At 63.9% G+C, this 57,300-nt stretch carries 48 protein-coding genes (1 of these 48 only partly in view); 31 read left to right on the plus strand and 17 right to left on the minus strand.

Going from position 1 to position 57,300, the window contains the following annotated elements:
- Positions 1–277: 277 nt before the first annotated feature.
- On the plus strand, positions 278–907 hold the full coding sequence (locus tag K0F86_RS11775) for a LysE family translocator (protein ID WP_219134710.1): 630 nt from the start codon (positions 278–280) through the stop codon (positions 905–907).
- On the opposite strand, the gene K0F86_RS11780 is transcribed toward K0F86_RS11775, so the two are convergent.
- Positions 870–1,625 (minus strand): YceI family protein, encoded by a 756-nt coding sequence (locus tag K0F86_RS11780; protein ID WP_257572113.1) that lies wholly within the window; start codon positions 1,623–1,625, stop codon positions 870–872. The genes K0F86_RS11775 and K0F86_RS11780 overlap by 38 nt on opposite strands.
- A 538-nt stretch (positions 1,626–2,163) precedes the next feature.
- Positions 2,164–4,857: a M1 family metallopeptidase gene (locus K0F86_RS11785; protein WP_219134568.1), complete on the minus strand. Its 2,694-nt coding sequence runs from the start codon at positions 4,855–4,857 to the stop codon at positions 2,164–2,166.
- Between the two features lie 254 nt (positions 4,858–5,111).
- Between K0F86_RS11785 and K0F86_RS11790 the strand changes: the two genes are divergently transcribed.
- On the plus strand, positions 5,112–5,735 hold the full coding sequence (locus K0F86_RS11790; protein ID WP_219134569.1) for a glutathione S-transferase family protein: 624 nt from the start codon (positions 5,112–5,114) through the stop codon (positions 5,733–5,735).
- Between the two features lie 131 nt (positions 5,736–5,866).
- Here K0F86_RS11790 and K0F86_RS11795 read toward each other — a convergent pair whose 3' ends face one another.
- Together K0F86_RS11795 and K0F86_RS11800 are read right to left on the minus strand one after the other, a co-directional pair.
- Complete coding sequence (locus K0F86_RS11795) at positions 5,867–7,972, minus strand: prolyl oligopeptidase family protein (RefSeq protein ID WP_257572114.1); 2,106 nt, start codon at positions 7,970–7,972, stop codon at positions 5,867–5,869.
- Between the two features lie 214 nt (positions 7,973–8,186).
- Entirely contained in the window at positions 8,187–9,899 is a 1,713-nt protein-coding gene (locus K0F86_RS11800; RefSeq protein ID WP_219134570.1) for a CehA/McbA family metallohydrolase, read from the minus strand.
- Positions 9,900–10,234: 335 nt separating this feature from the next.
- Between K0F86_RS11800 and K0F86_RS11805 the strand changes: the two genes are divergently transcribed.
- The 7 genes from K0F86_RS11805 (at position 10,235) to K0F86_RS11835 (ending at position 20,953) form a co-directional block, all read left to right on the plus strand.
- Positions 10,235–11,527, plus strand: a complete 1,293-nt coding sequence (locus tag K0F86_RS11805) for an MFS transporter (protein ID WP_219134571.1) — start codon at positions 10,235–10,237, stop codon at positions 11,525–11,527.
- A gap of 10 nt (positions 11,528–11,537) precedes the next feature.
- Entirely contained in the window at positions 11,538–14,090 is a 2,553-nt protein-coding gene (gene nirB / locus K0F86_RS11810; RefSeq protein ID WP_219134572.1) for a nitrite reductase large subunit NirB, read from the plus strand.
- A gap of 12 nt (positions 14,091–14,102) precedes the next feature.
- Complete coding sequence (nirD, locus tag K0F86_RS11815; RefSeq protein ID WP_219134713.1) at positions 14,103–14,456, plus strand: nitrite reductase small subunit NirD; 354 nt, start codon at positions 14,103–14,105, stop codon at positions 14,454–14,456.
- Positions 14,453–15,679: an NAD(P)/FAD-dependent oxidoreductase gene (locus tag K0F86_RS11820; protein ID WP_219134573.1), complete on the plus strand. Its 1,227-nt coding sequence runs from the start codon at positions 14,453–14,455 to the stop codon at positions 15,677–15,679. The genes nirD and K0F86_RS11820 overlap by 4 nt, the downstream gene beginning before the upstream one ends.
- An 11-nt stretch (positions 15,680–15,690) precedes the next feature.
- Positions 15,691–18,360, plus strand: coding sequence for a nitrate reductase (locus K0F86_RS11825; RefSeq protein WP_219134574.1), 2,670 nt, complete (start codon positions 15,691–15,693; stop codon positions 18,358–18,360).
- Between the two features lie 62 nt (positions 18,361–18,422).
- A complete protein-coding gene (gene cysC, locus K0F86_RS11830) occupies positions 18,423–18,953 on the plus strand; it encodes an adenylyl-sulfate kinase (protein WP_219134575.1) in 531 nt (176 codons plus the stop codon).
- Positions 18,950–20,953, plus strand: a complete 2,004-nt coding sequence (locus tag K0F86_RS11835; protein WP_219134576.1) for a diguanylate cyclase domain-containing protein — start codon at positions 18,950–18,952, stop codon at positions 20,951–20,953. Before cysC ends, K0F86_RS11835 begins: the two co-directional genes overlap by 4 nt.
- A gap of 3 nt (positions 20,954–20,956) precedes the next feature.
- On the opposite strand, the gene K0F86_RS11840 is transcribed toward K0F86_RS11835, so the two are convergent.
- The 3 genes from K0F86_RS11840 to K0F86_RS11850 all read right to left on the minus strand — a co-directional run bounded on the left by K0F86_RS11840 (position 20,957) and on the right by K0F86_RS11850 (position 23,660).
- Positions 20,957–21,874 (minus strand): pyridoxal-phosphate dependent enzyme, encoded by a 918-nt coding sequence (locus K0F86_RS11840; RefSeq protein ID WP_219134577.1) that lies wholly within the window; start codon positions 21,872–21,874, stop codon positions 20,957–20,959.
- 79 nt (positions 21,875–21,953) lie between these two features.
- Positions 21,954–22,457: a MarR family winged helix-turn-helix transcriptional regulator gene (locus K0F86_RS11845; RefSeq protein WP_219134578.1), complete on the minus strand. Its 504-nt coding sequence runs from the start codon at positions 22,455–22,457 to the stop codon at positions 21,954–21,956.
- 321 nt (positions 22,458–22,778) lie between these two features.
- Entirely contained in the window at positions 22,779–23,660 is an 882-nt protein-coding gene (locus tag K0F86_RS11850; RefSeq protein WP_219134579.1) for a LysR family transcriptional regulator, read from the minus strand.
- A 122-nt stretch (positions 23,661–23,782) separates the two neighbouring features.
- Here K0F86_RS11850 and K0F86_RS11855 point away from each other — a divergent pair, with 122 nt between their 5' ends.
- Positions 23,783–24,787, plus strand: coding sequence for an NAD(P)-dependent alcohol dehydrogenase (locus K0F86_RS11855; RefSeq protein ID WP_219134580.1), 1,005 nt, complete (start codon positions 23,783–23,785; stop codon positions 24,785–24,787).
- Positions 24,788–24,848: 61 nt separating this feature from the next.
- Here K0F86_RS11855 and K0F86_RS11860 read toward each other — a convergent pair whose 3' ends face one another.
- A complete protein-coding gene (locus K0F86_RS11860; RefSeq protein ID WP_219134581.1) occupies positions 24,849–25,610 on the minus strand; it encodes a DeoR/GlpR family DNA-binding transcription regulator in 762 nt (253 codons plus the stop codon).
- A gap of 194 nt (positions 25,611–25,804) precedes the next feature.
- Between K0F86_RS11860 and glpD the strand changes: the two genes are divergently transcribed.
- From glpD to glpK, 8 genes are all read left to right on the plus strand, one after another.
- Entirely contained in the window at positions 25,805–27,376 is a 1,572-nt protein-coding gene (gene glpD, locus K0F86_RS11865; RefSeq protein WP_374197280.1) for a glycerol-3-phosphate dehydrogenase, read from the plus strand.
- Positions 27,377–27,449: 73 nt separating this feature from the next.
- On the plus strand, positions 27,450–28,544 hold the full coding sequence (locus tag K0F86_RS11870; protein ID WP_219134582.1) for an ABC transporter ATP-binding protein: 1,095 nt from the start codon (positions 27,450–27,452) through the stop codon (positions 28,542–28,544).
- A 1-nt stretch (position 28,545) separates the two neighbouring features.
- Positions 28,546–29,637 (plus strand): ABC transporter ATP-binding protein, encoded by a 1,092-nt coding sequence (locus K0F86_RS11875; protein ID WP_219134583.1) that lies wholly within the window; start codon positions 28,546–28,548, stop codon positions 29,635–29,637.
- Positions 29,637–30,521: a carbohydrate ABC transporter permease gene (locus K0F86_RS11880; RefSeq protein WP_034754965.1), complete on the plus strand. Its 885-nt coding sequence runs from the start codon at positions 29,637–29,639 to the stop codon at positions 30,519–30,521. The genes K0F86_RS11875 and K0F86_RS11880 overlap by 1 nt, the downstream gene beginning before the upstream one ends.
- Entirely contained in the window at positions 30,518–31,324 is an 807-nt protein-coding gene (locus tag K0F86_RS11885) for a carbohydrate ABC transporter permease (protein WP_374197281.1), read from the plus strand. The genes K0F86_RS11880 and K0F86_RS11885 overlap by 4 nt, the downstream gene beginning before the upstream one ends.
- A gap of 31 nt (positions 31,325–31,355) precedes the next feature.
- Entirely contained in the window at positions 31,356–31,631 is a 276-nt protein-coding gene (locus tag K0F86_RS11890) for a DUF2160 domain-containing protein (RefSeq protein WP_219134716.1), read from the plus strand.
- Positions 31,632–31,701: 70 nt separating this feature from the next.
- Positions 31,702–33,429: an ABC transporter substrate-binding protein gene (locus tag K0F86_RS11895; RefSeq protein ID WP_071076569.1), complete on the plus strand. Its 1,728-nt coding sequence runs from the start codon at positions 31,702–31,704 to the stop codon at positions 33,427–33,429.
- Positions 33,430–33,505: 76 nt separating this feature from the next.
- Complete coding sequence (gene glpK, locus K0F86_RS11900) at positions 33,506–34,999, plus strand: glycerol kinase GlpK (RefSeq protein ID WP_219134584.1); 1,494 nt, start codon at positions 33,506–33,508, stop codon at positions 34,997–34,999.
- Between the two features lie 27 nt (positions 35,000–35,026).
- Here the strand turns inward: glpK and K0F86_RS11905 are convergent, their stop codons facing one another.
- Positions 35,027–37,801 (minus strand): ankyrin repeat domain-containing protein, encoded by a 2,775-nt coding sequence (locus tag K0F86_RS11905; protein ID WP_219134585.1) that lies wholly within the window; start codon positions 37,799–37,801, stop codon positions 35,027–35,029.
- A 140-nt stretch (positions 37,802–37,941) separates the two neighbouring features.
- On the opposite strand from K0F86_RS11905, the gene K0F86_RS11910 reads away from it, so the two are divergent.
- Positions 37,942–38,868 (plus strand): viperin family antiviral radical SAM protein, encoded by a 927-nt coding sequence (locus tag K0F86_RS11910; RefSeq protein ID WP_219134586.1) that lies wholly within the window; start codon positions 37,942–37,944, stop codon positions 38,866–38,868.
- A gap of 135 nt (positions 38,869–39,003) precedes the next feature.
- On the opposite strand, the gene K0F86_RS11915 is transcribed toward K0F86_RS11910, so the two are convergent.
- Both K0F86_RS11915 and K0F86_RS11920 read right to left on the minus strand, forming a co-directional pair.
- Entirely contained in the window at positions 39,004–39,564 is a 561-nt protein-coding gene (locus K0F86_RS11915) for a YdcF family protein (RefSeq protein ID WP_257572117.1), read from the minus strand.
- Positions 39,565–39,618: 54 nt separating this feature from the next.
- Positions 39,619–40,257, minus strand: a complete 639-nt coding sequence (locus K0F86_RS11920; RefSeq protein WP_219134587.1) for a cysteine hydrolase family protein — start codon at positions 40,255–40,257, stop codon at positions 39,619–39,621.
- 112 nt (positions 40,258–40,369) lie between these two features.
- Here K0F86_RS11920 and K0F86_RS11925 point away from each other — a divergent pair, with 112 nt between their 5' ends.
- The gene (locus tag K0F86_RS11925; protein WP_219134588.1) at positions 40,370–41,362 is read left to right on the plus strand and encodes a GlxA family transcriptional regulator; all 993 of its coding nucleotides are present in this window, start codon (positions 40,370–40,372) and stop codon (positions 41,360–41,362) included.
- Positions 41,363–41,364: 2 nt separating this feature from the next.
- Here K0F86_RS11925 and K0F86_RS11930 read toward each other — a convergent pair whose 3' ends face one another.
- From K0F86_RS11930 to K0F86_RS11955, 6 genes are all read right to left on the minus strand, one after another.
- Positions 41,365–42,756 carry a chemotaxis protein CheW gene (locus tag K0F86_RS11930; protein WP_219134589.1) on the minus strand — a complete coding sequence of 464 codons (1,392 nt, stop codon included), beginning with the start codon at positions 42,754–42,756 and terminating at the stop codon, positions 41,365–41,367.
- A gap of 2 nt (positions 42,757–42,758) precedes the next feature.
- Entirely contained in the window at positions 42,759–44,480 is a 1,722-nt protein-coding gene (locus K0F86_RS11935) for a PAS domain-containing methyl-accepting chemotaxis protein (RefSeq protein WP_219134590.1), read from the minus strand.
- Positions 44,481–44,814: 334 nt separating this feature from the next.
- On the minus strand, positions 44,815–45,675 hold the full coding sequence (locus K0F86_RS11940) for a tetratricopeptide repeat protein (RefSeq protein ID WP_219134591.1): 861 nt from the start codon (positions 45,673–45,675) through the stop codon (positions 44,815–44,817).
- 89 nt (positions 45,676–45,764) lie between these two features.
- On the minus strand, positions 45,765–46,331 hold the full coding sequence (locus tag K0F86_RS11945) for a carboxymuconolactone decarboxylase family protein (RefSeq protein WP_219134592.1): 567 nt from the start codon (positions 46,329–46,331) through the stop codon (positions 45,765–45,767).
- A gap of 95 nt (positions 46,332–46,426) precedes the next feature.
- A complete protein-coding gene (locus K0F86_RS11950) occupies positions 46,427–46,774 on the minus strand; it encodes a hypothetical protein (RefSeq protein ID WP_219134593.1) in 348 nt (115 codons plus the stop codon).
- 148 nt (positions 46,775–46,922) lie between these two features.
- Positions 46,923–47,423 (minus strand): Lrp/AsnC ligand binding domain-containing protein, encoded by a 501-nt coding sequence (locus K0F86_RS11955; protein ID WP_034754979.1) that lies wholly within the window; start codon positions 47,421–47,423, stop codon positions 46,923–46,925.
- A gap of 105 nt (positions 47,424–47,528) precedes the next feature.
- Here K0F86_RS11955 and K0F86_RS11960 point away from each other — a divergent pair, with 105 nt between their 5' ends.
- The 11 genes from K0F86_RS11960 to K0F86_RS12010 form a co-directional block, all read left to right on the plus strand.
- Positions 47,529–48,818 (plus strand): D-amino acid dehydrogenase, encoded by a 1,290-nt coding sequence (locus K0F86_RS11960; RefSeq protein ID WP_219134594.1) that lies wholly within the window; start codon positions 47,529–47,531, stop codon positions 48,816–48,818.
- Between the two features lies 1 nt (position 48,819).
- The gene (alr, locus tag K0F86_RS11965; RefSeq protein WP_219134595.1) at positions 48,820–49,941 is read left to right on the plus strand and encodes an alanine racemase; all 1,122 of its coding nucleotides are present in this window, start codon (positions 48,820–48,822) and stop codon (positions 49,939–49,941) included.
- Positions 49,942–50,145: 204 nt separating this feature from the next.
- Positions 50,146–50,703, plus strand: coding sequence for an NADPH-dependent FMN reductase (locus K0F86_RS11970; protein WP_219134596.1), 558 nt, complete (start codon positions 50,146–50,148; stop codon positions 50,701–50,703).
- 127 nt (positions 50,704–50,830) lie between these two features.
- Complete coding sequence (locus K0F86_RS11975; RefSeq protein WP_219134597.1) at positions 50,831–52,423, plus strand: sensor domain-containing diguanylate cyclase; 1,593 nt, start codon at positions 50,831–50,833, stop codon at positions 52,421–52,423.
- 154 nt (positions 52,424–52,577) lie between these two features.
- A complete protein-coding gene (locus K0F86_RS11980; RefSeq protein WP_219134598.1) occupies positions 52,578–53,993 on the plus strand; it encodes a cytochrome ubiquinol oxidase subunit I in 1,416 nt (471 codons plus the stop codon).
- Positions 53,983–54,990 (plus strand): cytochrome d ubiquinol oxidase subunit II, encoded by a 1,008-nt coding sequence (cydB, locus tag K0F86_RS11985; protein WP_219134599.1) that lies wholly within the window; start codon positions 53,983–53,985, stop codon positions 54,988–54,990. The genes K0F86_RS11980 and cydB overlap by 11 nt, the downstream gene beginning before the upstream one ends.
- A complete protein-coding gene (locus K0F86_RS11990) occupies positions 54,990–55,133 on the plus strand; it encodes a DUF2474 domain-containing protein (RefSeq protein ID WP_219134600.1) in 144 nt (47 codons plus the stop codon). The genes cydB and K0F86_RS11990 overlap by 1 nt, the downstream gene beginning before the upstream one ends.
- Positions 55,133–55,663, plus strand: coding sequence for a hypothetical protein (locus tag K0F86_RS11995; protein WP_219134601.1), 531 nt, complete (start codon positions 55,133–55,135; stop codon positions 55,661–55,663). The genes K0F86_RS11990 and K0F86_RS11995 overlap by 1 nt, the downstream gene beginning before the upstream one ends.
- Positions 55,664–55,704: 41 nt before the next feature.
- Complete coding sequence (locus K0F86_RS12000) at positions 55,705–56,106, plus strand: hypothetical protein (protein WP_219134602.1); 402 nt, start codon at positions 55,705–55,707, stop codon at positions 56,104–56,106.
- Positions 56,107–56,219: 113 nt separating this feature from the next.
- Entirely contained in the window at positions 56,220–56,558 is a 339-nt protein-coding gene (locus K0F86_RS12005) for a hypothetical protein (RefSeq protein WP_219134603.1), read from the plus strand.
- 1 nt (position 56,559) lies between these two features.
- Positions 56,560–57,300: the 5' portion of a TolC family protein gene (locus K0F86_RS12010; RefSeq protein ID WP_257572118.1), read on the plus strand. 627 nt of this gene lie beyond the right edge of the window; 741 of the gene's 1,368 nt are visible here — the first part of the coding sequence; the start codon lies at positions 56,560–56,562; the stop codon falls past the right edge of the window.

Below are 57,300 nucleotides of genomic sequence, written 5' to 3' on the forward strand. Positions count from 1 at the left end.
AGGCCCAGCAGGCCGAACAGCAGGCCGAACAGCAGGCCGAACACAAGCGGCCAGCCGCATAGCCCGGCGCTGACGCGGGAGCTGGAAGCGTGGTGGCGGGATGGTGGCGGGTGGGCTGGCATCGATGGATTGGGTGATGGTCGCGCGGGAATTGGCGGCAACGCCGTTTGCTGTAGAGTACCCATTTTAATCGACTCTCGGTGGCACACGGGTATTCATGTCCTGCCGGCATGGCGCCCGCTCCGGTATCATGACGCCTTTTGCCCGCGAGATATTCATGCTCAGTCCCGACCAGTTCCTGGCCTTCCTGGCCGCCGCCGTCTTGATCACCGCCAGTCCCGGCCCCGACAACCTGATGGTGCTGGGCGTGGGCATGTCGCGCGGGCGCCGCCAGGGCATGGTGTTCGGCCTGGGCTGCGCCCTTGGCTGCCTCACGCACACGGTGCTGGCGACCATCGGCGTGTCGGCCCTGCTGGCCGCCTCGCCCACGGCATTTACGGCGCTGAAAGTGGCTGGCGGCCTGTACCTGGTGTGGCTGGGCATCGGTGCCTTGCGCAGCCGTGGCGGCGCCAGAGTCGATGGCGCGGCCGCCTTGCCCGACGAGTCCTTGCTGCGCCTGTTCGGCAAAGGACTGTTTGCCAACAGTATCAATCCGAAAGTCGTGCTGTTTTTTCTGTCGTTCTTGCCGCAGTTTATCGTCGCGGGCCAGGGCAATGCCAGCTGGCAGACGGCGCAGCTGGGCCTGGTCTTTACGGCGCAGGCTTGCGTGCTGTTCGGCCTGCTCGGCTATTTTTCCGGCGCCGTCGGCCTGTGGCTCAACCGCCGCCCGCGCGCCGGGCTGTGGCTGGACCGCGTGGCCGGCACCATCTTCATCGGCCTGGGCTTGCGCCTGATCCTGGCGCGCTGAGTTCTTGCCGGGCGGTAATGCGAAACGCCAGTTCCATCTGGTCCTGCACGGCCATGGCGCCGCCCAGGATGGCGAACGGCACGATGCCGAAGTCGCTCTGTTTTAATAGCAGGCTGCCGCTGGCCTGCAGGCGTCGTCCATCGGCCGCTTGCTCGATGCGCACGGGCAGCCGCACTGTGCGCGTCACGCCATGCACGGTGATGTCGGCCTCAAACACCTGCTGGTCGCCGGTGCGGCGCGCCTCGATGCTGACCCACGGATAACGCTCGGCGTCCAGCACGCGCACCAGCATGTTGTGGCGCGTGCCAGCGATGGCGTCGGCCGACGGCGCCGTCGTCAGCCCGGCCGCCTGGCGCAAGCCCTCTTCATCCACACTCATCTCGTCGAGCCGGAACTGGAATTGCGCGCGTCCCGGCGCGGGCGCCACCACGCCCTGCACGGTGCGGCTGGCGATCACGTGGTCATGTCCCAGGCGGGCCAGCGCGCCGCCGCGCCGCACGGTGATGGTCAGCAGCGATTCCTGCGGGACGATATGCAGCACGCGCATGCCCGTCTGTTGCCACGCGGGCGCGGATGTGGCGGATATGGCGGCAGGGACAGTCGGCGCAGGTGCCTGGGCGGGAGCGGGCGGCAAGGGCGTGCAGGCCGCCAGCACGGCGCAGGCGAGCAGAAACGTGGTGCGGATGGCGGACGACAGGCGGCGGTTCTGGCTGGGCATGGGCAGAGAAGAGGGCAGGGGCGATGGGGCAATAGTACGCGATCGGCGCGGCGGCGCGCGTGCAATGTTAGAGCTACGTCATAAGGCGGTCATATGGCGCTGCTATGATGCTTTTGTTGGCACACAGCATGCGTTGCGCACATCACTACGTTCCGGGAGCGATAGGATGCAGGCATGACTCAACAGCTTAGCCGGTGAGCTCAACCATCGGCACCAGACATGTAAGGTTTGTTTTACAGCAATGATCGCAGGGTGGGGCAGGGGAAATGCAGGGATCGGGCGGGGATTTAATGAAGTCCTAAGCCTGTCTCGACGAAGGACTGGCATAGTGGATACATGGCGCACGGAAACCCCGAGCGCAAGGTTGCCGGACACCTCAATGACCGGCACGATTTCCGCTTTCCTGTTTTTCCCAGTTTATCCCTGCGCTCTGAAACAGCGTTTCAACCGGCTACCGCACTGTGCGAAGCCGGTTTTTTTTGCCTGCGTTTTTATCGGTGTTCATCACCTCCCGGCGCCGCGGCGCCGGGAAATCCAATCAGCCCGCCTGTTTCGCCAGCCACGCATCGACCGCCGGCAGGCGCTCGGCGCGCACCTTGATGCGGTACCTGATGCCGGCCACGGAACTGTCGGCATCGCCGCGCGCGCCGGCCGGCAGGTTGGCTTGCGCATACGCTTCCAGCTTGGCGATCATCTGCGGTTGCGCCGAGCCGGCGGCCAGGCGCGGGAAGTAGCGGCTGCGCGAACTGGCGTCGATGCGCGCATTGACTTGCTCCAGGTGCGCCAGCGCGAAGTCGAAGGCCAGTTCGGGATGCGTGCGCGACACGCGCGAGATCATGGCCGGGCTGTTGGTCACGCCCGGTTCCTCCGTCAGCGCCAGCGCCAATGCGCGCCGCGCCAGGGCGGGATCGTCGCTCGATGCCAGCAGGTCGTACAGCTGGTTCTTCACCAGCGGCGTCTTTTCCTGCTGCGCCCTGGCGTGCAGCTGCTCCCAGGTGGCGGCGTCCGCATGCTGCGCCACCACGCCCAGGATGGTGCGGCGCAGCGGCGCTGGCATGGCGGCAGGGTCTTGCTCGCTGGCCGCATGGCGGCGGCGCGCCTCCGCGATCACGCCCGGTTCACCCATGTCGCCGAGGATGGCGATCAGCTGGCCGCGCAGGGTCGCCACGCTCGATGCTTCGCCCGCGCGCGCTTCCCAGCCCGTCTGCGCCATCATCGGCGTCAGGCGCGCCATGGCGTAGCGGCCGAAGGCCTGCTGGCGCGCGGGGTCGCCGGCGTATTGTTCGTACAGGCTATTGAGCGAGGCGGCTACCTTGCCCAGCACCTGCGGGTCGGCCGACAGCGGCGTGGCTTTGATCAGTTCCAGGAAGCCGGCCGGGTCTTGCAAGCCCGCCATGCCCAGCGACTGGCTGTCCGCCAGCAAGCCCAGCTGATCGATCGGCGCCAGACGCGCGAAACTGCGCGCCAGCGCGCGCGTGCCGGTGGGCGCGTACAGGGTGCGGTAGTAGCCGCTCTGGCCCGCGTTCACCAGCAGGGCGCCGCAGCCGGGCACGTTCAATGTCGCCTTGCCGTTCCTGACCAGCACGCGGGCCAGCTTGCCGTTGCCGACGGTCGAAGCGATCACCGGCACTTTCCACGACAGCGGCTTTTTGTCCGGCTGGTCCTTGGAAAATTCCGTCTGCGTCAGGGTCACGCGCGTATTGCCCTTTCTGCACACGGCCTCGCCCACCGTGATCATCGGCACGCCCGGCTGCAGGGTGAAATCATGGGCGATGGCGCTGACGGGCTTGCCGGCGGCCGCATCGACTTCGCGCCACAGGTCGTCCGACACCGTATTGCCATACGCATGCTTGCGCATGTAGCTGCGCACGGCCGTGCGCCAGGTGTCGGCGCCGACATACGCTTCGAGCATGCGGATCACCGCTTCGCCCTTCTGGTAGGTGATGCCGTCGAAGGCCTGGCTGGCTTGCTCCACGGTGGCGATGCGCTGCACCACCGGATGCGTGGTGCGCAGCGCGTCCTGGCTCATGGCCGATTCGCGCCCGCCCACGTTGGACAGGGCCGTGTTCCATTCCGGGTGCAGACGCTCCGTGGTGCGGCTTTCCATCCACGACGCAAACCCCTCGTTGAGCCACAGGTCGTCCCACCAGCGCATGGTGACCAGGTCGCCGAACCACTGGTGCGCCATTTCATGCGACAGCGTGGTGTAGATGTTTTCCTTGTCCGACTGGGTCGAGATGGCCGGGTCGAGCAGCAGGCCGTATTCGAAGGTGAAGACGGCGCCCCAGTTTTCCATGGCGCCGAAGAACTGGCTGCGGCCCGGCGCGGCGATGTTGTCGAGCTTGGGCAGCGGGTAGCGCACACCGAAGTAATCGTTGTACTCGCGCAGCAGGGCGCTTGACTCGTCGAGCGCGAAGCGGCTTTGCGCCAGCGCGCCCTTTTTCGTGATGACGCCCACTTCCGTGCCGTCGGCCATCTTTGTCGCCCGTTCGAAGTCGCCCAGGCCGAAGAACAGCAGATACGTCGACATGCGCGGCGTGGTGGCGAAGTACACGTGCTTCTTGCCATAGCCCATCTCCTCGCTGCGGGCAATCGGCATGTTGCTGACGGCCATCTGGCTGCTCGGCACGACCACACTGAGATCGAAGGTGGCCTTGTAGTCCGGTTCATCCCACGATGGCAGCATGCTGCGCGCATCGGAATTTTCGAACTGCGTGTACAGCGCGCGCTGGCGGCCTTGCGGCGTGTCGTAGTCGAGCGAGAACAGGCCCGTGGCCTGCGTGCCGATCTTGCCGGTGTAATCGATGCGCAACAGGTACTCGCCCTTGGCCACGGGTTCGGCGAAATGCACGGTGGCCGTCTGCTTGTCCGCATCGAACTCGATCTTGCGCGTCACCTGCTTGCTGCCGCCCTTGCCTTCGATGGCGGCGGCGGCAAATGCCAGGTTCAAGGCATTGAAGGTGATGCTGGCCGTCGGCGTGTCGACGGCCACCTTGATGGCGGCTTCGCCCTTGAAGGTGGAAGCGGCGGCGTCCGGCGTGATCGACACGATATAGTGCAAGGGCGTGACGCCGCGCGGCAACTGCGTGGTGGTGCCGGGCGCATGGCTGGCCGAGACGTATCGGGCGGCGGGAGCGGCGTTGCCCGCATGGGCTGCGGTGATGGAAGCCAATGCCAGGACGGCGGCGGCCAGTTGGCTGCGCCGGAAGCGCGAAGTCGGTGTGCGATGCATGGTATGCCCTTGGTGCATGGATAAAACGCCCGCCAGCCGGATAGGCTGCGGGCGTTGATGACGGTTGGGGGACATCGCTGGAACTGGTGGCCAGCGTTCCCGTACAGCAATCTAAGGCGAAACGGGGGCAAAGTCAACGCGCCGGGGGCGCCGCACCATGCCGGTGCGCTGGTATGATGGACGCCTGACCGTACTGCCACAGGCCAGTCCCGCAGCGGATTGGCCGCCACCATAACGAGACGAGACCCACGCACATGAAACTGACTATCAGCCCCCGCACGCCCAATCCGCGCCGCGTCACCATGTTCATCGCCGAGAAAGGCATCACCGGCATCGAGGAAGTGGCGCTCGACCTGATGGCGGGCCAGCACCGCGATCCCGCCTTCCTGGCGAAAAACCCGCTGGGCCGCGTGCCCGTGCTGGAACTGGACGACGGGCGCGTGCTGACCGAGACGCGCGCCATTTGCACCTACCTGGAAGGCTTGCAGCCGCAGCCGAACCTGATGGGCGAAGGCTTCGAGGAGCGCGCCTTCATTGAAATGGCCGACCGCCGCGTGGAACTGCACCTGTTCAGCGCCGCCGCCAACTGGGTGCGCCATGGCCATCCGGCCCTGGTGGCGCTGGAAAACCCGCAGTTTCCCGATTTCGCCACGGCGCAGGCGGGCAAGCTGCGCGAGACGGCGCAATGGCTGGACCAGGTGCTGGCCGGCCAGCCCTACATCGCCGGCGAGCGGTTTACGATTGCCGACATCACGGCCTTCTGCGCGCTGGAATTTGCGCGCGGCCTGATGAAATACCGTCCAGGCGCGGAAGGGTTGTCCAACCTGCAGGCTTACCGCGACCGCATCGCCGAGCGGCCCAGCGCGCAGGCGAAGTAGACCATGCGTGCGGGCCGCTTCAATATGTTGTCGGCTTACGCCCGTTGGGCTAAGCCGACCTACGCCGACCGACAGCCCGGTAGCCGGGTAGGTCGGATTAGCGCGTGAGCGCGTAATCCGACACCACCACATTACTTCAGCTGCTCCAGCAGGAAGGTGTAGGTCAGCGCCCACATCAGCGCCTGCTGGTCGTTGTTGGCGGCGCCCGCATGGCCGCCTTCCGTGTTTTCCCAGTACAGCACGTCGTGGCCTTGCTCTTCCATCTTCGCCACCATCTTGCGCGCATGGCCGGGGTGGACCCGGTCGTCGCGCGTCGAGGTGGTAAACAACACGCGCGGATACTTCTTGTCCTTGAAGACGTTCTGGTACGGCGAGTACTTGCTGATGTAAGCCCATTGTTCCGCCACGTCCGGGTCGCCGTACTCTCCCATCCACGAAGCGCCCGCCAGCAGCTTGTTATAGCGGCGCATGTCGAGCAGCGGCACCTGGCTGACGACGGCATTGAACAGGTCGGGCCGCTGCACCAGCACGGCGCCCGTCAGCAGGCCGCCATTGCTGCCGCCCATGATGCCCAGGTGACGCGGACTGGTGACTTTGCGCTTGATCAAATCCTGCGCCACGGAGATGAAATCGTCATACGCGCGCTGGCGGTTTTCCTTCAATGCCGCCTGGTGCCAGCGGGGGCCGAATTCGCCGCCGCCGCGGATATTGGCCAGCACATACACGCCGCCCTTTTCCAGCCACGCCACGCCCGTGGTGCCGCTGTAGCTTGGTTTCAGCGACACTTCGAAGCCGCCGTAGCCATACAGCACCGTGGGGTTGCTGCCATCGAACTTCGTCTTCTTGTTCATGATGGCGAAGTAGGGCACCTTGGTACCGTCCTTCGACGTCGATTCGAACTGCTCCACCTTGTACGGCGTCGCGTCGTAGTAGGCGGGCAGCGACTTGATTTTCGTGCGCTTGTCACTTTGCGCCGTGGCCAGGTACAGGGTGGTCGGGTTGAGGAAGTCCGTCACCGTCAGGAAGTACTGGTCCGAGTCGACCGGATCGAGCGCGCTGACGGCCAGGGTGCCCAGCTTCGGCGCATCGACGCTGCGGCGCTGCCACTTGCCGTTCACGTGGCGCAGTTCGGTCAGGCGGTTCTTGACCTTGTCCAGAGTGGTGACGAGGATGGCTGACCTGGTCGGCGTGACATTGTCCAGCGAAGACGTGGCCGTGGGCGCGTACAGCACTTCCAGCTCCTGCTTGCCCTGCATGAAGCCCTTGAAGTCGGTCGCCAGCAATGAGCCTTGCAGGTAGGTCTTGCCATTCACTTTCCAGTCCGAACGCAGGGTGATGATCAATTGATCGCGCACGGTGAAGGCCGTGGCGTCGTCCGGCTTCGGCACTTTCTTCAAGTCGGCGCCGTCGCGCAGGAACATTTCGCCGCTGTAGAAATCGATTTGCCGCTCGATGAACTGGTGTTCGTGGCCGGGCGTGAAGTCCTTGTAGGCGCCGGCGCTCAGGTCGTCGGCCTTGGCTTCATACAGCGTGTGCGCCTGCGCCAGCGGCGTGCCGCGCTGCCACTCTTTGATGATGCGCGGGTAGCCGGAGCTGGTCATCGTGCCGGGTCCGAAATCGGTGGAGACGAACAGGGTATCGGCGTCGATCCAGCTGGCGCTGCCCTTCGCTTCGGGCAGGGTGAAGCCGCCGTCGACAAAGGCGCGCTTGGCCACGTCGTATTCGCGCACCACCTTGGCATCGCCGCCGCCGCGCGACAGGGAAATGAGGCAGCGTTCGCCCTTCGGATACAGACACGAGGCGCCGCCCCAGACCCAGTTTTCATGCTCGCCGGCGGCCAGCTGGTCGAGGTCGATCACGGTTTCCCACGCGGGTTCGGCCAGCTGGTACTGCGCCAGCGTGGTGCGGCGCCAGATGCCGCGCACATGCTGGGCGTCACGCCAGAAATTGTAGTAAAACTCGCCTTCCTTGCTGACGTAGGGAATGCGTTCCTTCGAGTTGAGGATGGTTTTCAGGCGCGCCTGCAGGGCCGGGAAGCCGGGCCGGGCTTCCAGCTCTTTGGTGGTGACGGCATTGTGCTGCTTGACCCAGGCCAGCGGCTTGTCGCCGAGGACTTCTTCCAGCCACAAATGGGGATCGGTGTTGGCGGCGGCAGGGGCGGGGGCTTGTGCGTGGGCGATGCCCGCTGCGGCCAGACCGAGCAGCATGCTGCCGGCGAGAGTGCGATATGACGACATGTAAGGTTCCTGGTTGGTTCGGTGGAGGCCGCGTTGCAAGCAAAACGGCGCAGCCATGGTGCCATGGATTGCTGTGAGGAACCAGTGTCTATGGACGGCTACCTGAAAAAATAGTTACTTTTCCAATATTGTTTGCTGGAAAAGAGCGGGGCCGTAGAATCTGCGGCACCTGGTGTACTCGTCCGTGCCGTTGCCGTACGCTGATCCGCGGCGTTCACGGCAGCTGATTGACCCATACAGGCGCCGACCAGACGATATTGCCGTCGTCCTGCGTCAGGCGCGCGTAATAGAAGTGGGGGCCGGGCGCGGGCGTGAGGGTGGTCTCGGCCTGGTCCGATATGGGGGTGACGGAGCCGTTGCCGCCCGGCACGCCGTGGAAGATGGCGACGGCCGCTGCCTGCCGTCCCGCGCTGTTGCTGAAACTGGTAGATAGTTGCAAAGGCCCGTGGTTGTCGAAGCGTTCGCCCATCAGCTTGCCATTCGCCGTAAACAGCAGCTGCGCGTGCTTGTCCATGGTGGCAAAGACGCGGCGCGCGCGTAGCGCGTCGAACAGTTGCTCGCGCGATAGCGGCGTATTCGCATCGGCGATCACCAGCACAGCCGTGCGGTTGCCGTAGGCGGCGCCCCAGTTGGCGCAGTGGTTATCCTGGTTGCTGCTGAAGGCCACGTGGTAGCCGGCCGTCAGGGCCCGGTTGCAGGCCGCCTCGTAATTGCTGCGCCGCGTTTCCGTTTCCTCGTCGTTGGTGGAAAAGGCGGACGTGTTCATCACTTCGCACAGCACCATGGCCGCGTCGCCATCTTGTGTGTAGCCCAGCGGCTGGCCGTTGACGAGAAACTGGCCCGCATAAGCAGGATGGTTGAACTGGCCGATCCAGCCCCGTTCGCGCATCAGCGCATACAGGGCGGCGTAGTCGCTTTTCGGCGTTTCCACCTCGGCCAGCAATTCTCCGCCAGCATTCCTTTCCCAGCCCAGCAACTGCTCGCTGTTGACAATGTTCAGGTGGCCGCCCTTGTTGATGACGCCCCACTCCATGCCGTACAGGGCCAGGAAGCCCGGGTGGGCAGCCGTATAGGCGGCCGCTTCGGCCAGTCCCGTGTGGTACAGGGCCTTGGCTTCTGCCGGCACGGCGGCGGTGTTGGTGCCGTCCGAGCCGTCATACATATGGTTGTGCTCGGACGTCAGCAGGGCGTCCAGGCCGTGGTCCTGCGCATACTTATAGGCATCGATGGGGCCGAAGGGCGCCGTTTGCGGCTCCTGCGCGCCATGGCAGGCATCAAGCGCCGCGCCGCCGTCGCTGTGGCGCGTCTGGCTGTGCAGGTTGGCGTAGACGATGCGGTAGTCGGGTGCGCCATCCAGGCGGAGCAAGCCTGCATGGAACGCGGGCACCTGCGGCAGCGCGGCGCCGGCCCGGTTGACGGCGATGGGCCACACTTGTTCCACGGCGGCTTCGCGGGGCGTGCCCTGGTCCGCCACGGCCAGCAGGCGCAGCTGGTACAAGCCGTCCGGCGCCAGCATGCGCCGTTCGCGCGCATCGGCGTCGGCGCGGCCATCCCAGGGCAAGGTGATGTTACGGCCGCCGGCACCCACCTGTTCCGTGCCCGACCAGCGCCGCAGCATGGCCCCTTGCGGGCCGGGACCGGACAAGGTCAGTGTCCAGCGCACGGCATGGGGGCGCCCTGCGTCCGGATAACTGAGGCGCACAATAAATGTACGTGACTGCGAGCTGCGCGCCTGCGTGACCCGCTCGCCGCGCGCCACGTGGAAAGGCGCGACCACGGTCGCGTCCAGTTCGCTGTGCTCGCGAGGCTCTGGCGAACCATCTTGCGCTGCAGCACTATTGCTCCAGCCGATCAACAGCGCCCCCACGCAGGCGCAGGCCAGCGTCCGCGCCACGCGTGGCGGCACTTGCCGCAGTTGCCCGAGCATGCCGGCCTCCGCTTTCCTAATTTGATGGCAGTTAGACAATCCTTGCCATGTTCGAGTTCCGCGACGCACCAAGAAGAGGCGTGCCTGCACCGCCATTGGCCATGATCTGGCGCAAAGTCCGTGCGGATAGGGGCGCTTGCCCTTGCCGGGCTTGGCACGGCGCTTGCTACACAAGAGATACGGATCAACGGCGATCCCCTGAATAAACGCACAACGGTCCAACGACGGACCACCTGGACAACGGCGTCCGCTCTGGCTGATTTTTTTCATCGGCGGGGGCGGGCGCCGTTTTTGTTTGCATTTTTGTTATTTTCGGGATACTTCGGGAAACCATCATGGCCAGCCAAAAAGCAACAAGCATCGCGCTCTTCTCCCTCGCCACGCCGCCCATGCGCGCATTCCACCTGACGTGGATGGCATTTTTCGTATGTTTCTTCGCCTGGTTCGCCTGCGCGCCGCTGATGCCTGTCATCAAGGGCGAGTTTGGCCTTTCCCTGGCGCAAGTGGCGAATATCAATATCGCCGCCGTCGCCATCACCATCCTCGTGCGCCTGATCGTGGGGCCCTTGTGCGACCGCTACGGCCCGCGCAAGACGTACACGGGCTTGCTGCTGCTGGGCGCCATTCCCGTGCTGGGCGTGGCCGCTTCGCAAAGCTATGAAAGCTTTCTGTTCTTCCGCCTGGGCATCGGCGCCGTCGGCGCCAGCTTTGTCATCACGCAATATCACACCTCCGTGATGTTCGCGCCCCGCGTGGTGGGCACGGCGAATGCGGCGGCCGCCGGCTGGGGCAATGCGGGCGGCGGCGCGGCGCAGGCGCTGATGCCGCTGCTGCTCGGTGCCGTGCTGATGCTGGGCGTGTCCGAATCGCTGGGCTGGCGCATCGCCCTGCTGGTGCCGGGCGTGCTGATGCTGGTGATGGCCGTGCTGTACTGGCGCTATACGCAGGATTGCCCGGAAGGAGATTACTCGGACTTGCGCAAGGCCGGCATTGCCATCGAGGGAAAAAAGGGTGGCTGGGACAGCTTCAAGGCCGCCAGCTCCAACTACCGCGTGTGGCTGCTGTTCGTCACCTACGGCGCCTGCTTCGGCATCGAAATCTTCATCCACAACATCGCCGCCGTGTATTACGTCGACCATTTCGGCCTGTCCTTGAAATCGGCTGGCCTGGCCGCCGGCAGCTTCGGCTTGCTGGCCCTGTTTGCCCGCGCCCTCGGTGGCTGGCTGTCCGACAAACTGGCCCTGCGCGGCAACCTGAACAGCCGCGTGACCCTGCTGTTCATGCTGATGATCGGCGAGGGCGTGGGCTTGCTGTGGTTTGCCAAGGTCGACAGCGTCACCTGGGCCGTCATCGCCATGCTGGTCTTCGGCCTGTTCACCCACATGGCGTGCGGCGCCACCTACGCGCTGGTGCCCTTCATCGACAGCCGCGCGCTCGGTGGCGTGGCCGGCATCATCGGCGCGGGCGGCAACGTGGGCGCCGTGGCCGCCGGCTTCCTGATGAAGGGCACGGGCGACATCCGCCAGACCTTGATCATCTTGAGCGCGCTGGTGGTGGTCTCGGCCCTGTGCGCCATCGCCGCCCGTTTTACGGGGCTGGCGGCCGAACCGACCATGGCTGCGGCCTGAGGAGAGCAGAATGAACCACCCCGTGAAGATCGTCGTCCTCGGCCATGGCATGGTCGGGCACAAATTCCTCGAACGCCTGGCCCTGGAAAACGCGCCGCACTTGTCCGTGACGGTCTTGTGCGAAGAGCCGCGCCCCGCCTACGATCGCGTGCACCTGTCCGAATTTTTCAACGGCAAATCGGCCGAGGATCTCTCCCTGGTGGCGCCCGGCTTCTTCGACAAGGGCAACGTCGTCCTGAAACTGAATGCGCGGGCCGTGTCCATCGACCGCGCGGCGAAGACCGTCACGGCCAGCACGGGCGAAGTGCTGGCCTATGACAAACTGGTGTTCGCCACCGGCTCGACGCCGTTCGTGCCGCCGCTGCCGGGCAAAGAGCGCGATGGCTGCTTCGTCTACCGCACCATCGAAGACCTGGAAGCCATGCTGGCCTGGGGCGCCAAGTCCACCACGGGCGTGGTGATCGGCGGCGGGCTGCTGGGACTCGAATGCGCGAAGGCCTTGCGCGATTTGCAGCTCGACACCCACGTGGTGGAATTCGCGCCGCGCCTGATGGCGGTGCAGGTCGATGAGGGCGGCGCGCGCGTCCTGCGCCGCAAGATCGAGGAACTGGGCGTGACCGTGCACACGCAAAAGAACACCTTGGCCATCGTCGACGGTGTAGCAGCCACGCACCGCATGCAGTTCGCCGACGGCAGCCACCTGGAAGCGGACATGATCGTCTTCTCGGCCGGCATCCGCCCGCGCGACGAACTGGCGCGCGCCTGCGGCCTGGACGTGGGACCGCGGGGCGGCATCGCCATCGACGACCGCTGCGTCACCTCCGACCCCGACATTTATGCCATCGGCGAATGCGCGCTGTGGGGCGGCTTGATCTTTGGCCTGGTGGCACCCGGCTACGAGATGGCGCGCATCGCCGCGCGCCACCTGCTGCAGGAGGAGGGCGAAACGTCGTTCAAGGGCGCCGACATGAGCACCAAGCTCAAACTGATGGGCGTGGACGTGGCCAGTCTGGGCGACCCGCACGGCAATGCGCCGGGCAGCCGCTCCTACCAGTTCATGGACGAGCGCAAGCAGATCTACAAGAAGATCGTCGTCTCCGATTGCGGCAAGTATTTGCTGGGCGGCGTGATGGTGGGCGACGCCAGCGAATACGGCACGCTCTTGCAGATGATGCTCAATAAAATCGAGCTGCCCGAGTTCCCCGAGTTCCTGATCCTGCCGCAGGCGGACGGCCAGCAAAAGGTGGGCCTGGGCGTCGATGCCTTGCCCGAGTCGGCGCAAATCTGCTCGTGCAACGACGTCTCGAAAGGCGCGCTGTGCGCCGCCGTGGCCGAGGGCGCGACGACGATAGGCGCGCTCAAAAGCTGCACCAAGGCGGGCACCGCCTGCGGCGGCTGCGTGCCGCTGGTGACGCAGATCATGAAGGCGGAAATGCAGAAGCAGGGCCTGATGGTGAACAACCACGTGTGCGAGCACTTTGCGTACTCGCGCCAGGAGCTGCACCATCTGGTACGTGTCGGTAAAATCCGCAGCTTCGCAGAACTGCTGGCGGCGCATGGCCAGGGCCTGGGTTGCGATGTGTGCAAGCCCGTGGCGGCGAATATCCTCGCCTCGTGCTGGAACGATTTCGTGCTGTCGCCCGTGCACGCCAGCCTGCAGGACAGTAACGATTATTTTCTCGGCAATATCCAGAAGGATGGCACGTACTCGGTGGTGCCGCGCATGCCGGGCGGCGAAGTGACGGCCGACGGTTTGATCGCCGTCGGTACGGTGGCGAAAAAATACGGGCTATATACGAAGATCACGGGCGGCCAGCGGGTCGACCTGTTCGGCGCCCGCGTCGACCAGTTGCCGGCCATCTGGGAAGAGCTGATCGCGGCCGGCTTCGAATCGGGCCACGCCTACGGCAAGTCGCTGCGCACGGTCAAATCGTGCGTCGGCTCCACCTGGTGCCGCTACGGCGTGGCCGACAGCGTGGGCTTTGCGATCGAGCTGGAAAACCGCTACAAGGGCTTGCGCACGCCGCACAAGATCAAGTTCGGCGTCTCCGGCTGCACGCGCGAATGCGCCGAGGCGCAGGGCAAGGACATCGGCCTGATCGCCACGGAAAAGGGCTGGAATTTGTACGTGTGCGGCAATGGCGGCATGAAGCCGCGCCATGCGGAACTGATCGCATCGGACCTTGATGAAGCCACCCTGGTGCGCTACGTCGACCGCTTCCTGATGTTTTATGTGCGCACGGCCGACCGCCTGCAGCGCACCAGCGTGTGGCGCGACAACCTGGAAGGCGGGCTCGATTACCTCAAGCGCGTCATCATCGACGACAGCCTGGGCCTGGGCGCCGAGCTGGAGGCGGACATGCAGCACGTGGTCGACACCTATGCCTGCGAGTGGAAAGCGGCCGTCACCGACCCCGCCGTGCGCCAGCGCTTCCGCCACTTCGTCAACAGCGAGAAAAACGATGAAAACGTGGTGTTCGTGGAAGAGCGGGGCCAGATCCGGCCCGCCACGCCGATTGAACGCCGCAGCAGCGTGATCCCCATCCTTGCCGTGGAGGCTTGAGCCATGAATGCGATGAATGAACTGTCCGGCGCCAGCGCCGACAACTGGGTAGCCATCTGCCCCTTGACCGACATCGTGCCCGACACGGGCGTGTGCGCGTTGCTGCAGGGGCGCCACGTGGCCGTGTTCCGCGTCGGCGATGCCGCGCCGCGCGTGTACGCCATCGACAATGTCGACCCGAACGCGGGTGCTTCCGTGCTCTCGCGGGGGCTGGTGGGCAGCATCGGCGAGCGCGTCGTGGTGGCGTCGCCGATTTACAAGCAGCATTTCGACCTGGCCAGCGGCGAGTGCATCGAGGCGCCCGAGCATTCGGTCGCCGTCTGGCCGACACGCGTGCTTGACGGCCTGGTCTGGGTGGCCATATGAACACCGCCGCACGGCCGTCTTTAGTCGTGGTCGGCAATGGCATGGCCGGCATGCGCACGGTCGAGGAGTTGCTGAAACTGGCACCCGACCTGTACGACATCACCGTCTTCGGCGCCGAACCGCACGGCAATTACAACCGCATTTTGCTGTCGCCCGTGCTGGCCGGCGAAAAGACGGTGGACGACATCATGCTGCACACGCGCCACTGGTATGCGCAAAACGGCATCACCTTGCACGCGGGTGACCCCGTGGTGCGCATCGCCCGCCAGGCGCGAAAGGTGGTGGCGCGGTCCGGCATCGAGGTGCGCTATGACCGCTTGCTGCTGGCAACGGGTTCGACGCCGTTCATCGTGCCCGTGCCGGGCCACGCGCTGCCCGGCGTGATCGGTTTTCGCGATATCGCCGACGTCGACACCATGCTGCAGGCGGCGCGCACGCACCGCCACGCGGTCGTCATCGGCGGCGGCTTGCTCGGGCTGGAAGCGGCCAACGGCCTGCAGCGCCAGGGCATGGATGTGACGGTGGTGCACATGAGCGGCGCCCTGATGAACCAGCAGCTGGACGCACCCGCATCGATGCTGCTGAAAACGGCGCTGGAAGCGCGCGGCCTGCGGTTTTTGATGCAGGCGCAAACGGCGGAAATCCTCGGCACCGACCGGGTGCAGGGCGTGCGCTTTGCCGACGGTACGTCGATCCCCGCCGACCTGGTGGTGATGACGGCCGGCGTGCGCCCGAACATCGCGCTGGCGCAAGCGGCCGGCTTGCACTGTGAACGGGCCATCGTCGTCGACGATTGCCTGCAAAGCTACGATCCGCGCGTGTATGCGGTGGGCGAATGCGTGCAGCACCGGCGCGCCACCTTCGGCCTGGTGGCGCCCATCTGGGAGCAGGCGCGCGTGTGCGGCGCCCACCTGGCCGGCGCCGGCCACCGGCGCTACGTGCAGCAGGCCAGCGCCACCAAACTGAAAGTGACGGGCATCGACCTGTATTCGGCTGGCGACATCCTCGGCGGCGAGGGCAGCGAAGACCTGGTGCTGCGCGATCCGCGCCGCGGTGTCTACAAGCGCCTGGTGGTGCAGGGCAGCCGCCTGGTGGGCGCCGTACTGTATGGCGAGGTGCAGGACGGTCCCTGGTATTTCGACCTGATCCAGCAGCGCCGCGACATCAGCGCGCTGCGCTCCCATTTATTGTTTGGCCAGGCCCTGTGCGGCCAGGCCGCCTGATAGGAAATCCCATGACAAGCCGCACGCCCGTAAAAACCACTTGCCCGTACTGCGGCGTCGGCTGCGGCGTGGAAGCGACACGCCTGCCCGATGGCGCCATCCGCATCGCCGGAGACGCCGCGCACCCGGCCAACCTGGGGCGCCTGTGCGTGAAAGGCTCGGCGCTGGGCGACACGCTGGGCGCCGAGAAGCGCCTGCTGCAGCCGCAAGTGCGCGTCGACGGCGTCTTGCAGCCGGCTTCCTGGGATGCAGCGCTGGACCGGGTGGCCGGCGGCTTGCGCGCCATCATCGATGAACACGGGCCCGACGCCGTCGCCCTGTACGTGTCGGGCCAGCTGCTGACGGAAGATTATTACGTGGCCAACAAGTTCATGAAAGGCTATGTGGGCAGCGCGAATATCGACACCAATTCGCGCCTGTGCATGTCGTCGGCTGTGGCGGGACACAAGCGCGCGTTCGGTGAAGACATCGTGCCGGGCTGCTATGAAGACCTGGAGCTGGCCGACATGGTGGTGCTGGTGGGGTCGAACACGGCCTGGTGCCATCCGATCCTGTTCCAGCGCATCGCCCGCATCAAGGAAAGCCGGCCGGAGATGAAACTGGTGGTGATCGACCCGCGCCGCACGGCCACCTGCGAGCTGGCCGATCTGCATTTGCCCGTGAAGCCGGGCACCGACGTGTGGCTGTTCAACGGCTTGCTGTGCTACCTGGCGCAGGAAGGCGTGATCGACGATGCGTTCGTCACGCGCCACAGCTCGGGACTGGATGCGGCGCTGGCGGCCGCGCATATGGATTGCGGCGACCCCTTGCAGGTGGCGCGCATCTGCAAGGTCGACCCGCACGCCCTGCTGGCGTTTTACCAGGCGTTTGCCGCCACGCGCAAGGTCGTCACGGCCTTTTCGCAGGGCGTGAACCAGTCGTCGAGCGGCACGGACAAGGTCAACAGCATCATCAACTGCCACCTGGCGACGGGGCGCATCGGCCAGCCCGGCATGGGGCCGTTTTCGCTGACGGGCCAGCCGAACGCCATGGGCGGGCGCGAAGTGGGCGGCCTGGCCAACATGCTGGCGGCGCACCTGGAACTGGATAATCCGCTGCACCGCGACACGGTGCAAACCTTCTGGGACTCGCCGCGCATGGCGAACAAGCCGGGCCTGAAAGCGGTGGAACTGTTCCACGCGATCGAAGCTGGCAAGGTCAAGGCCGTGTGGATCATTGCCACCAATCCGCTGGTGAGCATGCCGGACGCCGACCAGGTGCGCCGCGCGCTGGCCAAGTGCGAACTGGTGGTGGTGTCGGACATCAGCGCCGAATCGGACACGAACGCGCATGCCGACGTGCTGCTGCCCGCGCTGGGCTGGGGCGAGAAGGATGGCACGGTGACCAATTCGGAACGGCGCATCTCGCGCCAGCGCGCCTTCCTGCCGGTGCCCGGCGAGGCGCGCGCCGACTGGCAGGTGCTGTGCGAGGTGGCCACGCGCATGGGCTATGCCGGCTTCGATTTCACCTCGCCGCAAACGATTTTTGCCGAACACGCGCGCCTGTCCACCTTCCGCAACGGGGCGGAAACGGCGCGCCTGTTCAACCTGGCGGGCCTGGACAAGCTGGATGCGGCGCAATACGACGCGCTGGCGCCGCTGCAGTGGCCGCAGGGCAGGGCGCGCCTGTTCGGCGACGGCCGCTTCGCCCATGCGGACGGGCGCGCGCGCTTCGTGCCCACGCCGCCGCGCGCGCCGCGCAATGCTCCCGACGCAGAGTATCCGCTGATCCTGAACACGGGCCGGGTGCGCGACCAGTGGCATACGATGACGCGCACGGGCAAGGCGGCGAAATTGTCCGGTCACGTCGCCGAAGCGTTCATCGACCTCCATCCGCAGGATGCGCTGCTGTACAGCGTGCGCGAAGGCGAGCTGGCGCGCATTTCCAGCGCCTGGGGCGCGATGGTGGCGCGCGTCGTGCATGGCGGCGGCATCGCGCGCGGCCAGGTCTTCGTGCCGATTCACTGGAGCGACGCGAATGCCTCCGACGCGCGCGTGGGCGCCGTCGTCAACCCGGTCGTCGATCCCGTCTCGGGAGAACCCGAATTCAAGCACACCCCTGTGCGCATCGAGCAGTTCCGCGTGCACTGGCATGCGTTTGTGCTGAGCCGCACACCCTTGAACCTGGACGGCGTGGCGCACTGGACGCGCATCCAGGGCGAGCAATTCCTGCGCTATGAACTGGCGGGCCGCCAGCGCATCGGGGACCTGGGCGGCTGGGCGCGCGCGCTGCTGGGCGTCACGGACGACAAGGCCGACTGGCTCGATTACGCGGACGCCAGCGCCGGCGTGTACCGCGCCGTGCATCTGGATGAAGGGCGCATCGCGCAATGCGTGTACGTCTCGCCGCGTCCCGACCTGCCGTCGCGCAGCTGGCTGGCGGGCCTGTTTGCGCACGCGCAAATGGATGCGGCGGACCGCGCCGGCGTGCTGCTGGGCCAGCCCATCGGCAAGGGCGTCGACGCCGGTCCCACCGTGTGCTCGTGCTTTGGCGTGGGACGCAACACCATCTGCGCCGCCATCGTGGAGCAGAAGCTGACGACGACGGCGCAGGTGGCGGCCTGCGTCAAGGCGGGTGGCAATTGCGGCTCCTGCGTGCCCGAGATACGACAGTTGCTGCTTGAGGCGCGCAGCGCGGCCTGATAATCTGTCCTTTCCGGCACGGCTTTGTTATATTGCCAGCTCTATAACAGAGAGGCAGTGTGATGACAGCAGCACAACACCCCACGGTCTGGCTGACGGGCTTGAGCGGCGCCGGCAAGACCAGCATCGCGCTGGCGCTGGCGCAAGCGCTGAAGGCGCAGGGCCGCGCCGTGGCGCTGCTCGACGGCGACCAGCTGCGCCATGGCCTGAACCGCGACCTGGGTTTTACGCCGCAAGACCGGCATGAAAACATCCGCCGCACGGCCGAAGTGGCGCGCCTGATGAACGGGGCGGGCTTGACCGTCATCGCCGCCTTCATTTCGCCGTACCGCGCCGACCGCGCCATGGCCGCCGACATCATCGGCGCGGCGTATTTCATCGAAGTCCATGTCAGCACGCCGCTGGCCGTGTGCGAGGCGCGCGATCCGAAAGGCCTGTATGCGCAGGCGCGCGCGGGGCAGATCGGGCAATTCACGGGCGTTTCCGCGCCTTACGAGGCGCCGCTGGCGGCCGCGCTGACCCTGGACGCGGGCACTCTGGCGCTGGACGAGTCGGTCGAGCGCATCTGCCGGCACCTGCGGCAGCGGCCATGACGACCTGGCGCAAACGCTTGCGCCGCCGCTTGCCCGCCAGCCTGAAGGCGCGCATGAGCGTGGTCGTCTTCCTGCTCGTGCTGGCGGCCGTCGCCTCGCTGGCGCTGGCCACCCTGAGCGTGGCCGAGCGCGGCATGCGCGACGTGACGGGACGCCAGCAGTATGTATCGCTGGCCAGCGCCGCCGTTTTCATCGATGAAGAACTCGATGCCAGGCGCAATGTGCTGCGCGCCATCGCCGACAGCCTGGCGGCCGGCGGCGCGCACGATGGCGCCGGCCTGCAGCGCTTCCTGGCCGCGCAAACGGTGCTGGGCAAGGAGTTTTATACGGCCGGCGTGGTGGCCGCCGATGGCTCCCTGCTGGCCAGCGTGGGCCCCTTCAAGCCGCAGGCGGGGATGAACCTGACAGGCCGCCCGTATTTCGACCAGACGCTGGCGACCCGGCGTTCGGTGATTTCCGCGCCGCTTAACGGCAGCATTTCCGGCATGCCCATCGTGGTGGTGACGCAGCCCGTGTTCGACGCGCAGGGCGCCGTGCGTTATGTGCTGGCGGCCAGCGTGAACCTGCGCCAGCCCGATTTCCTGGGGCGCCTGGGCGCGCTCAAGCCGGGCACGGGTGGCTATCTGTACATCATGACCAGCGAAGGCGTCATCGTCGAGCATCCCGACAAGTCGCGCATCATGCAGCATATCGACGCGCATGGTCCCGTCAGCGAACCGACGCGGCGCGCCATGCAGGGCTTCGAGGGCTGGCTGACGGGCACCACCACGCAAGGCGTCGATGCCTTGTTCGCCTACCACCGCATCGCCTCGACGGGCTGGATACTGGCGTCCGTGTATCCCATGAGCGACGCGTTCGCGCCGCTGCACGCCATTCGCAGCAAGATCCTGCTGGCCGCCGTGCTGCTGGCGGCGCTGGCGGGGCTGGCCGGCTGGCGCGTGGTGCTGCGCCTGCTGCAGCCTTTGGAGCGCTTGCGCCGCCAGGTGCACCAGATCCGCCGCCAGCGCCTGGGCATCGAGGCGCTGCAGATCGAGCGGCGCGACGAAATCGGCGACTTGAGCCGCGATTTTTACTCGCTGGTGGCCGAGCGCGAAATCGCCGAGGCGCAGACGCGCGACAGCGAACGGCGCCTGAAACTGCTGACGGACCATGTCCCCGTGGTGATCGTCTACATCGACCGCGAGCACCGCTACCAGTTCATCAACGCGACGTTTGAAAAATGGTTCGGCCGGTCGCGCAAGGAAAGCATGATGCAGTCGATACGCGAGGTGCTGGGCGAAGAAGCGTATCAATTGCGCGAAGCCTACTTGCAGCGCGCCTTTTCGGGCGAGGAGGTCGAATATGAATTCACCATCGACGGCGAGGGGGAGGCGGGCCGGCGTGCCTTTCAGACCAGCTATGTGCCCGATGTGGGCGAGAGCGGCGCGGTAGAAGGCGTGTATGGCCTGATCCACGAAATCACCAAGACCAAGGCGGTGCATACGGCGCTGCAGTTTGCCGCCGCCACCGACACCCTGACGGGCATCGCCAACCGCCGCCGCTTCGACGAACAGCTGGCGCAAAGCATGCAGCGCACCCGCGTGGCGCGCGCGCCGATGGCGCTGGCCTATCTCGATATCGACCGTTTCAAGGCCATCAACGACAGCCTGGGGCACAAGGCGGGCGACGAGGTGCTGAAGGAATTCGCCGCGCGGCTGGTGCGCAGCGTGCGCGCCAGCGACCTGGTGGCGCGCCTGGCCGGCGATGAATTCGTGATCATTCTCGAAGGCGTGAACAGCGCGGCAGAAGTGCGCCAGATCGGCGCGAAGATCATCGAGGCCATCCGCCAGCCGTTTGAGCTGGCCAGCGGCCCGCTGCCGGTGACGACCAGCGTCGGCATCGCCATCTTCCGCGAAGGCGCGCTGACGCCGGCGCAATTGCTGGACCTGGCGGACCAGGCCCTGTATGCCGCCAAGGGGCAGGGCCGCGATGGCGTGGCGCTGCTGGAGGCGGCGCCGTAGGTATTACAGAGTGGCAGTCCAGTGGTCGAGCTGCTGCGTGGTGGCCGTGACGCCGCCGCAGACGATGACGAGCACATTGCGGTAGGGCGCCAGTTCCGGCACCTTGCCATAGACGGCAGCCAGCGCCGCGCCGCAGGCCGGCTCCACCACCAGGCGCTGGTCGCCAATGAAGCGCTGGCAGGCATCGACGGCGGCCTTGTCCGACACTACCACGCTGTGCAGCAGGCGCGTCTGGCTGATGGCGTAGGCTTGCGCGCACACCTGGCGCGCGGCCAGCGAAGTGGCGATGCTGCTCACGGCGGGCAGGGCCACGTGGTCGCGCGCGGCCACGGCGGCGGCCAGCGAGGCCGCGCCTTCGGTTTCCACAGCCACCAGGGCCACGTCGTCCCAGCCGTTGCGCTGCAAGCCTTCGGCCACGCCGGCCAGCAGGCCGCCGCCGCCCACCGACAGCACCACCGCGTCCGGTTTCAGGCCAGCGCTGGCCACTTCATCGATCATGCCCGCGTGGCCCTGCCACAGCAGCGGGTCGTCGAACGGATGCAAAAAGGCGTCTTGCGGCGTGAGCATGGATTGCGCCAGCGCATTCGCTTCTTGCCAGGCGGCGCCGTGCACGATGACTTCGGCGCCTTCCTGGGCGATCAGGGCCCTGGCCCGCGCGCTGGTCGTTTCCGGCACCACGACGATGACGGGAATGCCCAGCTGGCGTCCCGCATAGGCGACGGCGATGCCGGCATTGCCGCCGGAAGAAGAGATGAAACGGCTGGCGCCGCGCCGCGCGTATTCTTCGCAGGCGAGGCCGATGCCGCGGATCTTGAAGGAGCCGGGCGGCTGCAAGGCTTCGAGCTTGAGCCAGATGGCGCGTTCGCTGTGCAGGCTCAGGGCGCGCGAGTTGAGCAGAGGGGTTTCGATGTGCAGGGCCATGCGTGTTCCTGGTAAACGGTCAGGCCAGCATCATAGCCGAAGCGCCCGTGCCACCATGCCACCGTTGCCGCAAGCGGCCTTAATTCAGGGGCGCGCTCTTGAGCTGATGCGTGCGCGCCACTTCCTTCATTGCCTCGAGCAGGTCGTCGCGCAGCTGGCGTGGCAGCTTGCCGAAGAATTCCTCGTCATTCTGGTCGGCCATCTCGGCCAGCACGGGCACCAGCGCTTCGCCTTCCGTGGTCAGTTCGATCGAATGCTGGCGGCGGTCGGCCAGCAGGATGGACTTGCTGACCATGCCCTTGCTTTCCAGGCGGTCGATCAGCTTCGACACGGCGCCCTTGCTCATGCCGGACACTTGCGCCAGCACCGTGGGCGAGGTGCAGCCCAGGCGGAACATTTCGCGCAGCACCACCCATTCGGACACCGTCACGCCATTGGCTTCCGCTTTTTTCTGGAAGCTGTGGGAAACGTGGTTGGAGACGAAACGCAGCCAGTAGCCGAGATGGGCTTCCAGCTCGCTGACGGGAACGCGATTGGGATGGGCGGTTTGCGGCATGCCGGCCGTTTCAAAATTATGGCTCATTTCTTTTCCTTCACTGGGCGGCGTTGTCGGCATGGTTAGGGCCTTGGCGCTTGCTGTCGAGTGGTTTGTTGGGGAATAATCATCGTGCTTGAGGTAGTTTTAACACTGTTTTCACAGGAAATCACTGAGCGGCAAAGAGTTTTTCCTCATTTCCTTGCTCTGGATAGATAAAAAGCAATATCAAGCGGGTAATCGTATTGCCGGAGAGGAAGATTAAAAAAATAACTCATGTTGCATCAATGGTAACAGCTTTTTTGCCGAATTGATAAATATTTCATCTGCAATCGATGTCGAATGACAGCGGCTTGTTACTGCTGCCATTCAGCTGAACCGTTCCACCAGAAAATCGACGAAACTGCGCAACTTGGGCGAGCGGTAGCGGTCCGGCAAGTAGACCACGCTTAACGGCCGGCTGGGCAATGCATGCGTGGGAAACAGCTGGACCAGGCGGCCCGCCAGCACGTCCGTTTCCAGCAGAACGGCCGCTTGCAGCACGATGCCCATGCCATGCAATGCGGCAACGCGCAGCGCCTGGCCGTGGTTGACTTGCAGGCGACCCGAGACGGGCACGCTGCAGACGTCGTCCTGCTGGCCCGTCAGGCGCCAGTGCGCCAGGGCGGCGGGCGAAAAGGACAGGCATTCGTGCTGGCTCAGGTCGGCCGGCTGGCGCGGCGTTCCCTTGCGCGCCAGGTACTCGGGCGAGGCGCAGATCATCAGCCGGTAGGGCGCCAGCGGCCTGGCGATCAGCGACGAATCGGGCAGTTGGCCGATACGGATGGCAGCCTCGAAGCCTTCCTCGGCCAGGTCGACCACGCGGTCGCTCAGGACCACATCGATGCTCACCTCGGGATAGCGCTCCAGGTAGTCGGCCATGGCGGGCATCAGCGCTTCCGCGCCGAAGGTGAGGGGCGCCGTGATGCGCAGCTTGCCGGCGGGCGCCAGTTGCAGGTTTTGTGCCTGGACATCGGTTTCTGCCACCAGCCTGAGGATTTCCTTGCAGCGCGCATAGTAATCCTCGCCGAAGGCGGTCAGGTGCTGGCGCCGGGTGGTGCGCTGGAGCAATTGCATGCCCAGGCGTTTTTCCAGCGTCCGCAGGTGGTTGCCGGCCATCGTCGCGGAGATCCCGCAGGCGGCTGCGGCAGCGCTCAGGCTGCCTTTTTCCACGGCCAATACGTACACCTTCATGCTGTCGAGTAAATCCATTGGCAATCCTCGGTGTTAAATCATTGAATCAAACCATAGTTTATCTATTAATGATTTTAAATGACACTGCTGTTTGTTCCGCCAGCGCGCGGCCACCCTGACACATTGCCCGAGAACAGACCATGCAAGCCATACAACTGACCGCTCCTTCCCTCACCGCGTTTCGCCCGACCGAGCTGCCCGAGCCGCAGGCCGGCCGGGGCGAGGTGCTGCTGCGCCTGCGCGCCGCCACGCTGAACTTCCTCGATGTGGCCATTGCGACGGGCAACTTTGCCGGCGCGGCCTTTCCGCTGATCCCCGTCGCCGACGGCGCGGGCGAAGTGGCGGCGCTGGGCGACGGCGTCAGCGGCCTGGCCGTGGGCGACCGCGTCATCCCCCATTTCATGCCGCAATGGCAGGGCGGCGCCATCACGCCGCACAATGTCGGCGCGATGCGCGGCGTCACCTTGCCGGGCTCGCTGGCCGAGTACGTGGCCGTCCCCGCCGCCAGCCTGGTCGCCTTGCCGGCTCACCTCGATTTCGTCCAGGGCGCGGCGCTGCCCATCGCGGCGACGACGGCCTGGAATGCCGTGCGTTCCGCGCCAGTGCGCCCCGGATCCGTGGTGTTGTTGTTGGGAACGGGCGGCGTCAGCCTGTTTGCCTTGCAGTTCGCCAAGGCGTCGGGCGCCACGGTGATCCTGGCGTCGTCCAGCGATGAAAAACTGGAACGTGCGCGCCAGCTGGGCGCCGATTACCTGATCAACTACCGGGCCACGCCCGCCTGGGACGCCGAAGTGCTGAAACTGACCGGCGGGCGGGGCGCCGACCTGGTGGTCGAGACGGTGGGTGGCGCCACCATCGTGCGTTCGCTCAACGCGGCGGCGGTGGGCGGCACGGTCTTCACGGTGGGCTTTGTCGGCGGCACGGCCGCCAGCATCGACTTGCTACCCGTCATCGTCAAGGCCTTGCGCATCGTCGGCAACAACACCGGTTGCGTGGCCGACCTGGCGCAGGCGGTGCAAGCCATCGCCGCGCATGGCATCGTGCCCGTCATCGACCGCGTGTTCAGCCTCGACGACACGGCCGAAGCGTATGCGCAACTGGCTGCCGGCGGTCGCCACTTCGGCAAGCTTGCCATCGTGCACTGAGCCGGGGAGGCCAGGTCTTGCCCGGTGATGGTGCCTGTCACGGCCCGTGGGAGAGTCGCCGTCAGGTGGCCACGTGCACTTTCACGTTGGCATCGCGCAAGACCTGGGCAAAGCGGGCCGGCGGCGGCGCATCCGTAAACAAGATATCGATTTGCGCCAGATCGGCCAGGCGCACCAGCGCCTTGCGGCCGAATTTATGCTGGTCAGCCACCAGCCACACTTCGCGCGACTGCTCGATGATGGCTTGCGCCACCTTCACTTCGCGCGCATCGAAGTCGCGCAGGCTGCCGTCTTCGTCGATGCTGGAAATGCCGATGATGCCGATGTCGACCTTGAACTGGCGGATGAAGTCGATGGTGGCTTCGCCCACGATGCCACGGTCGCGTCCGCGCACCACGCCGCCGGCCACGATGACTTCGCAGGCGGCGTTGTCGGCCAGGATGGCGGCCACGTTCAGGTTGTTCGTCACCACGTGCAAGCCCGTGTGCTGTCCCAGCGCGCGCGCCACTTCTTCGGTGGTGGTGCCGATATTGATCAGGAGCGAACAGCCATGCGGCACTTGCGCCGCCACGGCGGCGGCGATGCGCCGCTTGGCGTCGCTGTTGAAGACCTGGCGCTGGCTGTAATCGATGTTTTCCACGGACGAGGGCAAGCCCACGCCGCCGTGATAGCGGGCCAGCAGGCGCGCTTCTTCCATCTGCTTGACGTCGCGCCGCACGGTTTGCGGCGTGACGTCGAGTTGCTGGGCCAACTCCTCGACCGACATGGTGACTTTCTGGCGCACCACTTCAAGCAAGCGGCGCTGGCGGGGATTCAAATTCATGGGCGTGTCTCTTTAAAATTGCATAAGCGAACAAAATCGAACAAATGTGGGTGAAAACATGTTGCTATGAGTTCGATTTATGACGTAATCTTATCCATATTGCATTCGTATGACATCCGTATTGATCTTAACCACAGTCGCCGGGTGTGCCTAGTCTTTCTTGGTCGCTTGTCCTTGATAACGATGGAGTCCCGATGGCCTCAATGCAGCAGGGAATCGACGCAGTGCCGCAGCCGGCGATGGCATGCGACGTACTGGTGGTGGGCGGCGGCATCAACGGCGCCGGCATCGCGCGCGACGCGGCGGGCCGGGGCTTGTCCGTGGTGCTGTGCGAAAAAGACGACCTCGCCGCGCACACCTCGTCCGCGTCCACCAAGCTGATACACGGCGGCCTGCGCTACCTCGAATACTATGAGTTCGGCCTCGTGCGCAAGGCGCTGATCGAGCGCGAAGTGCTGCTGCGCTCGGCGCCGCACATCATGTGGCCCTTGCGTTTCGTCATGCCGCACGCCAAGGGCCAGCGCCCGGCCTGGCTGATACGCGCCGGCCTGTTCCTCTACGACATGCTGGCGAAGCGCGAAATCCTGCCCGCCTCGCGCGGCATCGACCTGACGCGCCACGCGGCGGGAGAGCCGTTACAACCCCGGTTCAAGCGCGGCTTCGTGTATTCCGACGGCTGGGTCGACGATGCGCGCCTGGTGGTGCTGAACGCCATCGACGCGTCGGACAAGGGCGCGACCATCCTGACGCAGACGCGCTGCATGGCCTTGCGGCGCGACGGCGCGGGTGCGGACGCTTCCTGGCTGGCCACCTTGCGGCAAGGCGACGGGCGCGAACTGGCCGTGTGCGCGCGCAGCGTCGTCAATGCGGCAGGGCCGTGGACGGCCGAGTTCCTGCAACAGGCGGCGCCCGGCGGACAGGGCCGGCATTTGCGTTTGATCAAAGGCAGCCATATCGTCGTCAAGCGCTTGTTTGAGCATGATCATGCCTACATCTTCCAGCATCCCGATGGACGCATCGTGTTTGCCATTCCGTATGAGCATGATTTCACCCTGATCGGCACCACCGACCTCGACTACCACGGTGACAGCGGCAAGGTGGAAATCGATGACGTGGAAATCCGTTACTTGTGCGAGCTTTCCAGTTACTATTTCAGCAAGCCAGTCAATCCTGCCGACGTGGTCTGGATGTATGCGGGCGTGCGCCCGCTGGTGGAAGACGCGGCGGCCGACGCCAAGGCCGTCACGCGCGATTACCGCTTCGAGCTGGACCGGGAAGGCGCGCCGCTGCTGAGTATCTTCGGCGGCAAGATCACCACGTTTCGCAAGCTGGCCGAGGAAGCGCTGGATTTGCTGGCGCCCTTGCTGGGCAATACGCGGCCAGCCTGGACGGCCAACGCCTGCCTGCCCGGCGGCGACGTGTTCGGCAGCACGCCGCAGAACCGCTCCGTGCGCGAGTTCGGCCAGTTCGTGCAGGGCTTGCAGCGCGACTATGCGTGGCTGCCGGCGCCGCTGGTGGCGCGCTATGCGCGCGCCTACGGCACGCGCATCCACGTGCTGCTGGCCGGGCGGACAGACGTGGCGGCCATGGGCGAGGCAATCGCCGCCGGCCTGTACGCCGCCGAAGTCGATTATGTTCGGCGCCATGAATGGGCCGTCAGCGCGGCCGACATCCTGTGGCGGCGCTCCAAGCTGGGCCTGCACCTGCCGCGCGAGACGGCATCCCGGCTTGATTTCTGGCTGTCGCAGCACCCGTTGTTGTCGTAAGCGGAATACGTAGGCGACCGCGCCCCGCAGAGGGTGCGGCGAAGAACAGGAAACCATCACTGGGGAGACGCGCGTGCAACTGGTACTGGACAGGATCAGCAGGAAGCAGGGGGCGGACGATTATTTATATCCGATGTCGCTGGCGCTGGTGCCGGGCGCCATCAACGTCTTGCTGGGCACCACGCGTGCCGGCAAGACGACCCTGATGCGCGTGATGGCGGGCCTGGACAAGCCCAGCGGGGGCACCGTCACGGCCGATGGCGTCGACGTGACGGGCGTGCCCGTCAGCCGCCGCAACCTGGCCATGGTGTACCAGCAATTCATCAACTATCCGGCTTTTACCGTCTACGACAATATCGCCTCGCCCTTGCGCTTGCGCAAGGTGCCCGAGGAGCAGATCCGTACCAAGGTGCTGGCGCTGGCCGAGCGCCTGCATATCACGCCGTATTTGCAGCGCACGCCGGGCGAACTGTCGGGCGGCCAGCAGCAGCGCACGGCGCTGGGGCGCGCGCTGATCAAGGATGCCTCGCTGCTGCTGCTCGACGAGCCCTTGGTGAACCTCGACTACAAACTGCGCGAGGAATTGCGCCGCGAATTGACGGAACTGTTTTCCAGCGGCAGCACGACGGTCGTGTACGCCACCACGGAACCGCTGGAAGCGCTGCAGCTGGGCGGCCACGTGGCCGTGCTGCACGAGGGACGCCTGCTGCAGCAGGGGCCGACCCTGGACGTCTTCAACGCGCCCAATTCCATCGATGTGGCGCGCACCTTCAGCGACCCACCGATCAATCTGATCCCCGCGCGCGTCGATGCGCAGGGCGTGGCGCGGGCGGCGGACGGCCTGGCGATTCATCTGAGCGGCGAGCAGCGTGCCCGCCTGGGCGACAGCACGGACGTGATCCTCGGCGTGCGCGCGCACAGCCTGCATCTGTCTCCCCAGTCCGAGGGCGACATGGCCATCGCAGCGACGGTGGACCTGGCCGAAATCAGCGGCTCGGAAACCTATGTGCATGCGCGCCGCGGCGAACTGGCCCTGGTGGCGCAAATCGGCGGCGTGCACAACCTGGAGATCGGCAGCGCCTGCACCGTGTATTGCCAGCCGCATGCCTTGCTGATCTTCGCCGACGATGGCGGCCTGCTGTTCGCTCCTGTGCAAGGAGGGATGTGACATGGCGCGCATCGAACTGCTCGACCTGGCCCACGCCTACAAACCGAACCCGACGGCCCCCGCCGACTATGCGCTGCGGCCCATGAGCATGGCGTGGCATGACGGCGGCGCGTATGCCTTGCTGGGGCCGTCCGGCTGCGGCAAGACGACCTTGCTCAATATCATCTCCGGCCTGGTGAAACCGTCGCATGGCAAGGTGCTGTTCGACGGCAAGGACGTGACGCAGCTGCCCACGGAAGCACGCAATATCGCGCAAGTGTTCCAGTTCCCCGTCATCTACGACACCATGACCGTGCACGACAACCTGGCGTTTCCGCTGCGCAATCGCGGCTGGAAAGAGAGCGAGGTGAAAAAGCGCGTGCAGCAGGTGGCGCAGATGCTGGAACTGACGGGCGACCTGAAGCTGCGCGCCAGCGGCTTGTCCGTGGACGCCAAGCAAAAGATTTCGCTGGGACGGGGGCTCGTGCGCCCGGACGTGGCGGCCGTGCTGTTCGATGAACCGCTGACGGTGATCGACCCGCATTTGAAATGGCTGCTGCGCAGAAAACTCAAGGAAATTCATCACGAACTGAAGTTATCGTTGATCTACGTCACGCACGACCAGGTGGAAGCCTTGACCTTTGCTGACCAGGTGGTCGTCATGACGCAGGGCGAAGTGGTGCAGACGGGCAGCGCGCAAGCGCTGTTCGAGGAACCCGAGCACACGTTTGTCGGCTATTTCATCGGTAATCCGGGCATGAACTTGCTCGATTGCACTCTGGACGATGGCGGGGCGAGGGTGGCGGGCCAGCCGCTGGCCGTGTCCGCCGCCGCCCGCGCGGCCCTGGCTGGCGCGCAAGGGAAAATCACGCTGGGCGTGCGGCCGGAATTCGTCGAATGCCTGCCGGCGGGCGCGGGTGGCGAACATTGCCTGGACGCCACGGTGACTGCCGTGCGCAACATGGGCACGCATTATCTGGCGGAATTCCAGCTGGGTGGCGCCACGGTGGCGGCCAAGCTGCGCGCCATCGACGCCGTCGCGGGGAATGCCGTGCGGCTGCGCTTTCCACCGCAACGCACCTTGTTCTATGTCAACGATAAGCGGGTGGCCTGATGATACATAACGGTAAAACCGATAACAACCGCCGCGCCTGGCTATTGATCTTGCCCGTGCTGCTGTGCGTGGCCTTTTCCGCCATCCTGCCCCTGATGACCGTGGTGAACTATTCCGTGCAAGATATCCTGAGTCCCACGCAAAAGGTATTCGTCGGCACCGAATGGTTCCGCATGGTCATGCTCGACGGCGACTTGCACAGCGCCTTGCTGCGCCAGCTGCTGTTTTCCGGCTCCGTGCTGGCGATCCAGATTCCGCTGGGTATTTTGATTGCCCTGTGCATGCCGGCCGATGGCTGGAAGGCGTCGCTGGCGCTGGTGCTGATCGCGCTGCCCTTGCTGATACCCTGGAACGTGGTGGGCACCATCTGGCAAATCTTTGGCCGCGGCGACATCGGCCTGATGGGCTACACCCTGAACCAATTGGGTTTTGATTACAATTACAACGGCAACTCGCTCGACGCGTGGCTGACGGTGATGGTGATGGATATCTGGCACTGGACGCCGCTGGTGGTGCTGCTGTGCTATGCGGGCTTGCGCGCCATTCCCGACGCGTATTACCAGGCGGCGCGCATCGACGGCGCCTCGCGCCTGGCCGTGTTCCGCTACATCCAGCTGCCGAAACTGCGCAATGTGCTGATGATCGCCGTCTTGCTGCGCTTCATGGACAGTTTCATGATCTACACGGAACCGTTCGTGCTGACAGGTGGCGGTCCCGGCAATGCCACTACCTTTTTGTCGCAATACCTGACGCAAAAGGCCGTGGGCCAGTTCGACCTGGGGCCGGCCTCGGCGTTCTCCCTGATCTATTTCCTCATCATCCTGCTGTTCTGCTTTGTGCTGTACACGTGGATGCAGCGCGTCGGCACGGGAGACCAGAAATGATGCACAAGAAAATCAGTGCCACCATCCTGATCGTCTTCCTGCTGGGCTCATTGTTGCCCATCTACTGGATGCTCAATATGTCGCTCAAGACCAACGAGGAAATCGTCGGCGTGCTGAGCCTGTGGCCCCAGCAATTGACGTTCGCCAATTACAAGACCATCTTTACGGACCCATCGTGGTACAGCGGCTACCTCAATTCCATGATCTACGTGGCGCTGAACATGGTGATGTCGGTCACGGTGGCCTTGCCGGCCGCGTATGCCTTTTCCCGCTACAACTTTGTCGGAGATAAACATTTATTCTTCTGGCTCTTGACCAACCGCATGACGCCGCCCGCCGTTTTCCTTGTACCGTTCTTCCAGCTGTATTCGACGGTGGGCCTGATGGATACGCATCTGGCCGTGGCGCTGGCGCACATGGTCTTCAACGTGCCGCTGGCCGTGTGGATTTTGGAAGGTTTCATGTCCGGCGTGCCGAAGGAAATCGACGAGACGGCGTATATCGACGGCTACAGCTTTCCCCGCTTCTTCCTCCGCATCTTCTTGCCGATGATCAAGTCGGGCGTGGGCGTGACGGCCTTCTTCTGTTTCATGTTCAGCTGGGTGGAATTGCTGCTGGCGCGCACCTTGACGTCCGTCAACGCCAAGCCCATCGCCGCCACCATGACGCGCACGGTGTCGGCGGCCGGCATGGACTGGGGCGTGCTGGCGGCGGCGGGCGTGCTGACCATCGTGCCCGGCGCGCTGGTGATCTGGTTCGTGCGGCATTACATCGCCAAGGGTTTCGCGATGGGGAGGGTCTGACATGGAAAACAATACCGATAGCACAGCGAGCCTGTTCGGCTGGATGGCGTGGACGCCGGAAGTGGCCATTTTTTTCATTTGCATCGGCTTGATGCTCGCTGGCATGACGGTGTGGCAAATCCGCTCGCCCAGCATAGCGCGCAAGGGCTTCCTGCCTATGCCCACCACGCGCGGCGACCGCCTGTTCATCGGCTTGCTCACGGCGGCGTATGTCAACCTGGCCTGGGCGGGGTTCACGGAAATGCAGCAGGCGATCGGGGCAGCGATCAGTTTTGTTTTACTGCTAATTGTAATGCGTTGGGGATGACCGGCTTGCCGGTGTTGATGGAGGCCGTGCCGCCAGCAGGCGGCCGGTAAAAACGATAAGGAGATTCACGATGAAATTGAAGTTCACGGTCTTCGCGGCGGTGGCCATGCTCGTGTCGAATGCGGCCCTGGCCGACGCCAAACAGGCGCAAACCTGGATCGACAAGGAATTCCAGCCATCGAGCCTGAGCAAGCAGCAGCAACTGGCTGAAATGAAATGGTTCATCGATGCGGCGGCCAAGCTGAAAGCCAAGGGCATCAAGGAAATTTCCGTGGTCTCGGAAACCATCGACACCCACGTCTACGAATCGAAGACCCTGGCCAAGGCGTTCGAGGAAATCACGGGCATCAAGGTGCGCCACGACATCATCCAGGAAGGCGACGTGGTGGAAAAGCTGCAAACCTCCATGCAGTCCGGCAAGAGCATCTATGACGGCTGGATTTCCGATTCCGACCTGATCGGCACCCATTACCGCTATGGCGCCGTGGAACCGCTGTCCGACTACATGGCCGCCAAGGGCAAGGAATTCACCAATCCCGGTCTCGATTTAAAAGATTTCATCGGCATCAGCTTTACCACGGCGCCTGATGGCAAGGTGTACCAGCTGCCCGACCAGCAATTCGCCAACCTGTACTGGTTCCGCGCCGACTGGTTCGCGCGCAAGGATTTGCAAGCCAAGTTCAAGGCCAAGTATGGCTACGAGCTGGGCGTGCCGCAAAACTGGTCCGCGTATGAAGATATCGCCGATTTCTTCACGAATGACGTGAAGGAACTGGATGGCAAGAAAGTCTATGGCCACATGGATTACGGCAAGAAAGATCCATCGCTGGGCTGGCGCTTCACCGATGCCTGGCTGTCGATGGCCGGCGCGGCCGACAAGGGCATCCCGAATGGCTTGCCCGTCGACGAGTGGGGTATCAAGGTGGCAGCCGACAAGTGCACGCCCGTGGGCGCGTCCGTTTCACGCGGCGGCGCCACCAATTCCCCGGCGGCCGTGTATGCGCTGACGAAATACATCGACTGGATGAAGAAGTACGCGCCGCCGCAGGCGAACGGCATGAATTTCTCGGAAGCGGGCCCGGTGCCGGCGCAGGGAGAAATCGCCCAGCAAATCTTCTGGTACACGGCATTTACGGCCGGCATGACGAAGCCGGGCTTGCCAGTGGTCAACAAGGACGGCACGCCGAAATGGCGCATGGCGCCGTCGCCGCACGGCCCGTACTGGAAAGAGGGCATGCAGAACGGCTACCAGGACGTGGGTTCCTGGTTCCTGTTCAAGTCCACGCCGGACGACCGCAAGGCCGCCGCCTGGCTGTACGCGCAATTCGTCACCTCGAAAACCGTGTCGCTGAAGAAATCCATCGTCGGCCTGACCTTCATCCGCGATTCCGACATCCGCCACGATTATTTCACGAAGCACGCGAACGAATACGGCGGCTTGATCGAGTTCTACCGCAGCCCAGCCCGCGTGGCGTGGACGCCGACGGGCAACAACGTGCCCGACTATCCGAAGCTGGCGCAGCTGTGGTGGAAGAACGTGGCCACGGCCATCACGGCGGAAAAAACGCCGCAAGCCGCCATGGATAACCTGGCCGAGGAAATGGACCAGGTCATGGCGCGCCTGCAGCGGGCCGGCATGAAGGCGTGCGCGCCCAAGCTCAATGCCAAGGGCGATCCGAATCAGTACTTGTCGGACCAGCATGCTCCATGGAAAAAGCTGGCGAATGAAAAGCCGAAGGGTGAAACGATTGCCTACGATAAATTATTGCAGGCTTGGAAAGAAGGCAAGGTAAGGTAAACTGCTTGCGCTGTCCTGAGGGCACGGAGTGCATCCGTTCCGTGCCCGTTTTTACCCGTTTTTGTATTACCAGACAATGAACAAATACATACTTGCTGTAGACCAGGGCACCACCAGTTCGCGCGCCATCCTGTTCGACCATGCGGGCCGGCCGCACGCCAGCGCGCAGCGCGAATTTCGCCAGATTTTCCCCCAGCCGGGCTGGGTCGAGCATGACGCGAACGAAATCTGGGCTTCGCAAGAGGGCGTGCTGCAGCAGGTGCTGCGCGACAGCGGTGTTTCGGTTTCGGACGTGGCCGCCATCGGCGTGACCAACCAGCGCGAAACGACGGTGCTGTGGGACCGCGCCACGGGCGAGCCCGTCGCCAACGCCATCGTCTGGCAAGACCGGAGAAATGCCGCCTATTGCGAGCAACTGGTCGAGCAGGGCAAGGCGGACCTCATCCAGCAAAAGACGGGTCTCGTGCTGGACGCCTATTTTTCCGCCACCAAGTTGAAATGGCTGCTCGACAACGTGCCCGGTGCCCGCGCGCGCGCCGAGCGGGGCGAGCTGGCCTTCGGCACCATCGACAGCTGGCTGATCTACAAGATGAGCGGCGCCCACTTGACGGACACGAGCAACGCGGCGCGCACCATGCTGTTCAATATCCACACCCTGCAGTGGGACACGGATCTGCTGGCGCTGCTGGACATTCCCGCTTCCCTGTTGCCCGACGTCGTGCCATCGAGCGGCGTGGCCGCGCACACGCGCGTGGACTTGCTGGGCGTGTCCGTGCCGATCGCCGGCATCGCGGGCGACCAGCAGGCGGCCACCTTTGGCCAGGTGTGTCTGAAGCCGGGCATGGCGAAAAATACCTACGGCACGGGCTGCTTCATGCTGATGAACGTGGGCAAGCGCCCCTTGCCATCGAAAAACCGGCTGTTGACGACGGTGGGCTGGAGCCTGGGTGCGGATGCCAAGCAAACCGATTATTTGCTCGAAGGCAGCGCCTTCATCGCGGGCGCGGCCGTGCAGTGGATGCGCGATGGGCTGGGCATCATCCGCGACTCGTCCGAAGTGGAAGCGCTGGCCACCAGTGTGCCCGATTCGGGCGGCCTGGTCTTCGTGCCCGCGTTCGCCGGCCTCGGCGCGCCGTATTGGGACCCGTATGCGCGCGGCACCCTGATCGGCATCACGCGCGGCACGGGCAAGGCGCACATCGCGCGCGCGGCATTGGAAGGCGTGGCCTACCAGAACGTGGACGTGTTGTCCGCCATGCAGGATGACGCGGGCATCGCGCTATCCGAATTGCGCGTCGACGGCGGCGCGGCGCGCAACGACATGCTGATGCAGTTCCAGGCCGATATTCTGAACGTGCCCGTGGTGCGCCCCGTGGTGACGGAAACGACGGCCCTGGGCGCCGCCTACCTGGCGGGCCTGGCCGTGGGTTTCTGGGCATCGCAGGAAGAAATCGCCGCCCAGTGGCAGGTGGGACGCCGTTTCGAACCGGCCATGGCGGCCGACGAACGCCTGACGCGGCTGCATAAATGGCAGCGCGCGGTGGAGCGCTCGCGCGACTGGAGCGAATGACTAACGGGCATTTTTCCTTTCGCCGAGTTAATCATCGCGTGCAGCGTCTGTCAGCATTGCAATAATCTGATCGAAGTCCTGTTTTGATCCAATGCTGCGCCGATAGTGTGTTGCCATCATATTCCGGAAGCCTGGCAAGTCAATCAGGATTTTTTTTGCCAATTCCAACGGTGTCTGGTGAAAAGAGTTTTCCTTTGCTACGAGGTGTGCTTGATGTTCGATCAAAAGGAATACGATGTCGGCATATCCCATGTGCACGGCCGTATGGAGCGCGGTGTTTCCCTCTTCGTAAGTGCCCTTGGACGTGTCCGCCTGATGTGTCAATAGCATGGAAACACAGTGTTTTGACCGGGCAGTAGCCGCAGCATGCAAGGCGGTGCGGCCCAGGTAGTCTTGGGCATTGATATCGGCACCAGCAGTCAGGAACAGCAGAATCAGTTGCGCATCACTTGCATCGGCCGCCATCATCAAGGGCGTCTGTCCTTTGAAGTCTGCCATGTTAACCTGTTTGGGCCATGCTTCAGCCAACAGATGAATGGCATAATGCCAATGGGCCACGAACTTTTCCACCTTGCTTACTTCGCCTTGCAGGTCGGAAGAGACCGCGGCACGCAGTATGGGCAGCTTTCTTGCAAATTTATCCTGCATCTTCAGCCACGCCATGAGCACGGTGTTGCTGCGCACCTCACGGATAGTGCCTTGTCTGAGCGTTTTGGCATTGCGTTTCATCCACTGCTTCAAGGCATCCCATTTGCCTTCGATGATGATAGGCAGAGCTTCCTGGATGAATGTTTGGGCCTGTTCTTTTGCTAATGGCTGAGCGCTCTCTATGCACGGGTAGGGTTTGTAGAGTTCGTCCCAGAAGTAGTCGGAAACACATATGGCGGTGTCTTCCAGTGATGTCACCTGGTGCTGAAACATGCCATAGGCGAGCATATTGCGATGGTATTTTTCATGATTGTTAGGAATCAAGCCCAGATTGGCAACTTCGATGGCAAACGCATCCTTGGCGATTTCACCGCGCAGAGTGCCAAAATTTCCGTCGTCGCAGGCGTCGAGGGCGGCCCGCATCAGCTTTGCCGCGTCGTCGAACGCATTTTGCGCCAGCAGGTGTTTGGCGCGGTACTGCAGCAAGGGCGCTTTCCATGTCGCATGGCCAGCGCTGGCTTCGGCTTCTGCAAGGAGCGCTTCCACCCTGTGCTGGACATCGTTTGACCTGTTCGTGTGGCGGCAATTCAAAAGCTCGGCCAGTTCCAGGATGCTGGCGCCCACCATTTCGGCAGGCGTTGCAGCCAATTCCCGCAACCGTTGAATCGCCAGCAGCCTGGTTTTCAAGGGTAAGGAAGTCGATTTTGCAACATGGCTGACGACGGCATAGCAGGCTTCACCCTGGAGCGTCCGCCAAGGTGAGGCGGTACGGACTCGCTCCAGCAAGGACTGTAATCGGATGTTTTCTTCATGTTCTTCCTTCAATCGCCGGCATTTGCTTGCGATAAGGGTTGTGGCAGTGTGCATGTCGAGCGCTACGAGGTCTTCCAGAGCATCGCCTTCAGCGAGTTTCGCGAACCGGCGCGTCAGCAGGTCGGCCACGGGGAGATGCCCCCCGTTTTTAATGGAAGGCAAGATCGACAGAAAGATATCCGCCTTGTCCCAGGGGGGCAGCCGCGACTCGAACAGGATGTCTTCCTCATCCTGGGTGTCGGAGTTTTTCCAGGCATCAACGGTCAGGTTGTAGATGGTGCCGAAGATGCCCGCCAATTGCAGCAGCTTGTTTTGAGACGGGTCTGTACAAGTTGCCTGTACGCCCGGACAGAGGAACTTCAGCAATCTGATGTATCCATCCTGCACCATGCGGGCGACCCGCAATCGTTGCCGGATCATGGCCATGCCTGGTTTTGCATAACGTGTCAACAGTGCCTGTACGAAAACCAGCTTCTCGTCGTCGCTGGCGGATTCATCCATGATAGCTTCAAGCCGCCCGGGCTGCGTCATCGGAATCTGATCGCGAAGGTCGTTCGCAGATAAATTCCTGGATTGAACGAAGGCGAGGGCAGCTTCAAATTTGACTTGCTCAGCAAGGTCTTCTGCAAGTTCAAATACGCCTTTGAACACCAGGTTGGCGTCGTCAGAGAAGTATTCATTGATCGACGTGACGCGCGGGATAGATGCGTTTTTCCAGTTGTATAAGTTCCTGACGATGGAGTCCCTGTCGGTATTTCCGTCATCAGGCGATTCTGTCCCGACGCCTGCCTTGCCGATGGAGCAGTCCAGCAGGTCGATGAGCCAGTCAACAACGTGCGGCACAGGCAGCTCCATTGTCCCCGTGGTGACATTGACGTGAGGCAAGAACCAGAATGCTCCGCCCGGCATTCCTTTGTCGAACGCGCCGTCGAGATTCCAGAACGCGATTCTGCGAGCCAGGTTTGGAACATAGCAGTATCCTAGAAGATGCCATACCACCTGACGCTGGTCTGCATTCGCTGTCGATGTGTTGAGTTCAACAGCCTTGTGGTCTCCCTCCCATTCTCTCATTCCCCGGACCGCATCACGGCAAGCTGCCGCATCCATATCCAGGCTATTAAAGATGGCGCTGCATATGTCAGCCGCCATCTCCTGATGGTTTTTGTTACGCATGCCGAGATTGGCGAATTTGTCCTTGGCCTTGCTTGAATAGGGAATTAAATCAAGGCTTTGATGGATTTCAAGTAACAGCGCGTCAAAGGTAGGAATGGTTGCCATTGTTTTTTCGCTTTCATTGGTTTGATTGCAACAATGTTCCCACGTCGCTTGTGCCGGTGTCACGGAAACTTCTCGTCCCCTCCCCATCTCCATGGATATTTGCGGAAAATGTCAAATATTGAGGGGGAGGGGCCGGGGTTTTTCGTAGCCTTTTAGTAATTTCTTGGGCAAAGTGAGGGCCTATCAAACAACCGGAGTGTGCCGTGAGCCTTACCCCCACCATGTGTGTACGCGAACTCGTCGTCAATTGGCATGTTACCGAAGTGTGTAATTATGGCTGCCGCTATTGCTATGCAAAGTGGGACGATGGCGGATCGACGCAGGAATTGATACACGATGGTGCCGCTATCAAAGCATTGGTCGAGGAGGTCGGGCGTTTTTTTAAACCTGGCAATTCGGGCAATCCGCTGTGGCCGAGTATGCATTGGGAATCGTTGCGGCTGAACCTGGCTGGTGGGGAACCGCTGCTGTATGCCGAGAAGTCGCTCGACGTCATCCTGCATGCCCGGCGATGGGGTCTTGAGACCTCCGTTATCACTAATGGCAGTCGTCTGACGCCTTCCTTGATGCAGGCGCTGGCGCCCCATCTTACGATACTGGGGCTGAGCCTGGACTCCTCGGAATATAAGACCAATTTGGGTATCGGACGAGTTGATCGCCAGTTGCGCATGCTGTCGATGCCTGCGTTGGTTGACATGATTGCTTTGGGCCGGCAGATCAATCCCCGGCTTCGGCTCAAGATCAATACTGTCGTCAACGCATTGAACTGGCAAGAAGACATGGGCAACTTGATTGCCAGTCTGGCGCCGGAGAAATGGAAAATCTTGCGCATGCTGCCCAAAATTACGGATGATCTGGCCTTGTCTGACGCCCAGTTTGACACCTTCGTCCGGCGCCATGCCCACCTTGACCATGGCGTCCGCGTGGAGGATAACGCCGACATGACCGAGTCCTACTTGATGATTGATCCATATGGCCGTTTCTTCCAGAACAAACCTGGGGAAAAAGGCTATCGATATAGCGACTCCATTCTCGACGTCGGTGCCGCCCGGGCATTTTCCCAGATCAATGTGTCGACAAGGAAGTTCTGCTCCCGCTACGCAGGCGAGTTGGGGGAGCTGCAGGCATGAAATGGCGGCCCGCCTGTCCTTTTGCCGTACTTACTCTGGCGCAGGTTTGATGAACACCCTGGTTGGCCATGCCAGCCACCATTGGCGCCCGTTTGGGGTAGGCAGGCCTTCATCTCAAGAATGCGTAGTGTCTATTTATGGCCGTGCGAAATACACGGCGTACCCCACCGTTTCGCGCGGCACGGAATACAGGTCGCGCAGCTCGAAGTAGGGCGCGTGCACCTGGCCGCTGACGGTGATGCCGGCCCGCTCCAAAGCCAACCGGAAGCGGAGCACATGAAAATATTGCGTGGCCACCATGGCTGACTTCCAGCCGTGCGCGCGCATCAATGCCGCCGCATTGCGGGCCGTGGCGTCCGTGGTCCAGCCTTGATTATCCTCAATGATGGCGCTGGCCGGCACGCCGCGCTTGACCAGATAGCGGGCCATCGATGCGGCCTCGTCGAAGCCTTCCTTGCCCGTGGCTCCGCTGACGAGGATGCGCGGCGCCAGTCCAGCCTGGAATTGCGTCAGCGCCGCATCGAGCCGCGCCTGCAGCCGGGGGCTGGGCGTGCCGTCGGGCAGGATCGTATTGCCGGGCACGACGATCACGTCGGCGGGCGCCAGCTTGTCGTGCAGGCCCGCCAGCACCAGGGCGGCGGTGGCCAGCAGAAAAACACCCGCAGTCGTCAAGCCCAGCACAGTTATTTTTCGCATCGTTCATCATCGAGTAGGGAATGGATGCATGATACCCGTCCATTCCTGCCCGCGTCAGTTCGCCTGCGCTTGTCGCGCGCGCTGGTTCGACAGATAGATATTGTCCTTTTCCAACGGCTTGCCATCGCGCACGGCGTCGAGCCACGCTTGCGTGCTGGCGACGGCGGCGAAATTCGAGTGGAACACGGTACTGAAGACGCGGTGGATTTCCTCGGCGCTGGCCATGCCGCCCGCATTCGCGTAGGGCAGGGTGCCGCTGGCGTCCTGCAGGAATTCGACTTGCAAGCCGTCGTGCGCGGCGTGGTAGATGGTGGCCGCGTCGCAGTTGTGCGTCATGTAGCCGGTCACCGTCAGGGTGTCGATGCTGTGGTTTTCCAGCCAGGCGCGCAAGTCCGTGCCCGCAAACGCGCTGCCCATGCTTTTGTTGATGCGGTGGTCGGCGGCAAACGCGGCCACTTGCGGATGCAACTGCCAGCCGTCGCTGCCCCTGGCGAAGATGGGGGAAGCTTCCGGCGCATCGTGCTGGACGACGATCACGGGCACGCCGGCGGCGCGGGCGGCGGCCATGGCGGTGACGATGTTCGGCAGGGAAATTTCGACGGACGGATATTCGATGGGCATGTCGCCCGTGAAGTATTCATTTTGTACATCAATGACGAGCAGGGCGCGGCGTGGTGCGGTAGTGTTGGACATGCGTGACTCCTGAATGGTTGAAAGAGGAAGGGCTTCCCCGATGCAGCCATTTTCAAGCCGCGCGGCACAAACAAAAAGTGGCCCGAAGGCCTATCTACGATAAAATCGGGCCATGCCTACTTTTCTTACTTCTTCCCCCTTGAGCGTGGCCGTGATCGCCTTCGACGGCATGACGCCATTTCACTTGTCCGTGCCTTGCCTCGTGTTTGGCGCCCAGACGGACGAGGCCGACCTGCCGCCTTTCCACGTGCGCGTCTGTGCGGCCGATCCCGCGCCCTTGCGCACGGCGGCCAGCTTTTCCATCACGCCCGAGTGCGGACTGGAAGGGCTGGAGGGCGCCGATATCGTCATCATGCCGGCCTGGCACGACGATTGCCGCGATGCCGCGCCGTCCCTGGTCGCGGCGCTGCAGGCGGCCAGCGGGCGCGGCGCGCGCATGGTGGGCCTGTGCCTGGGCGCGTTTCCCCTGGCGCAGGCGGGCTTGTTGGATGGCAAGCGCGCCGCCACGCACTGGGGCATGGCCGAGCGCCTCGCGGCCCGCTATCCGAAGGTCAGGGTGGACCGGGAAGTGCTGTACGTGGACGATGGCGCCGTGCTGACGTCGGCCGGCGTGGCGGCCGGTCTCGATTGCTGCCTGTACCTGCTGCGCCAGCTGGCCGGCGCCGAGGTGGCCAACCGCGTGGCGCGCCGGCTGCTGGTGGCGCCGCACCGCCAGGGCGGACAGGCGCAATTCATCGAGCGCCCGCTGCCCGTGTCCGGCAGCGAAGGGCGCTTTGCCGAGGTGCTGGCTGGCGTGACGGCCAGGCTGGACCAGGCACACAGCATCGACGCGCTGGCCGAACAGGCCGCCATGAGCCGGCGCAATTTTACGCGCCACTTCCGCCAGGCCATGGGCACGTCGTTCAAGCAATGGCTGCTGAACCAGCGTCTTGCGCATGCGCAAGGCATGCTGGAAAAAAGCGCGGCCTCGATCGATGTCGTGGCGCAAGAGGCCGGTTTCGGCACGGCCCTGTCGCTGCGCCAGCATTTCCGCGCCAGCTTGCAGACGTCGCCGTCGGCGTACCGCAAGCTGTTCCGCGAGAAACAGGCGTGCGTGGAGCGCTGAGATCAACGCGCATGGCTTGTGACGCCAGCCAGTTCCTCTGGTTCCCATACGCGGTAGCTGGTTTTTCCTTCCGGTGAATCGAGTGTAATCATCGTCTGCGCTTGCCCGCCGAACTGGCTGAAGCTGGTTTTTGTCGCCGCGTAGGCGGGTACCAGGGTGACGAGATTACGCACCAGCAAGCCAAAGTGCCGTGTCGCATGCTCGATGACGACAATGCGCGCCGTTGGCGCACCCTGGGGGCCGAGCGCGATCAATGGCAGCGTGCGTCCTTGCCAGGTAAAGCTGCCAGACGGCGCGGCCGGGTCGTCGGGCGAGGGGGCTTGCATGTCGGCAGGCAGGGACACGATGGTGACGATGGCGGCCATCGGCAATGCCAGTTCTTCGCCCGCATCGCAGACGATGTAGGCATCGCTGCTGCGCCTGTCTTGCGCCAGCGCCTGCACTTGCGCGCGCGTTTCCCGCGATGTTTGTGGACATAGCGCCAGCAAGGCCGCGTCATCGAGCAGCAGTTGTGGCGGGCCGGATTCCGCCGTGATGGTGGCGGCCACCAGTGGGTGGCTGCAAGGCCCGTCCGTCCCGTGCAGGAGCTGGCTGCAATCGATGTCGCGCACGGCCAGCGTCTTGTCGATGCGTAGCCCCAGGCAGAGGCCGTCGCGTTCCAGCACGGCCAGCAAGGGCGGCGGCGTTGGCGGTACCGGCAAGGCACCGCTGAAAACGGCGCCATTGAGGACATACACCTGGCGACCGCGCCAGCCGGCTACCCCGGCCAATGGTCCATTCCAGCCGAATGCCGTGTCCATTGGCGGGCAGGGCAGGACTTCGGCCACCAGCGTCGAGGGCAGTGCCAGCACGCGTCCTGCCAGTTCGAACAGGGCCAGCGATATGGCAGGGCCGGTGCGGGCCAGGTCGGGCGGCGCATCGCCCCCTGCTTGCATACCCGCCGTACGGGTCCAGGCTTGTGCCCGCAGCATCAGGCGCTGCGGCTCCAGCAAGTTCAGCAGTTCATCATCGCCAGTGGGGCGCGCGACGTAACGGAAGAAGTGGTCAGGTTCGTCGTCGTGGTATACCTGCTCAATGTGCTCAGGATGAATCTTCTGTGCGCTGGAGACGGCATCGACGGCGAGCCCGGCCAGGAGGCCGTCCGTCACCAGCAACAGCACGTAAGCGCAGGGCGTATCGGCCGCCATGTGGAGCCAGGGGCGCAAGTCGATCAGGGGAATCAGCTGGCCCTGATGCGAGAAAACGCCGGCCAGGGCACCTGTCGCGCCTGGCACGGGAAGCACGCCGGCGGGACGCGCCAGCGCCTGGCGTACACAGGAAGATGCAATGCCCACCTGCAGCGAGCCTATCCTTACCCGCACGTAATCCTGTGCCGGCGCTACCGGGGCCGCCATGCTCAGTGCTCCGCGGCGGTGGTCGCTTGCAGCTCGGTCAGCAGTTGCGCCACGTGCCTGCTGGAGTCGACTTGGGCCGCCGTGGCCTGGTCGATCTGGCCGATCGATTGTGTCGTGTTATGGACGGAATCACGGATCTGTTCGAACGATTGACGCACCTGTTCCGACAGGGTGCCGCTTTGATCGACGCGGCTGATGGTGCTATCGATCAGGCGCGCGATGTTACGGGCCGCGTCGCCGGATTTCTCGGCCAGTTTGCGTACTTCATCTGCCACGATGGCGAAACCGCGGCCATGTTCCCCGGCGCGGGCCGCCTCGACGGCGGCATTGAAGGCCAGCAGGTTGGTCTGGATCGCGATATCGCTGATCGTGCTGACGATTTCATGTACGTCCTGCGACGATTTCTGGATCTCCAGGATGGAATCGATGGATTGGCCCAGCAGTACGCGCCCCTGCCGGGCATGCTGTTCCGTTTGCTGTGCGATGGTGTTCGCATGCGCGGCGCCCTGGCCGATGCTGTCGATGGCGCCGGCGAGCTCCTGCATGACATCGCCGATGCCGGCGACGCGACTGCTGACGGTCTGTTCGCGCTCGACTTGCTGCGTGATGTCCATGGCGAATTTGACGACCTTGAAGGCACGGCCGTTGGTGTCGAGAATCGGATTGTAGGTGGCCTGCAGCCAGATGGCGGCGCCATGCTTGGCAAGCCGGTGAAAACGGGCGCTCTTGAATTTGCCTTCGCCGAGATCGGCCCAGAAGTTACGGTAAGCCTCGCTCTGCACCAGCATGTCATCGCAAAACATGCTGTGGTGCTGTCCCTGTACTTCTTCCAGCGTGTAGCCGACTGCCCGCAGGAAATTGCTGTTGGCCGTCAGGATGATGCCCCGCATGTCGAATTCGATCACCGCTTGCGAGCGGGCGATGGCCTCGATCTTGCCGGCCGTCTCGGAGCTGAGGCGCTTGGCGGCGGTAATGTCGGTGGCAAACTTGATCACTTTGAGCGGCCGGCCATCGATATCCAGGATGGGGTTGTAGGACGCCTGTATCCAGACTTCGCGGCCCAGTTTGTCAATCCTGCGGAACTCGCCGGACTGGAATTGACCGCGTTCCAGGCCTTCCCATAATTGCCGGTAGCTGCTGGCCTGCACATCTTCCGCAGTGCAGAACATGCGGTGGTGCTGGCCGAGCAGTTCCTGTTCCTGGTAGCCGAAGGTGCGCAGAAAGTTGTCGTTGGCGCGCAACACGCGGCCCTGCAGATCAAATTCAATCACGGCCTGGACCCGCTCAATGGCCTCGATCTTGCCCGAAAAATCCAGGCGCGAGCGCATATTGGCCGTGATGTCGTCGATGAGCACGATGACGTGGTCGGCTTGTCCACCATCGTGCGATAGCGGGACATAGCGCGCCTGTATCCAGAGTTCCCGTCCTTGCCTGTCCACGCGCTGAAAATCGCCGCACTGTGACTGGCCCTCGGCCAGCAGGCGCCAGAATTCCCGCTCCTCCTGCTGCCGGTCGCGCGTGACCGTGCATAGCAACTGGTGGGGCTGGCCCAGCAGTTCGTCGCGCTGATAGCCGAACAGATCGAGCGCGATCTGGTTGGCGTTGCTCACGCGGCCGTGCAAATCGAATTGCAACAGGCCTTGCATCTTGCCCAGCGCGGCCGCCAGGCCAACACCCTCCATGCCTTGCTTTGCCTGCTCAGCTTCCATCATCGGGTAGTTCATTGCGATCTCCATGTTCTCAGGCCGGCGCGCGCCGGCACAACGGTGCGTGACTGTTTGCGTCACGTGGCAGTCAGGCTTGCCTCGGCATCCGAAAAAACAAATAAATTAAATATACCTAATTAAACAAATATTCAACAAATTAGTCAAATAGTATTTGAGATTTTTTCTCGGCAGGATGCCGAGTTTTCCTGTTCTCACACCTATGAACGCCGGATGGACGGCTGGCTGGATATGTTTCTTTATGGATACAAGTGCGGCTGGCCGTATTGAAGAAACAAATATGACAAATATGCCAAATAATGTGGCGCTGATGTCGTCAGCCAGGGGGGGGGGCTTAATCCCTGCCGGGCGAGCATGGCGCTGCCGGGGCGCGGCTGCCGTGCGGGAGCCGCGCACTGACGGCGATCTGCTGCGCGATGAAGGCGGCCGGCTCGAAGCCATAGCGTTGCTGGAACGAGATGGTTTCCGCGCTCATCAGTTCGGCATACGTCTGCATCAGGGTCGAGGCGCGAAGGTAGTTGCCCTGCTCCACATAGGTGGCGATGGCGCCCAGCAGCACGGGATAATCGGCATTTTCCTTGCTGCCGCCAAAGTTGAACGATAATTGCCCGCAGGCGCGCCAGATGGGGTCGAGTTCCCCGTCCGGCACCGGCTGCGTGCGCAGCCATTGCAAGGCCTTGAATGGCGGGCCGCCAAACGACGGTGGTGAAATGATGGCATCGATGGCCACCTTGACGGCTTCCCCGATTCTGCCCGCGCGCACGTACTGGCCATGCAGCAGCACCAGCGCGTCCGTATATTCGGGCACGATGGCCAGCGCCGCTTCCAGCAGCGCGATGGCCGCGTCCGGGTTGCGCTGCGCGATCTGTTCCTTGGCTTCCAGATAGGCGGCGCGCGGCGACGCGGGGTCGTCGGCCAGCGATGGCGTGCCGACATACTCGTCCTCCGCTGCCGCGTAGGCTTGCAAAAACGCGGCCAGGCTGGAAAAGTGCGGCTGGAGGCGCCACTCGTCGTGCCACGTTTCGACGACGATCGGTTCGTACGCTTCGCGCCCGATGGGCCAGTACAGGCCGAACGTGTCGCCATTGCCCAGTGCGCCTTCAAAGAAGGGGGTGAAGCCGAGCGGTGGATACGCAGTCGTGTGTTGCCAGTCTGGTTCGACCGAGATGTGGGCGAGGCTTGCGGGTAGTTGCATGGAAGTTGCAGAGGATAAAACGCCAGTGTAGAGCAAGAGCGCTTCCACCGGCGTTCCCCATCGCGGCACATGAGCAGGGGCAAGACCCTTCAGTCGCGTTCCGGCACCGGCACGTTGAAGCCGTTCAAGGTGGTCGAGACCAGCGCGTACAGGCCCACCAGGTAAATCAGCTCGTTGGTGCCGTGCTGGCCAAAGGTGGCCAGCGCCAGCCGGTACACTGGCTCCGGCAGCGTGCCGGCGCGGCTGAGCGCGTAGGCCAGGTCGTAGGCGATGCTCTCGTGCTTGTCGAGGTCGCCGGGCTTGACGTCGGCCACCAGCGTGGCCAGGCGCTCGGCCGACATGCCTTCGCGCTCCGCGACGGCGATGTGGGCGTAGATTTCATAGGCGGCGTTGTAGCGCGCGCCAACCACCAGGATGGCAATCTGGCGCACGTTGTCGGGCAACGTGGCGTTGGCCGTCATGGCCAGGGTCAGGTCCCAGATGGCCTTGCCGATGGCCGGTTCGTGCAGCCACGGATTCCATGGCCCCATCAGGGCGCCGTCTTCGCGCACGGCGATGAAGTCGTTGAAATTGCTGGTGATGCCTTTGCGCATATCGTCATACAGCGGCTTCTGTTCGGGCGTCAGGTCTTTCGGAGCAATCAGGGGCAGGCGCATGGGAACTCCTTGCTGGGTAGGTGAGCGGTGGGCGGCGGTAGCCAGCAGCCAGTATAGCCAGCCAGCGTGGCAGGCGGCGCCCGTTCGCTGTGCGCCTACTTGCGCGGCTCGTGGATGCGGAATTTCTTGACGACACCCGCCTGATCGAACATGACGGCCACTTCGCGCGTGCCTTTTTCGCCCAGCAGGGGGAGCAGCCGCGTCACCCTGGGCGCTTGCAGCTGGTTCTTGTAGACCCAGACTTCATAGCCGGGATCGAAGCTGACGACGGTGGCGTTGCCCAGGGCCGCGTCGAGGTCGAGGCGAGTGGTCTTGCCGACCTTGATGTTCTGATAGATGGCGCCATTGTCGGGCGCGCGGTTGACCTTGTATTCACTGGCGGTGCACATGGCCACGGCCAGGCCCGCGAGGCAGGAAGCTGCCAGTTTTATCAATGTGTTCATAGGGACTCCCAGTGTGCATCACTGCTTCCGATCTCAGAGGGGACGGGCGTGATGTCATGTCGGGAGTGTGCGTGGGTCGCCACGAATGTGCTACAAGATTATACAAAGGCGCACAAGATGATGCCTTTGGTGTCGCCTGGTGCTACCTTTAGCGGCTCTGCAGCACGTCGGTCGAGAGCGCCAGGGTTTCCTTGATTTCTTCCATCACCACATAGCTTTTCGATTGCGCGGCGCCCGGCAGCTGCAGCAGCATGTCGCCCAGCAGTTTGCGGTACTCGGCCATTTCATGGATGCGCGCCTTGATCAGGTAATCGAAGTCGCCCGATACCAGATGGCATTCCTGCACCTCGGGAATCTGCAGCACTTCGCGGCGGAATTGCTCGAAGGCGGACGCCGACTTTTGATTGAGAGTAATCTCTACAAAGACGAGCAGCTTGGCGCCCAGCGCGGCCGGGTTCACCTTGGCGTGGTAGCCCGTGATGACGCCGTCGCGCTCCATGCGCTTGACCCGCTCGATGCAGGGCGTGATCGACAGGCCCACCTGTTCGCCCAGGTCTTTCATCGAGATGCGGCCATCCTGCTGCAGGATGCGCAGAATGTGGCGGTCCAGCTTGTCGAGGCCACGTGCCGATTCTTTAAGGATTCTCATGATTTATTGCTGAATATCTCGATTTATACGTGAACAAATACTGGCTCTTTCCCAATATGATAGCGGTTAATCTGGCAATAGCCTAAAAAATATAATGAGGAAACTATGCGTATCGTGATTCTGGGTAGCGGCGTCATCGGCGTCACCAGTGCTTACTATCTGGCCAAGGCAGGACATGAGGTGACCGTCATCGACCGCCAGCCGGGCCCGGCACTGGAAACCAGCTTCGCGAATGCGGGGCAAATCTCGCCCGGCTACGCCTCGCCATGGGCCGCGCCCGGCATTCCCCTGAAAGCCGTGAAGTGGATGATGCAGCGCCACGCGCCGCTGGCCATCTCGCTTGACGGCAGCGCCGCCCAGCTCAAATGGATGTGGCAGATGTTGCGTAATTGCACACCGGAAGCGTATGCGGTGAACAAGGAACGCATGGTGCGCCTGGCTGAGTACAGCCGCGACTGCTTCAAGGTGCTGCGCGCCGAGGCCGGCATCACGTATGAAGGCCGCCAGCAAGGCACGATGCAATTGTTCCGCACTGAAAAACAATACAACGACGCCGCCAAGGATATCGAAGTGCTCAAGGATGCGGGCGTGCCGTACGAAGTGCTGCAGCGCAACGAGCTGTCGCGCGCCGAGCCGGCCCTGGAAGCGGTCAAGGGCAAGCTGTTCGGCGGCTTGCGCCTGCCCAACGATGAAACGGGCGATTGCCAGCTGTTTACCACGCGCCTGTCGGAAATGGCCGAGGCGCTGGGTGTGAAGTTCCGCTATGGCGTGTCCATCGATGCCTTGCTGACGCAGGGCGATGAAATCGCTGGCGTGCAATGCGGCGCGGAAGTCGTCAAGGCCGATTCCTATGTGGTGGCCCTCGGTTCCTACTCGACGGGCTTCATGAAGCCATTGCTCGACATTCCCGTGTATCCATTGAAGGGCTATTCGATCACCGTGCCTATCGTCAATGCGGCCAAGGCGCCCGTGTCGACCATCCTCGATGAAACATACAAGATCGCCGTGACGCGTTTCGACGACCGCATCCGCGTGGGCGGCATGGCGGAAATCGCCGGCTACAACCTGAACCTGAACCCGCGCCGCCGCGAAACCCTGGAAATGGTCGTCAACGACCTGTTCCCCGGCGGCGGCAACACGGCGGAAGCCACGTTCTGGACGGGGCTGCGCCCGATGACGCCGGACGGCACGCCGATCGTCGGCCGCACGCCGCTGCGCAACCTGTTCCTGAACACGGGCCACGGCACCCTGGGCTGGACCATGTCCTGCGGCTCGGCGCAATTGCTGGCCGACCTGATGTCGTCGAAACAGCCGGCGATTCTGGCCGACGACCTGTCCGTCAGCCGCTACAGCGGCGCGCAGCGCGGCGGCAAACTGCAATACGCGGGAGCCTGAGATGGCGGCCAGCATGCCTGCCAAGGAACGTAGCGGCGCCATCCTGACGGTGGACCTCGATGCCGTGCGCGCCAACTACCGCTTGCTGCGCGACAAGGCGCACCCGGCCGCCTGTTCCGCCGTCGTCAAATCCGACGCGTACGGCCTGGGCGCCGCGCAAGTGGGCGCGGCCCTGTATGAAGAGGGTTGCCGCCATTTCTTCGTCGCCCACCTGGAAGAGGGCATCAGCCTGCGCCCGCACGTGGCGCCGGACGCGGCCATCTTCGTGCTGCATGGCCCGCCCGTCGATACGGAAGGCGAATTCACGGCCCATGGCCTGACGCCCGTGCTCAACAGCGAGCCGCAGGTGGCGGGCTGGCGCGCGCACGCCAAGGCATTGGGGAAAACCCTGGACGCCATCGTGCAGGTGGATACTGGCATGTCGCGCATGGGCCTGTCGCCGCAGGAAATCGACGCCTGGCTGCTGGATGCGCACTTTCTCGACGGCATCAAGGTGCGCTACATCATGAGCCACCTGGCGTGCGCCGACGAGCGCGCCAACCCGATGAATGGCGAGCAGCTGGCCCGTTTCATCGCCATCCGCGCCCGTTTGCCGCAGTACCGCGCCAGCCTGGCCAATTCCTCGGGTATTTTCCTGTCGCCCGATTTTCACTTCGATCTGGTGCGTCCTGGTGCGGCCCTGTACGGCATCGGGCCGCAGGGCGGCGAGCCGAATCCGCTGCGCTCCGTGGTCCGGCTGCAAGGCAAGGTCATGCAGACGCGTACGATCGCCGCCGGCGACCATGTGGGCTACAGCCGCCGCTACACGGCCAGCGAGCCGCGCCAGGTGGCGACGATTTCCGTCGGCTATGCCGATGGCTGGCTGCGCAGCATGAGCAACCAGGGCCTGGCCATCGTCGATGGCGTGAAAGTGCCGCAGATCGGCGCCATCTCGATGGATTCGATTACGCTGGACGTCAGCGCCATCGCACAGGAGCGCGTCGCGCCGGGTAGCCTGGTCGACCTGATCTGCGCCGAACACCCGGTCGACGCCGTGGCGGCCATGGCCAATACCATCGGCTACGAGGTATTGACGAACCTGGGCGGGCGTTACTACCGCGAGTACCGAGGCCTGGCACGTTAGCGCACCTGCCAAAACGCCCATGGCGTTGTTGCCTTGCCTTGCCGTACATTCGTACTGTCTTCGGCAAGGCGCCTAGCCCTGAGCATTTTTTCAGGTGCGCTGGTTTCGCACGCTAAGCAGCGCGAAAGCGATGATTGTGTGGCAAGATAGCCCTGACGTGCATCGCACCTCAGGGCTTTTTCTTAACCATCATCGGGGATTTTCATGAGCCAATATCAAGTCGCAATCATCGTCGGCAGCCTGCGCAAGGATTCCTTCAACCGCAAGCTGGCCGACGCCATCGTCAAGCTGGCGCCGCCCGAGTTTTCCTTCAAGCACATCGACATCGGTGACTTGCCGCTGTACAACCAGGATGACGATGGCGCGCAGGCGGAGCAGGTGCTGCGCCTCAAATCGGACATTTCCACATCGCAAGCCTTGCTCTTTCTCACTCCCGAATACAACCGCTCGATCCCCGGCGTGCTGAAAAACGCCCTCGATCACGGCTCGCGTCCGTATGGCCAGAGCGTGTGGGGCGGCAAGCCGGGCGCCGTGCTGGGCGTGTCCGTCGGTGCCACGGGCACGGCCCTGGCGCAGCAGCATTTGCGCAATGTGCTCGCTTACCTGGACGTGCCACTGCTGGGCCAGCCAGAGATGTTTATCCAGGCCAAGGATGGCCTGTTCGACGAGCATGGCGGCATCGGTCCGGCCAGCCTCGGTTTCTTCCAGGGCTGGATGCAGCGCTACGCGGACTGGGTACGCAAGCACGCCGTGCATGCCTGAATGGCCCAGGCTTGTCGGACGGGGACAACTGGGGCAATAAACCGTTGTTCATGGCACTTTGTTGCTGTATGGACATGTATAATGGGCTTTTTTTTCAGGCGCAATCCTACGCTGCCCCGTCTCTTCCATGCCGCTTCAACCTGTGGCGCAACCTCTGTTGCGCATCAATCTGCGCCGTCTGATCGTGCTGGTGGCGTTTGCCAGCGCCGTGCTCTCCCTGGGTAACAGCTTTTATGCCACGTATCAGGTGCAGCGCCAGTTGCTGATCGATACGACCCTGGAGGCGAACTACGCGTATGCGCTGAAGCTGGCCAGCAGCACGGAAAACTTCCTGCTGGCGGCGCGCCAGCAGCTGGCCTACAGCGCCGGCCAGCTGCCCCGGCATTTTGCCGACCCGGCCGCCCTCAAGATGGAAGCTGAACGCTTGCGCGGGCAGACCAACAGCTTCAATTCCGTCCTGATCGTCGATGCGCAGGGCAAGGTGCTGGGCGTGTCGCCCGAGACGCTGGCCCTGCAGAACAGCCAGCTGGTCTCGGAAGGGGCGCGCCTGGCGCTGCGCGAACGCCGCCCGCTGATCACCCGGCCGTATATGTCGTCGGTGGGCAACCTGGTGGTCTTCATTTCCCATCCCGTGTTCGATCACGGCGGACGCTATCTGGGCTATGTGGGCGGGTCGATTTACCTGAAGCAGAAAAACATCCTGTTCACCTTGCTGGGACAGCATTACTACCGCGATGGCTCGTATCTCTATGTGGTCGACCAGAGCCGGCGCCTGCTGTACCATCCCGATCCTTCGCGGGTCGGCGAAGTGGCCGGCAAGAATACCGTGATCGACGCCATCCTGCGCCAGGAAAGCGGCAGCGGGAGCACCGTCAACAGCCGGGGCACGGACATGCTGGCCGGCTATGCCGTGCTGCCGTCAACGGGCTGGGGCATCGTGGCCCAGCGGCCCACGGCCGCCACTTTGGCGCCGCTGAACCAGCTGATGCTCAACACCCTGTGGTATTCCTTGCCCATTGCCTTGCTCAGCCTGCCGTTCATCTGGTGGCTGGCGCGCCTCATTTCACGGCCCCTGGTGCAGCTGGCCGAAAGCGCCAGCCGCATGGACGCGCCCGGCATGTCCGAGCGCATCGGCGGCATCCGCGCCTGGTATCTGGAAGCGGCGCAGATCAAGCGCGCCTTGCTGGTGGGAATGTCCTTGCTGCAAAAAAAGATCGGCAAGCTGAAATTCGACGTGCAGACGGACCCGCTGACGGGCCTGTCGAACCGGCGCGGCATGGCGGCGGCGCTGGACGCCTGGCAGGCGCAGGCGCGGCCGTTTTCCGTCATCGCCATCGACATCGACCATTTCAAGCAAGTCAACGACCAGTGGGGCCATGCGGTGGGCGATGAAGTCATCCTGCACCTGGCGCAACTGATGCGCGCCTGCTCGCGCGATGCCGACGTGCTGTGCCGCAATGGCGGCGATGAATTCATCATGCTGCTGCCCGAGGCCGACCTCGACGTGGCGCTGCAGGTGGCCGAGCGCCTGCGCGCCAGGGTGGCCGCCGCCAAGATCCCCGGCGCCGGTCCCGTCACGGTGTCGCTGGGCGTCGTGTCATCGGAACAGGGGGCGGGCAAGGTGCTCGGTGCGGACGCCGTGCTGCTGGCGGCCGACGCGGCCCTGTACGTGGCCAAGGAAAATGGACGCAACCGCGTGGGCCTCGCCGAGCCTGTCTGAGGCGTTTTTGCGCCGGATCAGATTGACCTTGTCATTCGGTAAACGTCAAACTGATCCTATGTTTTCTCCGATTTCTGAGTCTGTTATGTTTTGCCCGTAAAGCCTAGAGTGGAGGCCTGGGTAAAACAGACGTCACACGTCGGGAAGGCAACACATGTTAGGGCTCACTGCATTGGAACTGGCGCGCGTCCAGTTCGGCTTCACCATCTCGTTCCACATCATTTTTCCTGCCATCACCATCGGCCTGGCCAGTTACCTGACGGTGCTGGAGGCGGCGTGGCTGCGCACGCAGGATGGCGTGTACCGCGACCTGTACCACTTCTGGTCGAAGATTTTCGCCGTCAATTTCGGCATGGGCGTCGTTTCCGGCCTCGTCATGGCTTACCAGTTCGGCACCAACTGGAGTTTCTTTTCCGATTACGCGGGCAGCATCACGGGCCCGCTGCTGGCCTATGAAGTGCTGACGGCCTTCTTCCTGGAAGCGGGCTTCCTCGGCGTGATGCTGTTCGGCTGGCACCGCGTGGGGCCAGGCTTGCACATGTTCGCCACGGCCATGGTGGCGCTGGGCACCTTGATTTCCGCCACCTGGATCATCGCCTCGAACAGCTGGATGCAGACGCCGCAGGGCCATGCCATCATCGACGGGAGGATCGTGCCCGTGGACTGGCTGGCCGTCATCTTCAACCCATCGTTCCCGTATCGGCTGCTGCACATGAGCGTGGCCGCCTTCCTCGCCACGGCCTTGCTGGTGGTGGCGTCGGCCGCCTGGCATTTGCTGCGCGGTAATGACAATGCGGCCATCCGCAAGATGATGACGATGGGCTTGTCGATGCTGCTGATCGTCGCGCCCATCCAGGCCGTGATCGGCGACCTGCACGGCTTGAACACGCTGGAGCACCAGCCGGCGAAGATCGCCGCCATGGAAGGCCACTGGGAAAACACCGGCAGCGAGGGCACGCCGCTGATCCTGTTCGGCTGGCCCGACATGGCGCGCGAGGAAACTCTGTACAAGGTGGAAATCCCGCGCCTGGGTGGCCTGATCCTCGCGCACGACTGGAATGGCACGATCCCCGCGCTGAAGGATTTCGCGCCGCGCGACCGGCCCCCTTCCTCCGTCGTGTTCTGGTCGTTTCGCCTGATGGCGGGCTTGGGCATGCTGATGATCGCGCTGGGACTCTGGAGTGCGTGGCTGCGTTGGCGCGGCACGCTGTGGCGCTCGCGCCTCTTCCTGCGCTGCGCCCTGTGGATGGGGCCCAGCGGGCTGGTGGCCATGCTGGCCGGCTGGTACACGACGGAGATCGGCCGTCAGCCGTGGACCGTGTACGGCTTGCTGCGCACGCAAGACGCCGTCTCGGCGCACGGCGCCACGCAACTGGGCATCACCCTGGTGTTCTTCGTCATCATCTATTTTGCCGTCTTCGGCACGGGCATCGGCTACCTGCTGCGTTTGATCCGCGTGGGGCCGCAGCCGCATGAGGGCGAGCGCGTCGAGCACGGCGGACCGGGCCAGGAGCGCACACCCGCGCGGCCACTGTCTGCGGCACAAGGAGGACATTCGCATGGGCATTGATCTGCCACTACTGTGGGCCATTATTATCCTGTTCAGCATCATGATGTATGTGGTGATGGATGGCTTCGACCTGGGCATCGGCATCCTGTACCCGTTTTTCCGGGAGAAGAGCGAGCGCGACGTGATGATGAATACGGTCGCGCCCGTCTGGGATGGCAATGAAACCTGGCTGGTGCTGGGCGGCGCCGGCATGCTGGCGGCCTTTCCGCTCGCGTATTCCGTGGTGCTGAGCGCCTGCTACCTGCCGCTCAGCTTCATGCTGATGGGCCTGATCTTCCGCGGCGTGGCCTTCGAGTTCCGCTTCAAGGCGCGCGAGCATGAGCGCCATGTGTGGGACAAGGCGTTTATCGGCGGCTCGGTGGCGGCCGCCTTTTTCCAGGGCGTGACCCTGGGCGCCTACATCCAGGGCATGCCGGTGGTGAATCGCAGCTATGCGGGCGGCGCGCTGGACTGGCTCACGCCGTTCTCGCTGTTCACGGGTGTGGGGCTGGTGGTGGCGTATGCCTTGCTGGGCAGCACCTGGCTGATCATGAAGACGGACGGCGGCCTGCAGGCGCGCGCGGGACGCATCACGCGCACGCTCGTGTGGCTGCTGCTGGGCGTGATCGCCATCATCAGCGCCTGGACGCCCCTGGTCGATCCGGCCATCGCCGCGCGCTGGTTTGCGCTGCCGCAACTGTTCTGCTTCCTGCCCGTGCCGCTGCTGGTGGCGGGCGTGGGCTGGCTGTTGCTGCGCTCCCTGCGGCGCGGGCGGCAGACGGCGCCTTTCCTGTGCACCCTGGCCCTGGTCTTCTTCGGCTACACGGGCCTGGGCATCAGCGTGTGGCCCAACATCATCCCGCCGTCGGTATCGATCTGGGAGGCGTCGTCGCCGCCGCAAAGCCAGGGTTTTACCCTGGTGGGGGCGCTGTTCATCATCCCCATCATCCTGATGTATACGGTGTGGTCATATTATGTGTTTCGTGGCAAAGTCCACCCGGAAGATGGGTATCACTGATGAAACAATTTGAACAGGGACAACAATCATGGCGGAAACGACTGGCATGGCTGGCCGGCATCTGGCTGGCCAGCGTGACCACCCTGGGCCTGGCCGCGTGGGCGATGCGCCTGCTGATGCGGGCGGCGGGGATGGGCAGCTGATGGTGCAGGTATCGGGCATCCGCTGCGAGGTCGGTGGCCAACGGCACCCGCTGGCCTTCCTCGGCTGCCGCGAACTCAACTACGGCCAGCACAGCGCGCTGCCGCTGCACCCGTTCCGCCTGAGCGTGCCGGAAGCGGCGCTGGCGGGCCTGCTCGACGAACCGTTCAACAGTTTTATCCAGACTTGCCGCGAAGACGACTTGCAGGACGAGGAAAGCGACTTGCCCGAACTCAAGGAAGCGGGCTACCCCGACATCACGGCCATGCTGGCGGGGCGCCGGCCGCTGCTGGCCGACATGTTGGTCGACTTCATGATCGGCGACCTGCTGGCCGCCATCGGGCGCGCCAGCGGCTACCTGCCACCGCGCGCGCGCCATTGGGGCGACGTCGAGGCGGCCGATGGCCGCGCGTATTTCACCATCAATGAAGTGCGGAAAGTGACTTTTGCCGATGGCCAGGCCCTGTTCGAAGGGCAGGGATATTATGGCGCGTACGTCATCTGGCTGACGCACGGCTACGTGCGCAAATAGGGGCTTGACCTTCCTCATGTGGGAAGGTTTATAGTTGTGCCATGAACCGCGCCTTTTTCCGCTCACTCGCCCGCTCGCTGCTCTGGCTGCTGGCCGTCTCGCTGCCCTTGCAGGGCTTTGCGTCGGCCATGCGCAGCTGCTGCGTGGACGAGCTGGCGGCAGCGGTCACCGTTGTGGCAGCGCAGGCGCCCCAGTGCCATGACATGGCCGACATGCAAATGGCGGTGACCATGACCATGGACGATGGCGGCGCCACCCAGCATGGCCACGATTGCAGCAATCATGGCGCATGTACCGTGGGCGCCACGGCGCCGCCCGGCATGCCCGCCTTGCACGCCTTGACCCTGCGCGCGCCGCCTCCGGCGCTGGCGCCCGACTCCCTGTTCGCCGGGCATATCCCGCCTGGTCCCGAACGTCCCCCGAGAAGCACGCACTCCGCCTGACCGCCCGTTGAACCTGGCGGTGCGGCCGTCGCACGTCCTTGCACGTTGCAGCGGCCGCGCCAGCGTTCCAGTCGCGCACCTGCCGCGCTATCCCCTGTCAATCAAGGAATACCATGAAACACCTGTTCAGCTTCGTGCTGGCTGTACTGCCGCTGGCCGCCGCAGCGCAGTCCCCGTCCGCCCCGCAAGAGGCGCAAGCATCCGTGCCGGCCACCACCTATCGCTCCGCCTTCGCCGGCTACCGTCCCGCCGCCGAGGAAGACGCCACGCCCGACCAGGCCTGGCGCGCCGTCAACGACAAAGTCGGCAAGGCCGGCGGCCACATGGGCATGATGAAGATGGAAGGCCACAAGATGGAGGGCCATACCATGCCGATGAAGAAGCCCGGTCCCAAGCCCGATGCCAAACCGGCCGCCCAGCCGTCCCCGCAACACCAGCATGAAGGACATTGAAATGGCCCGTTTCACAAAATCAACTTGCCTCACGCCGCTGGCGCTGGCGGCCGTCCTGCTGCTCAGTGGCTGCGCCAGTTTCAGCGAGGATGGCGGCATGCGGACGGTGTCCACGCTGGCCGACGTGCGCACGGGCGCCCCTGCGGCATTGACGGACCAGGGCGGCGAGGAAAAACTGGCCTCTTTGCTGGCCCAGCCCCTGGACGCCGACAGCGCCGTGCGCATCGCCCTGATGAACAACCACGGCATGAAAGTGGCGCTGGCCGAACTGGGCGCGTCCGAGGCGGACCTGGTGCAGGCGGGGCGCTTGCGCAATCCCGGCCTGTCGTTCGGCCGCTCGCACGGCAGCCATGGCAATGAAATCGACCGCGGCGTCAGCTTCGACCTGGCGGGACTGCTCACCATGCCGCTGCGCGTCAACATCGAGCGGGGCCGTTTCGAGCAAGCCAAGCTGCAGGCCGCCAGCAGTGCCGTGCAACTGGCGCTTGAGACGCGCCGCGCGTATTTCAATGCGGTTGCCGCCGTGCAGACGGAACAGTTCATGCAGCGGGCGCTGCTGTCGGCCGAGGCGGGCGCCGAACTGGCCACGCGCTTGCGGCAGGCGGGCAACTGGAGCCGCCTCGACCAGGCGCGCCAGCAAGTGTTTTACGCGGACGCCGTCGGCGACCTGGCCCGCGCGCGGCACCAGGCATTGGTGACGCGTGAGCACCTGACGCGCTTGCTGGGCCTGTGGGGCAAGCAG

This window comes from Janthinobacterium sp. UMAB-60, from assembly GCF_900095235.1.
Lineage (GTDB): Bacteria > Pseudomonadota > Gammaproteobacteria > Burkholderiales > Burkholderiaceae_D > Janthinobacterium.

What these genes read in the sequence shown, in the direction of transcription:
- K0F86_RS11775 (WP_219134710.1), top strand. Translation starts at nt 278, where the DNA reads ATGCTCAGTCCCGACCAGTTCCTGGCCTTCCTGGCCGCCGCCGTCTTG.
- K0F86_RS11780 (WP_257572113.1), bottom strand. Translation starts at nt 1,625, where the DNA reads ATGCCCAGCCAGAACCGCCGCCTGTCGTCCGCCATCCGCACCACGTTT.
- K0F86_RS11785 (WP_219134568.1), bottom strand. Translation starts at nt 4,857, where the DNA reads ATGCATCGCACACCGACTTCGCGCTTCCGGCGCAGCCAACTGGCCGCC.
- K0F86_RS11790 (WP_219134569.1), top strand. Translation starts at nt 5,112, where the DNA reads ATGAAACTGACTATCAGCCCCCGCACGCCCAATCCGCGCCGCGTCACC.
- K0F86_RS11795 (WP_257572114.1), bottom strand. Translation starts at nt 7,972, where the DNA reads ATGTCGTCATATCGCACTCTCGCCGGCAGCATGCTGCTCGGTCTGGCC.
- K0F86_RS11800 (WP_219134570.1), bottom strand. Translation starts at nt 9,899, where the DNA reads ATGCTCGGGCAACTGCGGCAAGTGCCGCCACGCGTGGCGCGGACGCTG.
- K0F86_RS11805 (WP_219134571.1), top strand. Translation starts at nt 10,235, where the DNA reads ATGGCCAGCCAAAAAGCAACAAGCATCGCGCTCTTCTCCCTCGCCACG.
- nirB (WP_219134572.1), top strand. Translation starts at nt 11,538, where the DNA reads ATGAACCACCCCGTGAAGATCGTCGTCCTCGGCCATGGCATGGTCGGG.
- nirD (WP_219134713.1), top strand. Translation starts at nt 14,103, where the DNA reads ATGAATGAACTGTCCGGCGCCAGCGCCGACAACTGGGTAGCCATCTGC.
- K0F86_RS11820 (WP_219134573.1), top strand. Translation starts at nt 14,453, where the DNA reads ATGAACACCGCCGCACGGCCGTCTTTAGTCGTGGTCGGCAATGGCATG.
- K0F86_RS11825 (WP_219134574.1), top strand. Translation starts at nt 15,691, where the DNA reads ATGACAAGCCGCACGCCCGTAAAAACCACTTGCCCGTACTGCGGCGTC.
- cysC (WP_219134575.1), top strand. Translation starts at nt 18,423, where the DNA reads ATGACAGCAGCACAACACCCCACGGTCTGGCTGACGGGCTTGAGCGGC.
- K0F86_RS11835 (WP_219134576.1), top strand. Translation starts at nt 18,950, where the DNA reads ATGACGACCTGGCGCAAACGCTTGCGCCGCCGCTTGCCCGCCAGCCTG.
- K0F86_RS11840 (WP_219134577.1), bottom strand. Translation starts at nt 21,874, where the DNA reads ATGGCCCTGCACATCGAAACCCCTCTGCTCAACTCGCGCGCCCTGAGC.
- K0F86_RS11845 (WP_219134578.1), bottom strand. Translation starts at nt 22,457, where the DNA reads ATGAGCCATAATTTTGAAACGGCCGGCATGCCGCAAACCGCCCATCCC.
- K0F86_RS11850 (WP_219134579.1), bottom strand. Translation starts at nt 23,660, where the DNA reads ATGGATTTACTCGACAGCATGAAGGTGTACGTATTGGCCGTGGAAAAA.
- K0F86_RS11855 (WP_219134580.1), top strand. Translation starts at nt 23,783, where the DNA reads ATGCAAGCCATACAACTGACCGCTCCTTCCCTCACCGCGTTTCGCCCG.
- K0F86_RS11860 (WP_219134581.1), bottom strand. Translation starts at nt 25,610, where the DNA reads ATGAATTTGAATCCCCGCCAGCGCCGCTTGCTTGAAGTGGTGCGCCAG.
- glpD (WP_374197280.1), top strand. Translation starts at nt 25,805, where the DNA reads ATGGCCTCAATGCAGCAGGGAATCGACGCAGTGCCGCAGCCGGCGATG.
- K0F86_RS11875 (WP_219134583.1), top strand. Translation starts at nt 28,546, where the DNA reads ATGGCGCGCATCGAACTGCTCGACCTGGCCCACGCCTACAAACCGAAC.
- K0F86_RS11880 (WP_034754965.1), top strand. Translation starts at nt 29,637, where the DNA reads ATGATACATAACGGTAAAACCGATAACAACCGCCGCGCCTGGCTATTG.
- K0F86_RS11885 (WP_374197281.1), top strand. Translation starts at nt 30,518, where the DNA reads ATGATGCACAAGAAAATCAGTGCCACCATCCTGATCGTCTTCCTGCTG.
- K0F86_RS11895 (WP_071076569.1), top strand. Translation starts at nt 31,702, where the DNA reads ATGAAATTGAAGTTCACGGTCTTCGCGGCGGTGGCCATGCTCGTGTCG.
- glpK (WP_219134584.1), top strand. Translation starts at nt 33,506, where the DNA reads ATGAACAAATACATACTTGCTGTAGACCAGGGCACCACCAGTTCGCGC.
- K0F86_RS11915 (WP_257572117.1), bottom strand. Translation starts at nt 39,564, where the DNA reads ATGCGAAAAATAACTGTGCTGGGCTTGACGACTGCGGGTGTTTTTCTG.
- K0F86_RS11920 (WP_219134587.1), bottom strand. Translation starts at nt 40,257, where the DNA reads ATGTCCAACACTACCGCACCACGCCGCGCCCTGCTCGTCATTGATGTA.
- K0F86_RS11925 (WP_219134588.1), top strand. Translation starts at nt 40,370, where the DNA reads ATGCCTACTTTTCTTACTTCTTCCCCCTTGAGCGTGGCCGTGATCGCC.
- K0F86_RS11930 (WP_219134589.1), bottom strand. Translation starts at nt 42,756, where the DNA reads ATGGCGGCCCCGGTAGCGCCGGCACAGGATTACGTGCGGGTAAGGATA.
- K0F86_RS11935 (WP_219134590.1), bottom strand. Translation starts at nt 44,480, where the DNA reads ATGAACTACCCGATGATGGAAGCTGAGCAGGCAAAGCAAGGCATGGAG.
- K0F86_RS11940 (WP_219134591.1), bottom strand. Translation starts at nt 45,675, where the DNA reads ATGCAACTACCCGCAAGCCTCGCCCACATCTCGGTCGAACCAGACTGG.
- K0F86_RS11945 (WP_219134592.1), bottom strand. Translation starts at nt 46,331, where the DNA reads ATGCGCCTGCCCCTGATTGCTCCGAAAGACCTGACGCCCGAACAGAAG.
- K0F86_RS11950 (WP_219134593.1), bottom strand. Translation starts at nt 46,774, where the DNA reads ATGAACACATTGATAAAACTGGCAGCTTCCTGCCTCGCGGGCCTGGCC.
- K0F86_RS11955 (WP_034754979.1), bottom strand. Translation starts at nt 47,423, where the DNA reads ATGAGAATCCTTAAAGAATCGGCACGTGGCCTCGACAAGCTGGACCGC.
- K0F86_RS11960 (WP_219134594.1), top strand. Translation starts at nt 47,529, where the DNA reads ATGCGTATCGTGATTCTGGGTAGCGGCGTCATCGGCGTCACCAGTGCT.
- alr (WP_219134595.1), top strand. Translation starts at nt 48,820, where the DNA reads ATGGCGGCCAGCATGCCTGCCAAGGAACGTAGCGGCGCCATCCTGACG.
- K0F86_RS11970 (WP_219134596.1), top strand. Translation starts at nt 50,146, where the DNA reads ATGAGCCAATATCAAGTCGCAATCATCGTCGGCAGCCTGCGCAAGGAT.
- K0F86_RS11975 (WP_219134597.1), top strand. Translation starts at nt 50,831, where the DNA reads ATGCCGCTTCAACCTGTGGCGCAACCTCTGTTGCGCATCAATCTGCGC.
- K0F86_RS11980 (WP_219134598.1), top strand. Translation starts at nt 52,578, where the DNA reads ATGTTAGGGCTCACTGCATTGGAACTGGCGCGCGTCCAGTTCGGCTTC.
- cydB (WP_219134599.1), top strand. Translation starts at nt 53,983, where the DNA reads ATGGGCATTGATCTGCCACTACTGTGGGCCATTATTATCCTGTTCAGC.
- K0F86_RS11990 (WP_219134600.1), top strand. Translation starts at nt 54,990, where the DNA reads ATGAAACAATTTGAACAGGGACAACAATCATGGCGGAAACGACTGGCA.
- K0F86_RS11995 (WP_219134601.1), top strand. Translation starts at nt 55,133, where the DNA reads ATGGTGCAGGTATCGGGCATCCGCTGCGAGGTCGGTGGCCAACGGCAC.
- K0F86_RS12000 (WP_219134602.1), top strand. Translation starts at nt 55,705, where the DNA reads ATGAACCGCGCCTTTTTCCGCTCACTCGCCCGCTCGCTGCTCTGGCTG.
- K0F86_RS12005 (WP_219134603.1), top strand. Translation starts at nt 56,220, where the DNA reads ATGAAACACCTGTTCAGCTTCGTGCTGGCTGTACTGCCGCTGGCCGCC.